The following is a 55837-nucleotide window of genomic DNA, read 5'->3' as shown; positions in this document are numbered from 1 at the left end:
CCTCGGCCAGCACCATGGCGATCGTGTACGCCTCCTCGCCGGTGGCGCAGCCGGCGCTCCACACGCGGATGGGCTGACCCGGGTCCTTGCGCTCCAGCAGGGCGGGCAGCACGGTCTCGCGCAGCCGCTGCCAGGCGGCGGCGTCCCTGAAGAAGCTCGTCACGTTGATGAGGAGGCTGTCGAACAACTGGGTGTACTCCGCCGAGTGGAGCTCCAGGTAGTCCCGGTACTCGCCGTAGGAGCCGAGCTTCAGCGCCTCCAGCCGGCGGGCGACGCGACGGACGAGGGTGTTGCGCTTGTAGCCCGTGAAGTCGAAGCCCCGGGTCTCCTTCAGCAGCAGGAGGAGATCGTCGAGCTCGCGCTCCTCCTCAGGGGTCACGGCGCCGGCTTACGGTCGTGGCCGTCGAGGGCCGACCGGATGCTGACCCGGCTCGTGCGCAGCACCTCCAGGCTGGCGAAGCAGCGTTCGCGGGCCGACAGCAGCAGGGTGCGGGACTGCGCGGTCTCCATGAGCTGCCGGGTCAGCGCGGAACGCCGGCGGAGGGTCTGCTCGCGCAGGCCGCGCGAACGGCTCACCGCCAGGGACAGGGCGGGCAGCGCCTCCCCGGGACGCGGCCGCCGGGGCAGGCGGGGCAGGCGGCGTACGTCCTCGGCCGGCGTGGCGGCGGCGCGCATGGTGCGCAGGACCGGCATGTGGCGGGGGACCGGCGTCGGCGGCCCCGCCACCTCGTAGACGTCCACGTCGGTCTGCTTCAGGGCCTCCGGCATGCTCGGATAGACCGGGATCGGCTCCGCCCGCTCGGCCATGAGCGAGATGAGCCGGAGCAGCGCCGGCGTCGCCTCCGCCACGGCGAGGCCGCCGCCCTTCCTCCGCAGGGCGCTGTGGGTGAGCGCGAGCTGCTTCAGCCCGTCGAGGTCGCAGAACCAGAGGTCGGAGGCCGCGATCACGACGTACTTGACCCTGGACTGCGGCAGTGGTTCCAGGAACGCGGCCAGGACGGGCCTGGTCGTCGAGTCCAGCTCTCCCGTCAGGGCGACCACCAGGGTCGTCTCCCCGACGGGCACGAGCCGTACAGACAGGTGCATCACCGGACGGCCCTCCTCCCCCCGCCTCGCGAACGCGGCGGCGCACACGCTGGTCCTCCGCCATAGTCCTCCCTCCCGGCGCGGAGGGCCAGACGCTTCGCAGTCACAGCGATGCGAAGAGTGGATTGGGCAGCCTGATCCAGGTGTCCCCTGAGGGCGTGCCGTCGAGCTGGGCCAGCAGATGCGCCTTCGCCATGAGGTACGGGGCGAACAGCGCCTCCCTGTCGGCCCGTACGTCCGCGGTGCGCGGCAGCCCGTCGAACGCCTCCCGCGCGGCGTCGCGCACGATCCGCCACAGCCCCGCCTCCGCGTCGCGGTCGCCGCCCGAGAAGCCCGCGACGAGGCTGCCGAACGTCGTGCCGACCAGCGAGCCGAACAGCTTGGCGTGCAGGACGCCCGGGTCGTCGTGCAGCAGCCGCGCGGCGACCGGCGGCGCCTCGACGCCGTGCCCGGCCAGCCGGGCCGGGCTGAGCCGGACGTCGGCGAGGTCGCGGTAGGCCAGCCGGGCGGGCCGGCCCCGCTCGTCCAGCACGACCAGGAGGTTCTGGCCGTGCGCCTCCAGCGCGGCGCCCGCCGCCAGCAGCCGCAGGGCGGCGGGCAGCGCGAGCCGGGCGAAGGCGGCCAGCCAGGCGGCCGGGTCGTCCACCGCGTCCGGGGTCACCGCGGCGACCGGCAGCACGTCGGCGGTCCCGGCGAAGGCTCGCGTCGGCTCGCGCAGCATGACGGCCAGGTCGGCGCTGAACCCGCCCTTCGCGGGCGCGGCGGCCCCCGCCAGGTAGCGGATCATGCGCGGGCCTCCGGCGCGGCGGGACAGCTCCGTGAGCAGGTCCGACAGCGGCACGCAGTCACGGATGGAGCCGGGGGAGATGTCGCGGACGTCCGAGGTCATCCGCGTGGTGAACGCCGTCTTGAGATGCGGCCCGCCGTCCAGCGGGGCGAGGGTGCGCACGGACATCAGCGGCCGGGCCGGGATCGCCCCCCTCCGGTACGGCCGCATCCCGAGGTCCGGCAGCACGTGCTCGCTCTGCCAGGGGTGCACGGGCAGCAGCAGGCGGTCGCCGTCGGTCAGCGCGGCCGGCCACGGGCCGGCGACCAGGCAGTCGGCGGCCGGGACGGCGACCAGGTCGAGGGCGACGACGGGGCGGTGCTCGGGCATGTAGGCGAGCTGTTCGGCGACGGAGACGCCGGGGCGGTTGCGGCAGCACGGGTGGTAGGGGTGGCCGTCCACGACGTCCTGCTCGTGGTCCTCGGGGACGCGGGGGCGGCCCGGGCGGGCGTTCGCGCGGGACAGCGCCAGGGAGGCGACGCTGCCGGCCAGATCGGCGGTCAGCCGCGCGGAGCCGGGCAGCCCGAGCGCGGCGAGGAGCGCGGCGGGTTCCCGGTACGGCGTGCCGTCCAGCCACAGCACCGGCACCTCGCCCAGGTCATGGGGCCGGCGCTCCGGCCCGCGCAACCGCCGCCCATCGGCCAGCACCACCTCCGCCCCGCCTGAAGGGCTCTGGAGCCGGGGTGTGTGGCCGCGCCCGGGGGCGTCGCCGTGCTGGGCCGTGTGGCCGGGGGAGAGGGCGATGCCGGGCAGGGGCTCGTGCAGGAGGCTTCGCCAGAGGCGGGCGAGGACGGCGGCGCGGGCGCCGGGCAGGGCGGCGGCGTAGGCGGCCGACAGGGCTGGGCGCACGGCGGCGAGCTCCGCGGCGAATTCGCTCGCTCCTCGCCCCATGGTTCCCTCGATTTCCACGAACATCCTGGTTAGCTAGCCTGTGTGCGCTGACGGGTACAAACGGTAGGAGAAGGTCGCCATGCCATCCACAGACGGCCTCCTCCCGCCCGGCGGGCCGGAGCGAGAAGCCTGGACGCACGCCACCGCCCTCGCGGTGACGGCGCTGCTCAACTGCCTGGTCCGGGAGGTCGCCCGCCCCGGTCCCGACGCCGGCACGTACGTTCTGCCCGCGACGGGCCGCGTCCTGCGGGTGAGCGGCGGGCGTTTCCCCGCCGACCCCGAGCTGCGCGCCCCGGACGGGTGGCGGCCGCTGCCGCTGGACGACCTCGTCGCGCTCGCCGCCGCCGAGCTGCGCGCCCGTACGGGGACCGCCAACGACGTCCTGCCCGCCGAGATCCGCCACAGTCGTGACGTCGCCGCCGCGCTGCTGGCCGCGCGGCGGGCCACGGAGCCGCCCGCCGACCTGTACCTGCGCTCGGAGCAGGCACTGCTCGCCGGCCACCGCTACCATCCCGCGCCCAAGGCCCGGGGCGGCGGGGGCCCGGAGGGGTGGCTGCGGTACTCGCCCGAGGTCCGCGCGCGCTTCGCGCTGCCGCTGTTCGGCGTGCCCGCCGAGCTTCTCGTCGAGGACGGCGACCCGGCCGCGCTGGACGCGCTCGCCCCGGCCGGCGGGCCGGACGGCCTGGTGCCGCTGCCCGCGCACCCGTGGCAGGTGGAGCTGCTGGGCGGCCTGCGCGGCGGGCGGCTGCGCCGGCTCGGCGACACGTCCGGCGTCGCGGTGGCCACCTCCTCGATCCGCACGGTGTACCTGCCGGACGCCGACCTGTTCTGCAAGTTCAGCCTGGACGTGCGGATCACCAACGACGTGCGCCGGCTCTGGTCGCGTGACCTGCGGCGGCTGCGGGAGATCGGCGAGCTGGTGGACGGGGCCTTCGACGGGCTGGCCGGGCACGTGCCGCGGCCCGCCGTGCTGCGCGACCGCGGTTACCGGAGCGCGGACCTCGGCGGCGACGGCGGCGAGGCGCTGGCGGTGATCGTCCGGGACGGCCTGGGCGCGCACCTGCGGCCGGGCCTGACCGCCGTGCAGGCGGCCGGGATCAGCGAGGGCTTCCCCGGCAGCCCGCTGGACGGCCTCGACGAGGACACGGCCCTGCTGTGGTGGGAGCGCTACCTGGAGCACGTGGTGCCGCCGGTCCTGCACGCCTACCTGCGGCACGGCGTGGTGTTCGAGTGCCACCTGCAGAACGTGCTGGTCGGCGTGGACGGGCGGGGGCTGCCCGCGCAGGCGATCCTCCGCGACCACGAGGGCGTGCGCGTCCTCGCCGAGCGGCGGCCCGGCCTGCCCGGCGCGGCCTCGGTGAGCCGGGCGTACGGCTGGGAGCGGCTGGTCTACTGCCTGCTGACCAACAACCTGCTGGAGATCGCCGGCGCGGTGACCGAGCGCCATCCCGCGCTGCGGGACGAGCTGTGGGCGCGGGCGCGGGCGGTGTTCAAGGACGCGGGGCGAGAGCACGCCGACCCAGGGGAGCTGCGGGCGCTGCTGTCGGAGCCGTACGTCCCGGCGAAGGCGAACCTGCTGCTGCGCTGGACGGACGCCGAGGGCGAGGCGATGCGGTGCGTCCCGATCCCTAATCCGTTGAGACTCTTTACACCATAAGCTATTGTCCTGACCATACCCCTTCACGAGTCAGGAGACAGGCATGCCCGAGGCGGTCCTGCACGACGGCGGCACCATCGAGGTGGAGGTGCACGGCTCAGGGCCGGTCGTGCTGCTTCCCGTGGACCCGCGCCCGATCGAGGGCGAGCAGGCCGAAGAGATGCGCAAATGGGGCGCGGACCCGGCGCTCGGCCGCTCGCTCGTGGACGGGCTGAGCGACGCCTTCCGCGTCGCGGCCTTCGACTACACCGGCCACGTCATGGCCGTCCCCAAGCCCGGCACCCTCACTCCGGGCAACGTGGCCGCCGACCTGCTCGCCGTGGCCGACGCGGTGAGGGCGGAACGGTTCGCGTACTACGGCTACTCGTGGCTGGCGCTCTCCGGGCTGCAGCTCGCCCTCCGCACCGACCGGCTGTCCGCGCTGGCGATGGGCGGCTACCCGCCCTACGAGGGCCCCCACGCCGAGATGCTCAAGGTCACCATGGCCACGTACGAGAAGGCGCTCGCCCCGCCCCCGCCCTCCACCGAGCCGGTGGAGCCGGGCGACTGGGCGTCCGTCCAGAACGTGCCCGCCGAGGCGCAGGCCAGGCAGTTCGTCACCCTGTACGAGGCGCTCCAGGACTTCGACGACACGGCCGTCCGGCTGACCTGCCCGCGCCTGTGCTTCGCCGGCTCCGCCGACGAGATCGTCTACGCCGAGGAGTGGGGCGGCACCCGGGTGGACCTCGCGGGGCCGCTGAGCCGGCACCGGGCCGAGCTGGAGGCGCGCGGCTGGGAGGTCGCCGTGCTGGACGGGCTCGACCACATGGGGGCGATGCGGGCCGAGAACGCCCTGCCCGTGCTGCGGCCGTGGCTGGAGCGCGTCCTGCTGTAGCCCGCCCCTTCAGGCGTTCTCCGGCAGCGACCGCATGCGGCCGATGATGGCCGTGGTGGAGCGGTCGGGCAGGTAGTCGAGCACCCGCACCTCGCCGCCCAGCGCGCGGACGAGCGGCGTCTCCGGCAGCATCTCCGGCGTGTAGTCGCCGCCCTTCACGTACAGCTCGGGGCGGATCATCCTGATCAGCCGCTCGGGCGTGTCCTCGTCGAACTCGACCACGTAGTCCACGCCGTGCAGCGCGGCCAGCACCGACATGCGGTCCTCGCACGAGTTGACCGGCCGTCCCGCGCCCTTCAGCCGGGCCACGCCTGCGTCGCTGTTGACCGCCACCACCAGCACGTCGCCGAGCTGCCCCGCCTGCTCCAGGTAGGTGACGTGGCCGCGGTGCAGCACGTCGAAGCAGCCGTTCGTGAACACCACCTTCTCGCCGCCGCGCCGGTGCTCGTCGAGCAGCTCGGCCAGGCGCTCGGGGGTCTGCACCGCGCCCTCGCGGCGGCGCAGCGCCCGCAGCAGGTCGTGGCGGGTGCACACGGCCGTGCCCGCACGGCGTACGACGACGGCCGCCGCCGCCTGGCCCGCCTGCGCGGCCTCCTCGGGGGTGGCCCCGCCGGCCAGCCAGAGCGCGAAAGCCGCCGTGTACGTGTCGCCCGCCCCGGTCGCCATGTGCTGCGGCGCGGGCCGCGCGTACGTCCGGTACGGCGGCACGCCCGCCCGGTGCAGCAGCGTGCCCTCGCCGTCGAGCGTGGTCACCACCATGTCCGCGCCGGTCAGCTCCAGCACCCGGTCGCTGCGCGCCATCAGGTAGCCCAGCCGGTCCGGCTCGCCGTCCTCCTCGCCGAGCAGCCGGACGACCTCGGCGTAGTTGGGCAGCACGGCGTTCGGCCGGCACTCCCGCCAGGGGGCCACCGCGTGCGCGTCCACGACGAGCAGGGGCAGCCCGGCGAGCGCCCCGCGCACCGCCGGGGTGAACACGCCGCCCCCGTAGTCGCAGGCCACGACCACGTCGGCGGCCGGCGCGACGGCCGCGATCCTGCGCAGCAGCTCGCGCTCGGCCTCCTCGGGGAGCGGGTCCTGGTCCTCGTCGTCGAAGCGGGCGATGAGCTGCCCCTCGGTGACCAGCCGCCGCTTGTGCGAGGTGCGCCGGCCCGGCACGGTCAGCAGGTCCGCCTCGACGCCGAGCAGGCGCAGCGCCTGCCGCAGCTCCTCACCGGGCTCGTCGTCGCCGGCCACGCCGATCAGGCGCACCCGCGCGCCGAGCGCGACCAGGTTCGCGGCGGTGTTGGCGGCGCCGCCCGGGGCGTTCTCGGTGCTCTCCAGGCTCATGACGGGCACCGGAGCCTCCTGCGCGAGCCGTTTGGCCGAGCCGTGCAGCCAGGAGTCGAGCATGACGTCACCGACGACCACAGCGTCGATGATCTTCTCGTTCGTGGTGCCCATGACAGGCGAGTACCAGCAGAAGGGTCCTCCAAACCCCGCGGACCCGGCGTCGCCGCAGGTTAGCGAGGCGTTTCGCCAGGGTAGCCGGGCTTCTGTGCACGGCTCAGAACCTGACGCGGGCTCGCTCCTCGATGTGCTCGTCCCGGCCAAGGACCGCCCTGGCGCGCTCGCGGTCACGCTCGCCGGGCTCCTGCCCAGCCGCGCCTACCACCTGGAGCTGCCGACCACCGTGGCCGACCGGCGGGCCGAGTGCTACGACCACGTGCTGGAGGCGTGATGGACGCGCCGGGCCGCAGCGGCTCGCTGGTCCCCGGCGTCGAACGGATCGCCGTGCTGCGGGCCAACGCGATCGGCGACTTCCTGCTGTCCCTGCCCGCGCTGGACGCGCTCAGGTCGGCCTACCCGGACGCCAAGGTGACGCTGCTCGGCCTGCCGTGGCACGCCGGGTTCCTGGTGGGGCGGCCGGGGCCGGTGGACGAGGTGATCGCGCTGCCGCCGATCACCGGGGTGTCCACGAGCGAGGACGGGCACCCGGTCCCCGAAGGGCTGTGCGAGGGGCTGCGCGAGCGGGCCTTCGACCTGGCCGTGCAGATCCACGGCGGCGGCCGGTACTCCAACCCGTTCGTCCGGCGGCTCGGCGCGCGGGTGACGGCGGGGCTGCGTACGCCGGACGCCGACGAGCTGGACCGCTGGGTGCCGTACGTCGGCTACCACCACGAGAGCCTGCGCTTCCTGGAGGTGGCCGCGCTGGTCGGCGCCAGGGCGGGCGGGCTGGAGCCGCGGGTGGCGGTGACCGGCCACGACCGGGAGGAGCTGGCCGCCGTGCTCGGCGAGCCGCCGCCGGGACTGGTCGCGGTGCATCCGGGCGCCCGCGACCCGCGCCGCCGCTGGCCCGTGGAGCGCTTCGCCGCGGTCGCCGACCGGCTCGGCCGGCCGGTCGTGGTCACCGGCTCGGCCGACGAGCGGGACCTGGTGGAGGGGGTCGTCGCCGCGATGCGCCGGCCCGCCACCGCCGTCGCGGGCACGCTCGGCCTCGGCGGCCTGGCGGCCCTGTACGAGCGCTGCGACCTCGTGATCGGCAACGACACCGGCCCCCGCCACCTGGCCGCCGCCGTCGGCACGCCCACCGTCGCCGTCTACTGGTGCGTCAACCTCGTCACCTACGGCCCGCTCTCCCGCACCTGGCACCGGCCGCTGATCTCGTGGACCACCCGCTGCCCGGTCTGCGGCGGGGACGGCGTGGACCTGCGGGGCGAGCGCTGCCCGCACGACGTGTCGTGGGTGCGCGACGTGCCGGTGGACGCCGTGCTGGAGCAGGCCGGGGACCTACTGGCGGAAACACGCATAGCGCGGAGGGGGCCATGTGCCGATGGCCACCCGGCCGGGGCTGGACCGTCGAACAGCGGGACGAACGTATGAGCGACGCCCTGCCCATCGGTCGACATGCCCGTCCAGAAAGTAAAGTATTGCCTATACTCGATGGCGTGCAGGGCGAGTGGAGCATCTATGTCACCGACGAGGTTGACGCCTGGATCGGCAGTCTTGATCCAGTGCGGCATCGGCTCGTCATCGATGCGCTCGGGCAGGCCACTCGTGGGCAAGGTCAACGGCTCGCGGATCACCAACCTGAAGGAACTGCGCCCCCGATCCTCCGGGCGTAGCGCGCTTCGACTGCTGTTCGCCTTCGACCCGAGGCGAGACGCGATCATCCTGGTTGCCGCGGACAAGTTGAAGGCGAACCCACACGACCCCAACCGCTGGTACGAGGAGGCCATACCGCACGCGGAGCGACTGTATGAGATCTACCTGAAAGAGCGCGCAGAGGAGGAGGGGCAGAACCAATGACGACGTTCAAGAAGTGGAACCGTGCCAAGCACGTTGAGCAGGCCGGGGGAGAAGATGCCCTTGCCGATACCCGGCGTATGGTTGACGACTTCATCGACGCTTGGCAGCTTGCCCAGCGGCGCAAGAACGCCGCCATGACGCAGAACGAGGTTGCTGCCCTGATGGGGGTGACCAAGGCGCGGGTCTCGCAAATCGAGCGTGGTGAAGTCTCGTCAGTGGATGTGGTAGCCCGCTATGTGGAGGCAATCGGCGGACGGCTTGAGCTCACCGCCAGCTTCCCCGGCAGCACCTACCGGCTACGCGTCGGCAAGACAAGGCAGACGTGCAAGCGGCACTTCAAGTTCAAGGGTTCGCGTATCGAGTCGCACACCGGAGACACCCGGCACACTGTTTGATGTCGAGGCATGCTGCGCGATCACCCTGATCCGATGTCTCAACCTTGACGTCAGGTCCGGCGAGGCCGCCTGATACGCGCTCCCCGCCGGGACGGGCGACGACATCCCCAATATGAACGGCCGCAATGACACCGGCCCCCGTCACCTGGCACCGGCCGCTGATCTCGTGGACCACCCGCTGCCCGGTCTGCGGCGTGGACGGCGTGAGCTGCGCATGATGCTGCGCGCCGCGCTCGCCCGGCTCACCGCCCGCCTACTCCAGCCATCCCGACACGCGGGAGCGCGGGCCCGAGCCCGGGAGCCTGGTCCTGCGCGACAGCTCGCGCACCGGCTACGTCATTCTCGACGTCGGGACCGGCGAGGCCGCCTACCACCCGCTCCCCGGCCGGACGGGCGACGACGTCCCGTCCAACATGAACGGCCGCCAGGACCTCGGCTGGAGCCTGGACGGCACGGCGATCTGGGCGCCCACGGACACCATGCCCGATCGCGTCTGGTACACCCTGGACGGCGAGCCGCGGGACGCCCCGCAGGGCCAGCGCTACGTCGGCTACTCGGCGCAGTCGGCGCTCTCGCCCGACGGCCGCCGCGTGCTCGGGCCGGACGGTCTGCCCACCGAGATCACCGACAGCGCGACGGGCGAGATCGTCGGCCGCCAGAACGTCCTGCAGCTGCACGCCTGGGCGGACGACGACAACGTGCTCGCCCTGGGCTGCGCGGGCGCCTGCGGCGACGAGTTCGACAACGGACTGGTGCTGGTGAGCGTGGACGGCGCGCGGATGACCCAGCTCGCCGCGTACCGGGACTCCAACGAGAAGGGCGCCTGGCGCTGGGTCCTGACGCCGCGATGATTTTTGACCGATCGTTCTCGATAGTGTTAGCGTGACTCGCGTGGCACGGAGCAAGGAGTTCGATCCCGAGGTCGCGCTGGAGAAGGCGCTTGAGCTGTTCTGGGAGCGCGGCTACGAGGGCACCTCGATGGCCGACCTCGTGGAACGGCTCGGCGTCGCGCGGGCCAGCCTCTACGGCACCTTCGGCGGCAAGCGCGAGCTCTACCTGAAGGCGCTGGAGCTCTACCTGGCCAGGCGCGACGTCGTCGGGCCGCTCGCGCAGCCGGGGCCCGCGCTGCCCGCGCTGCGCGCCTTCTTCGACGGCTACGTGGCCGAGTGCCTGGCCGACGAGCTGCGGCGGGGGTGCATGGTGGTCAACTCGGCGGTCGAGTTCGGCTCGCGCGACCCGGTCGTGACGCGGCGGGTGGTGGAGAGCTGGGCGGGGCTGGAGACGGCCATCGCGGCGGCGCTGGTGCGGGCGCGGGCGCAGGGGGAGATCCCCGAGCACAAGGACCCGTACGAGCTGGCGCGGTTCCTGCTCGTGCTGCTCCAGGGCATCCGGGTGCTCGGCCGCGCCGACCCCGACCCCCGCCGGCTCCGCGCCGCTGTCGAACAGGCCATGACGGCCGTCCAAATATGAGAACGATTGGTCAAGAATTATGAGTGAGCGTTTCGCGGGTAAGGTCGCCCTCGTCACCGGCGCGACGGGCGTCGTGGGAGGGGCGGTGGCGCGGGCGTACGCCGGGGAGGGTGCCGCCGTGCTGGTCACCGGCCGCGACGGCGGCCGGCTGTCCGAGCTGGTCAAGGACATCGAGGCGGCCGGCGGCCGGGCGAGCGCGTTCGCCGCCGACGTCTCCCGCCCGGCCGAGGCCGCCGCCATGGTCGCCGCCGCCGTCTCCCACCACGGCGGGCTCGACGTGGCCTGCAACGCGGCCGGGATCTTCGGCGCCCTCGCGCCCCTGGCCGACTACGACGACGACGTCTTCGACGAGGTGCTGGCCGTCAACCTCAAGGGCGTGTTCCTGTCGATGAAGCACGAGGTGGCCCACATGCGCTCCCACGGCGGCGGGACGATCGTCAACGTCGCCTCCAACCTGGGGGCGCACTGGCGGCTGCAGGGGGCGAGCGCGTACGTCGCCTCGAAGGCCGCCGTCAGCCACCTGACCCGCACCGCCGCCCGCGACCACATCGCCGACGGCGTCCGCATCAACGCGGTCAGCCCGGGACCGATCGACTCACCGATGTCGACCCGGCCCGGCGAGACCGTCGCGCAGCGGGACGAACGCATGCGCGACGCCCTCCCCATCGGCCGCGTCGCCACCCCGGACGAGATCGCGGCGGCGGTGCTCTGGCTGTCCTCACCGGAGTCGAGCTACGTCGTCGGCCAGGACCACGTCGTGGACGGCGGCGCCACCGCCTGACGAGCACATCGGCGTGTCTCCTCCTCCAGGTGCCGGTGCAGCTCGGCCAGGGTCGCACCGCACCGTACGTTGGAAAGCCCGCTGGTGGAGGACGCCAGGACAAGGCGGATGGCGATGTAGCCGCCTCCCGCGCCGTCGATGATCTGCCAGCCGGGAAAAGTTCGGGGCTTCGTCATCCTGACGCGACGTCGGCCCAGACGACGCGACGTCCGTCCGCGAGGAGGTGCGTCCCCCGGCGGAGGCTGAGGCAGGCGACGATGCCGAGGCCGCGCCCCGACTCCGCCGACGGCCCGACCTGACAGGGGACGAAGCACGGTACGGGGGACGGGGGGCCCGGGTCGGTCACCTCCAGGCGGACGAAACCGTCGCCGAAGCCGAGGCGGAGACCGATCCAGTCGCGTCCCCGGCCGCCCGGGACGTGCTGGAGGACGTTGGTCACCAGCTCGGCGACGATCTGGAGCGCGTCGGACCGGACCGGCGGGTCGGCGTCGGCCAGCCACAGCCCGGTCGCCTGGCGTGCGCGCCAGGAGGCCCTGGCGTCGCGGTGCAGCGTCGTGCCGCGCCAGAGGGCGATCTCTGGTGAGTCCGTGGAGGTGGCTCCAGGTCGCATTGCATCACCGGCTTCACGTGGGACGGATGGGCAGAACACTCCCCAGAGTGATGGCCGCCTGCTATTTTGTGATCGATCCGTCACCGTCCGTAGCCGGACAGACCTCCTGAGGTTTGTCCGGGTCTCCCTGGAAGGGCGTGGCATGCCGGCAGAGGTGTATGGCGAGATCCTGCGGAAGGCGCGAGAGGCGGCAGGGCTGTCGCAGGCGGCGCTGGGGGAGCTGCTTTCGTGCAGCGAGAGCCTGGTCGGTCTGATCGAACGCGGCAAGCGGCGGCCGAGCAAGGGTTTCACCCTGGCGGCGGAGGCGGCGCTGGGGCTGAACGGCGAGCTGTACGGGCTCCTGCCCAACACGACGGTCATGTCCACGCCGACGTGGTTCAGTGAGTGGCCGAAGGTGGAGGAGAAGGCGCACACCATCAGGACATGGCAGCCCCTCGTGGTGCCGGGCCTCCTCCAGACGGCCTGTTACATGCGCGCCGTTCTCTCTTCCGCGCCGTGGGCGACCAAGCAGTGGATCGAGGAGGCCGTCGAGACGCGGCTTCGTCGGCAGTCCATCTTCGAGCGGGGGGATCCGCCCCTGTACTGGGCGCTCATCGACGAGTGCGTGCTCCTCCGGCGGGTCGGCGGCGACGACGTGATGGGGGAGCAGCTGGCCCACCTGCTAGAGCTGACCGAGCGGCCCAACATCTCGCTCCAGGTCGTGCCGCTGGACGTAGGCGTCACAGCGGGAGTGCTCGGAGGTTTCGCCCTCGCGCAGGGCGATCACATTGCGGACCACGTGAGCATCGACGCCGCCGCACAGGCAACGGTCACTGCTCGCGAGGAGACGGTGCGGCGGGTTAACGTCATATACGACGCAATTCACAAGTGGGCGCACCCCGTACACGTGAGTCGGCGACTGATACGTGAGGTGGCGGCAAGGTATGAAGATCAGCGATGAACTGCGTGCCGAGCTGGAGGACGCGAGGTGGACGAAGTCCTCGCTCTCTGGTCCGGATGGCGGCGACTGTCTCTACGCCGCGAAGCTCAGTGGAGACCGTTATGCGATTCGTGACTCCGAGCAGCCTGAGGTCGCGCCGCTGATTCTTCGCGGTGGGGTGTTTCGGGCCTTCGTGGGTGGCGCGAAGCTCGGGGAGTTCGACTTCTGAGGGAAGGCCCGCGCCCACCGCTGCGGTGGTGGGCACGGGCCGTGGTGCGGAGGGGGTCAGACGCGGCTGATGCGGACGGCGTCGGCGATGACGTAGCCGGTGCCGGCGGTCCACCGGCTGATTCCGACCACGTTGTACGTCCCCGCGTTCAGCGAGAACGTGCCGATGCTCTTCCAGGAGCCGCCGCCGCTGCGTTGGTCGACGTAGACGGTCTGGTTGCCGCCTGACGTCGCCACGATGTACGGCGCCGAGCTGTTGTAGCCCGCGTCGGCCGGATACCAGACCTCGACGCGGTAGGTGCCCGCGCTGGGGATGGCGGCCGAGTACCACGCCGCGTCGCTGGCGGAGACCGGGTCGGCGAAGCGGTAGTCGGAGCCGTAGCGCTGGCTGGAGTAGGTGGAGGTGCCCCAGTTGGCGCTGGCGGTGAACTGGCCGGAGGTGGCGTTGTCGATCGTGGTGGTCCACGAGGGCGTGCCGCCGCCGCCGGTCACGTAGTTCATGTACGTGGTCCAGTTCCAGTTGGAGCCCGGGTCGGTGTGGGTGGCGCCGGGCACCTGGTTGTGGCCGATGATGTGGGTGCGGTCCTTGGGGATGCCGTACTTGTCGCAGATGGCCTTGGTCAGGGCCGCGGACGCCCGGTACATCGCGTCGGTGAACCACGAGGCGTCGCTGACGTAGCCCTCGTGCTCGATGCCGATCGACCGGGTGTTGTAGGTCCAGTTGCCGGCGTGCCAGGCGATGTCCTTCTCGCGGACCATCTGGGTGATGGCGCCGTTGGAGGACTTGACCACGTAGTGGGCCGAGACCTGGGCGGAGGCGTTCTGGAACCAGGAGATGGTGCCGGCGTACGAGCCCTGCGTGACGTGGATGACCACGCGGTCGATGGCGTAGCTCGACGGGCGGCTGGAGGCGGTGTAGTTGCTGGAGCTGGCGGCGACCCAGGCGGCGGGGCCGTAGTCGGTGCTGAGGACGCCGACGTCGGCGGGGGCGTTGAGGTCGCGGGCCTTGGCGTACGCGCCGCGGTCGGCGGTGACCTCCTGCGGCTTGACCCGCACGCCGCGGATGTCGATGCCGAGGCCGAGGCCCTCGTAGACGGCGTCGGCGTAGAGGCGGGCGAGCTCGGGCGAGGAGGCGTTGCCGTACTTGGCGACGGCCTCGTACCAGCGGCCGGCGTCCTTCCTGGCCGTTTCGTCGAGGCCGAGGGCGTCGGCGTGGGCGCGGAGGACGGCGGCGCCGCCGAGCACGTTGGCTGTGTCGTCGGTGCGCAGTTCGTCGGCGGAGCGGCCGGTGAGCTCGGCGGCCTTCTCCAGCGAGTGGTTGGTGGGGTTGCTGACCAGGTGCATGACGCCGTAGCCGCCGCTGGCGCTGGGCTTGCCGTCGTGGCCGTCGAGGTGGGTCTCGGCGTAGCCGAGGGCGACCAGCAGGTCGCGGGGCACGTCGTACGTGGCCGCCGCCTTGGCGAAGGCGGCGGTGAGGGTGCCGTCCGCGGCGGCGGGCTCGGCCAGGGCGGGCCGGCCTGCGGCGATGAGGACGAGGACGGCGAGGAAGGAGGTGGCGAGGGCTGCTAATCGCGTGCGGGCGAGTCTCATGGGGGGCTCCTCGTTCACAAGGGTGACGGCTCGCACGCTACGCAATGACGCGACTGATGTCGATAATTGACATTACTTGTGAGTTCGGTGAAACTTTTCACCTTCGTTGACTGGGTGTCCGAAGTTGGGCCCCCCGCAAATGGCTGAAAACTATTGCGCTTTGCGGCGTATGCGCTGAAACTTCCCTTCGTGACCGCGCTCCCGCGTACCCTCCTGGCGGCGCTCACCGCCGCACTCGTCACCCTCGCCACCCTCGTCGTCCCGGTCCCCGCCCCCGCCGCCGTGGCGGCCGCCTGCCAGACCGACCCGGCCACCCCGAAGCGCCAGCTCAGGGCCATGTGGATCTCGTCGGTCGCCAACATCGACTGGCCCAGCCGCCCCGGACTCACCGTCTCCGCCCAGCAGACCGAGTTCCGCGCCTGGCTGGACCTGGCCGTGGCCAAGCGCATGAACGCCGTCGTCGTGCAGATCAGGCCGACGGCCGACGCCTTCTGGCCCTCGTCGTACGAGCCGTGGTCGCAATGGCTCACCGGCACCCAGGGCGGCAACCCCGGCTACGACCCGCTGGCGTTCATGGTCAGCGAGGCCCACGCCCGGAACCTGGAGTTCCACGCCTGGTTCAACCCGTACCGGATCGCCAACCACGACGACCCCACCAAGCTGGTCTCCACGCACCCCGCCAGGAAGAACCCCTCCTGGCGCTTCGCCTACGGCGGCAAGCTCTACTACAACCCGGGCATCCCGACCGTCCGCGCCTTCATCGAGGACGCCATCATGGACGCCGTCTCCAAGTACGACGTGGACGGCGTGCACCTCGACGACTACTTCTACCCCTATCCGGTGAGCGGCGAGTCGATCCCCGACTCGGGCACGTACGCCCAGTACGGCGGCTCCTTCGGCAGCATCGCCGACTGGCGGCGGGAGAACGTCAACCTCCTGGTCCGCGAGCTCGACCAGCGCATCCACGCCGCCAAGCCGCACGTCTCCTTCGGCATCAGCCCGTTCGGCATCTGGCGTAACTCCGGCACCGACCCGCTCGGCTCGCGCACCTCCGGCCTCCAGTCCTACGACGCGATCTACGCCGACAGCCGCACCTGGGTCAAGCAGGGCTGGGTGGACTACATCTCCCCGCAGATCTACTGGCACCTCGGCTTCTCCACCGCCGCCTACGAGGTGCTGACCGCCTGGTGGTCCGACGTCGTCAGGGGCACCGGCGTGCAGCTCGTCGTCGGTCAGGCCGCCTACCGCGCCGGCGCCTCCGGGCAGGAGGCCGCCTGGCAGGACCCGGCGGAGCTGAGCGACCACCTGTACGACAACAGGCAGCACCCCGAGATCGCCGGCGACATCTACTTCAGCGCCAAGGACGTCAGAGCCGACCGGATCGGCGCGATCACCCGCCTGGTCAACGCCCACTACACCAGGCCCGCCCTGCTGCCCGCCCGCGGCGGCGCCGCCGCCCCCGCGGCGCCGGCCATCACCGCGGCCACCCAGGGCAGCGGCGGCGTCCAGCTCGCCTGGACCGGCTCGGGCACCGCGTACGCGGTCTACCGGGTCGCCGGCACCCCGTCCGCCGCCGACCCGTGCTTCTTCGCCGACGCCCGCAACCTCGTCGGCACGACCAGGGCCAAGACGTTCACCGACACCACGGCGAGCGGCACGAACACCTACTACGTGACCGCGCTCACCCGTACGCACCAGGAGAGCGCGCCCAGCGCGGGCCGGACCGCCGGCTCCTCGGGCGGCACGTTCAGCGTGATCCTGGACAACGCCGCCGCCGGCTTCACCGCGAGCGCCGGCTGGGGCACCTCCGCCTACTCCAGCCAGCTCTACGGCGCCGACTACCGCTTCGCCGACCCGGTCGCGGCCAGCGATCCCGCCTGGTACGCCGCGACCATCCCCAGCGCGGGCAGCTACCGCGTGGAGGTGTGGTATCCGGCGAACTCCGGCTACAACAGCGCGACGCCGTTCATCGTGGCGACGTCAAGCGGCAACCAGACGGTGGCCGTCGACCAGCGGTCGGGCGGCGGGGCGTGGCGGGTGCTGGGGACGTACACGCTGAACGCGGGCACGTACAACGTGGTCGGCGTGAGCCGCTGGACCTCCACCACCGGCTATGTGATCGCCGACGCCGTCCGCATCACCAAGGTGTGACGGGCGCTGGGCAGGTGCCGTCCCTGACCGTACGATGAGCCGGTGGACGGTGCCCGCCCGCGGCTCGCCGATGCGGTCGCGGTCCTCGTCGCGGCGGGCTTGACGCTGGCGGCCTACCCCAGGGGGCCGTTCCTGCCGCTCCTCCTCGCCGTCACGGTGCCGCTGCTGTGGATGCGGCGCGCCCCGCTGACCGTCGCCTGGATCGCCGCGGCCACCGCGGCCGCGCTGCCCGTGCTCTGCGCGCTGGCACCGGCCGCGGTGCCGCCGCTCGCCGACCTGCCGGTGTGGCCGCCGGCGGGCCCGTTCGCGGCGTACGCGGCCATGGCCTTCGCCGCCGAGCGGCAGCGCCCCACCCGGCGGTGGCTGCCCGTGCTCGCCCTGGCCCTCGCCGTGCTGCTGCCCGCCGAGTGGCCGGGGGCGGCCTTCCTCGTCCTGCGCACCGAGGTCGTGCTCGCCCTCGCCGTCTTGTACGGCCTGTACGCCGAGTCCGGCGCCCGGCTGCGGCGCGCGCTGGAGGAGCGAGCCGAGCGGGTGGAGCGCGAACGGCTGGCCGGTGAGATGCACGACGTCGTCACCCACCGGGTCAGCCGCATGGTCCTGCGGGCCGGCGCGCTGGCCGATGAGGCGGCCGACGAGCGCGCCAGGGCCGCGGCCGAGGAGCTGCGGACGACCGGCCGCGCGGCCCTGGACGAGCTGCGGCACATGAGCGTGCTGCTGAGGCGCGGCACCGGCGAGGGCTTCGACCTGGGGCTGCCGCTGCCCGATCTGCGGTCGCTGGTGTCGGAGTCGGCCTTCCGCGGCGTCCCCGTCGAGCTGGTGGTGAGCGGCGTGCCGGTGCCCGTGCCGGGGGAGGTGGGGCGGACGGCGTACCGGGTGGTGCAGGAGGCGCTGGCCAACGTGCGCGAGCACGCGCCCGGCACGGACGCCCGCGTGGAGGTGCGTTACCTGCCGGGCGTGGTGCGGATCAGCGTGCGCAACACCCGGCCTGAGGAGGAGTTCGCGCCGCCCGGCCTCGGCGGCGAAGGGCTGCGCGAGGTCAGCCAGTGGGTGGAGCTGGCGGGCGGCACGCTCAAGGCGGGGCCGGTGGAGGACGGCGGCTTCCTGGTCACCGCCACCCTCCCCACGAGCTGACCGCTCAGCCCCAATCCCCGAGCATGGCCTCCAGCCGGGCCTCGGCCTCGGCGGGGTCGTAGCCGGGCAGGGCCTCGCGCATGAGGTCGTGGGTCTGGCGCTGGGCGTCCGCGCCCGCCTCGCGCACCGCGGCCAGCGTCTCCTCCGCCAGCTCGTGGCTCGGCAGGCGGGTCGCGCGGGGGCCGTAGGCGACCTTGAGCACCCGGCCGTTCGCGTCGACCCGCGCCTCGGCCTGCCCCGAACGGGACCTGCCCACGCCGACGATCCGGTCGAGCTCCTCCTGGGCGCTCTCCAGCCAGGCCATCATCCGCTCGCCCGCGCGGCCGGCCTCGTCGAGGTCGCGCTCCTTGATGTCGGCGGGGTCGTACCGGTGGTCGAACACGTGGCCTCCCTAGAGCAGGTCGCGGGCCACCTGCTCCACCCGCTCGCGGACGAAGGTCTCGTCCAGCGGGTCGGGCAGGGTCGCGGCCCCGGCGACCTTGTCGGCGATCTCCTTGGCCCTGCGCTCGGCGTCGTCCTGGGCCGCGCGCAGCACCGCCGTCACCTCCCGGCCGAGCCCGGCCGGGCCGAGCCGCAGCGCCCGGGGGTCGAGGCGCAGGCCGGTGAGTTCGCCGTGGCCGGTGGCGACGGCCTCCACCAGCCCGTCCTTGCTCTGGGCGCGGCCCTCGACCTGCCCGATCGCGGCCCTGGCCGCCCGGAGGTCGCGCATGACCTGCCGGGCCTGCTCGTAGTAGTCGGCCAGGTAGCGGGCGTCGTCCTCGGGCGCGAGAGACGGCATGTGACCTCCTCCGACGTGACGGACGGCTGAACAACGAAGGGACAGTCTAGACGGCTGCGCTTCGCCAGATGTCCGATAGATCACAGGATGATGACTGAAAAGCGTCGGCAGAACTAACAAGAGTGCTTATATCGTCGTTCGCCATGACGGATGTTGAGATCGCCTTCGGCGCGGTGGAACGCGAAGCCGCGCGTGTGAGGGCCCACGGCGAGGACTTCGGGGGCGTGCTCACCCCGCTGCACTCACGTGGCGACGGCGTGTCGTCCTGGGGGGACGACGGTCTGTTCTCCGTGTTCACCAGCTTCTACGCCGAGTGCCGCGAGACCTCCATGGCCGCGCTGGGCGGCCTGCACGCCATGCTCGTGAGGACCGGCGACGGCCTGCACGACACCGCCAGGAACAGCCGCGACGCCGAGACGGCCAACGCCGCGGTCACCGGGGACATGGAGGCCACATGGGTGTGATCCTGCCGCCGGCGGCGGCCTCCATGATGGCGATGCTCGGCCCCTGGCCCAACATCGACGAGGACGACATGGCGCGGGAGAGCGTGGCCGTGCGCACCGCCCACACCACCGCCCTGCCCGCCGCGGCCCAGGTCGACGCGGGCGTGCAGGGCGTGGGGCAGGTCCACAAGGGCGAGTCCGCCACCCACCTGCAGTCCTTCTGGGACCAGAACGGCGGGCAGACCGGCAACCTCGCCCAGGCCGACGCCGCCCTGCGCTCGATGCCCCGGATGATCGACGGCGGCGCGTCCGTGGTGTCGGCGGTGAAGGTCGCCGCGGGCACGCAGGCCGTGTTCGCCGCCGTGGACGTGGCCAAGCTGCTGGCCTTCGGCGGAGCGGTCGGCGCGACGTACGCGACGGCCCGCGTGCTCGCCGGGCGCAGGGCGGTCGGCGGGATCCTGCGCCAGGGCGCCGAAGGCACCGGCAAGGTCCTCGCCCCGCTGATGCGGCGCAAGGTCACCGAGCCGATGCGCCGCGTCCTCGACACCATGAAGCTCCCGCGCGGGCCGATGGGCTCGCCGGCGCTCGCCGGCGTCCCGCGCGGGGGCGTCCCCATACGCCCCGTCGGCCTGCGCAACCCGTCAGGGCCCCGGTCCGTACGGGACGGCATCGCCCAGATGGGCCGCAGGAACAACCGGGGCAACAGCGGCGGCCGTGGCGGCGGCGGAGGCCGCCAGCGGGGCAGCCGGGACGAGACAGGTAAGTTCCATGGTGCGATCCCGCAGAGCACCAGGGGCATGAGCGAAGCCGAGAAGAAGAAGCTGAAGGACGACCTGGAGAAGAGCATCAAGAAGCGGGAGGCGGAGCAGCAGCGGCTGGGCTGGGAGTCCGGTCACGAGGAGCGGCTGAACCGGGAAAAATCAGCTCTGAGACGGCTCTTCGGAAGGTAGGGGTAGCGCATGCAGACGCAGACAGGCGACGACCTGATCGCACGCGTCCTCGCCCACGCGAACGACGACGACGTCCTCGGCCCGGCGGCCAACGACCTGCTGGAGGAGGTGTTCGCCGGCTACCCGGTGGACAACCTGCGCCGGCTGCTGCGCAGCGACGACGAGAAGGTCGTGCGCACCGGCGCGTGGCTGCTGTCGGAGCTGGGCGAGCTCGCCGCGCCGCTGGCCGACGAGCTGCCCGCCCTGCTCGCCAGCCCGCTCCGCCAGGCGCGTTTCTTCGCGGTCGAGGCCGTGCTGAACGCCGGGGACGCCGACGGCCCGCTCGCCGCCCAGGCGCTCGCCCTGGTCCGCGACGGTGATGACGCCGTGCGCTGGAAGGTCCTGTCCTTCCTGGCCGAGGCCGGGACGGAGCAGCTCGCGGCCGGGGCGGAGGCCCTGGCGGACGCCGAGCTCAAGGAGCTGACCGAGTGGCTGGTCCGGCTGGACGGCGAGGAGGTCGATCCGCGCGAGGTCGTCGCCCTGCTCGAAGGCGACGACCGGACGGCCCGGATGTTCGCCGCCGGGGCCGCCGCCCGGCTGTCCCACGAGGAGGACACCAACCTCCTCGCGCACGCGGCCACCGCCGAGGACGAGGAGATCCGCTCGTTCGCCCTGGAGCGGCTCGACGACCTGCGCTGACCGTCAGCCCGTGCCGTAGAGGACCGACAGGAAGCGCACCAGCACCGCCTCCCGGCTGCTCGCCGGCAGGGCGTCCAGCACGGTGTTGACCACGGCCATCTCGGGCTGTCCCGCGCCCGGCCGCAGGTCGGCGCCGACCGAGGCGGCCAGCTCGGCGAAGGAGGCGTCGTCGAGCGCGTCCAGGTCCAGCCCGGCGACCAGCTCGACCAGGCCGTCCGGCAGCTCGACCGGGCCGCGCTCGCGGGCGGCGGCAGCCGACTCGGCGATCACCTTGAGCATGGCGTCCACCCCGGCCAGCGTCACGCCGGTGACGGTGATGTGCAGGTTGGCCGGGATGCCCGCGTACGAGAGCTGCGGCTGCAGGAACCAGCCACGGGCGCGGGCCTCGTCGGCCAGCACGAACACGTCCACCCCGTCGCCGGCGAACGCCACGAGGGACGACTCCGGCTCGCCCAGCACCCGCAGGCCGGGGATCTCCGCGATGCCCTCGCGCAGCCGGGCGGCCGCCTCCAGGGTGGCGCGGCCCAGCTCGACGTACCCCTCCCGGCCGAGCGCCTGGAGGGTGGCCCACGCGCCGCCGAGCGGCCCGGCCGACCGGGAGCTCTGGACGGTCGCGTTGATGATCGTGTACCCGGGCCAGGCCGCCGAGGCGAAGTACGCCCTGCGCCGCATCGCCGGATCGGCGAACAGCACGACCGAGGCGCCCTTGGGCGCGTAGCCGAACTTGTGCAGGTCGCAGGAGAGGGACGTGACGCCCGGCACCGACAGGTCGAACGGCGGGATCTCGGCCCCGGCAGCGCGCAGCCACGGCAGCAGCCAGCCGCCCACGCACGCGTCCACGTGACACGGCACCCCGGCCGCCGCGGCGACGGCGGCCACCTCCCCGACCGGGTCGATGACGCCCTGCGGGTAGGACGGCGCTGAGACGACGACGAGGACCGTGTCCTCGGTCATGGCGGCGGCGACGTCCGCCGGCCGCACCCGGTAGGTCTCCAGGTCCACGGGCACGGCGACGACCTCGACGCCCAGGTAGTGGGCGGCCTTGTGGAAGGCGGGGTGGGCGGTGACGGGCACCACCAGGTTGGGCCGCTCCCGCCCGGCCAGGTCGCGGGCCGCCTTCACCGCCAGCATGATCGACTCGGTGCCGCCGCTGGTGAAGATGCCGTGGCCGCCGCCCAGCTCGTCCGCGACCGCGCCGACGACCTGCCGCTCCATCTCCACGATGCTGGGGAAGGCGGTCGGGTCCAGGCAGTTGACCTCCAGCATCTCGAAGTAGGCCCGCGCCGCCGCGTCGTGGACCTCGGCCCGGCCGGTGTCGTACACGTAGGCGGTCACCTGGCCGCCGCGCACCGGCAGGTCGTCCGCCTTCAGCCGGGCGATCTCGGCCAGCAGGTCGGCGGTGGCGCGTCCGGTCGGGGGGAGGTTCACGCGGGCTCCTTCGCGAGGCGGCCGTACCAGGCCACGAACGGCAGACTGATCAACATGAGCAGGGCGGGCAGCGCGGTGAACCCGAGCAGCAGGCCGGTCAGGGCCCCGGGCTCCTGCGCGACGGGCGACCCGGTGGGCGCCGAGACGAACCCCGAGACCGTCAGCACCAGCGCGAACAGTCCAGGGCCGAGCGCCAGCCCCGCGGTCTCGCCCGCCGTCCACAGCCCGGTGAACGCGCCCGACTGCGCCTGCCCGGTCCGTACGGCGTCGGCGTGCACGGTGTCCGGCAGCAGCGACAGCGGCAGCAGTTGCAGGGCCGCGTAGCAGACGCCGGCCAGCGCGGTCAGCGCCAGCGTGGCGGCCGTCCCGCCTTCCGCGATGGCGGGGACCAGCGCGACCGCGACCGCGCAGAACCCGATCGAGGCGGCGAGATAGCAGCGCACCGCGCCGTGCCGCCGCGAGAGCCACGCCCATCCGGGCACCGCGAGCATGCTGGGCCCGACCAGGCAGACGAACATCACCGATGTCAGGCCGTAGTCGCCCAGCCGGTACGAGGCCACGTACGGCGCCCCGGCCAGCATCACCGCCACCGCCAGCGCCTGCGTCACGAACGCGGCCAGCAGCACGAAGAACGGCCGGTTGCCGCGCGCCAGCCGGAAGGCGGCCACCGGTCCGAGCGGGCGCGGCCCCGGCCGCGACGGCACCCAGCGGGTGCCGAGCGTCGCGGCGACCAGGGCCGCCGCCATGACCGCGCCGACGGTTACGCCCATGACCGCGTACCCGGGCCGGCCGCCGCCCGCCAGGTCCACCACGGCCGGGGCCAGGCCGCCCGCGACGAGGATGCCGACGGTCAGGCACACCACCCGCCAGGACATGATGCGGGTCCGCGCGCTCCGGCTGCCCGCCATCTCGGCGGGCAGGGCCACGTACGGCACCTGGAAGCAGGCGAACGCGCTGGCCGCCAGCAGGAACGCCGCCCCCGACCAGAGCGCGCCCGGCAGGCCGCCGGGGACGGCGCCGGGGACGGCGAACATGAGCGCGAACGTCACCGGCAGCGCCGCCGCGCCGATCGCGAGCAGCCTGGTGCGGCGGCCGGTGCGCACGGCCTCGCGGTCGCTGGCCGCGCCGACGAGCGGGTTGAGCAGCACGTCCCAGATCTTGGGGGCGACGAGCACGACGCCCGCCACGGCGGCGGGGACGCCGAGCATGTCGGTCAGGTAGTAGAGCAGCAGTAGGCCGGGGACGGCGGAGAACACGCCGGTGCCGATCGAGCCGACGCCGTAGCCGAGCAGCCGGCCGCGCCCGAGCGGCCGCTCGACGACATCCCCGGTCGAGGGGCCGGTCGAGGGGCCGGGCGCGGGGCCCGGCGCGGGGGTGGTCATGGGGCGTCGCCGGGGAGGCCGAGGGTGCGGTGGAGGCTCTGGTGCAGGTGGGCGCGGAAGCGCCGCAGCGCCGCCCGGTCGCCCGCGCCGCGGCGGCGTCCCTCGGCGTCCAGCACGCCGCCCTTGGCGAAGCCGTGGATGGACCAGATCGCGGACCAGATCGTGTACTCGAGGTCCACGTCCGCGTCGATGACGCCCGCCTCGCGGGCCGGGAGCAGCGCCGCGCCGACGTTCGCGATCAGCGGCTGGACGTACTCGCGTTCCAGCTCGGTGATGTCGCCGGCGTCGGAGAGCCAGCGGTGCATCCACAGGGCGGGGATCTCGGGGTGGTCGACGCAGAAGTCGAGGTAGTCGTCCATGAGCCGGTGGATCGCGACGACGGGGGCGGTGCCGCCGATCCGGGCCAGCGCCTGCTCAAGCGCGGTCCGCTCGGCCAGGTGGGCGCGTTCCATGACCGTGAGGTACAGCTCGCGCTTGCCGCCGACGTGGTAGTTGACGGTGGCGATGTTCAGGCCGGCGGCCTCGGCGATCTGGCGGGTGGAGGTGCCGTCGTAGCCGAGGGCCGCGAAGAGCTGGGTGGCGACCTTGACGATCAGGGCGACCTGACCGCCGTCCGCTGGTGTCATGCGCCGAACATAGTTCCACCACGCCCCGCCGGTCAATCACTTGATGGAGGCCGGGCTCAGCGCGGGCTCAGGGGGTGACGGGGCCTTCCGGTGGCGGCGGAAGGCCCCGTTCTCAGGGGTCAGCGGCAGCGGCCGCCGTTCAGGTGGAACACCTCGGGCGCCGGGTTCGGGCCGGAGGGGTTCGTGCCGTTGAACCCGAACGTCACCTTCTGTCCGGGCTTGATCTTGCCGTTCCAGCTCAGCGCCTTGGCCGTCACGACCGGGCCCGACTGCGACAACGTCGCGCTCCAGACGTGCCCGGCCTGCTGACCGGACAGGAACGACCAGCGCAGGGTCCAGCCGTCCACCGCGTGCTTGCCGGTGTTCTCGATCACGACCTGCGCGGTGAAACCGCCCGGCCACGTGCCGTGCGCCGTGTAGGAGACCCGGCAGTCCGCGCGCTCGGACCGGTCGGCCAGGAACGACGAGACCCAGGCCAGCGGCGAGTTCCAGTTGATGGTCAGCTCGTTCGTCGACCACGACTCGATGTGGTCGATGTAGCAGAACTGCGGCTTGCAGCCCTGGAGCAGGCGCTGGGCGATCGGGTCCTGGATGGCGGAGTTCGGGCCGCCGGACAGCGTGCCGCGCGGCGGGTTCGGCAGGGCGGGGTCGAGCTGGTGGGCGTACCAGCGGCTGTGCTGGTTCTTCGAGGCGACCTCGCCGTAACCGGTCACGTACGACTGGTTGAGCGCGTTGCGGCCCAGGATGTAGTCCATGCCCTCGCGGACGGCGGCGCGGTACTTCTCCTGGCCGGTCAGGTCATAGGCGGTGGCCACGACGACCAGGTTGTTCAGCACCAGGTTGTTGGAGCCCCAGTCGTAGTCCGGCGGGTTGTAGGGCAGTCCGTACGGGTGCGCCCGCTGGATCGCCAGGTACTTCTCGGCCCCCTCGACCACCGACTGCCGCACCCGCGCCCGGTCGGGCAGCCCGTTGGGCACCGTCGCCAGCTCCAGACGGCCGAGCTGGGCCGTGTTGCCCCAGTCGAAGCCGCGGTCGCGCCAGACGTCGCCGGTGTGGTGCGGCGAGGCCAGGACGAAGTCCTTGAACTCCTTCTCGCCGGTCGTGATGTAGAGCTCCGCCGCCGCCCAGTAGAACTCGTCGCTGACGTCGGCGTCGTTGTAGGCGCCGCCGCCGGTGCCGTCGGCCGGGTCGGCGTACCTGGCGGGCTCGGCCTTGGCCGCCGCCCACGCCTTGCGGGCCGCCGTCAGGTTGCGCGCCGCGAACGCGGCGTCGTACGGCGCGAACAGCCGGGCCGCCTGCGCCGCCGTCGCGGCCAGGTTCAGCGTCGCCGCCGTGGACGGCGGGTGCAGCTCGCGCGGCTGCGGGTCGAGGTGCGGCAGCAGCGGCAGGCCGGTCCAGTTCCGGTCGTGGATCTTGTGGTGGGCCATGCCGGCCAGCGGCTTGCCGTCAGGGACCTGCATGCTCAGCAGGAACTCCTGCTCCCAGCGGGCCTCGTCCAGGATGTCGGGGCGGCCGTTGCCGCTCTCCGGGATGGCGAGCTGGCCGTCCTTGAAGGCCGCCCGGTCGCGCTCGTAGGCGGACATGAGCTGGTGGACGGAGATGCCGCCGTTGACGACGTACTTGCCGTGGTCGCCTGCGTCGTACCAGCCGCCTCGGACGTCGAGCGAGTAGTCGCAGACGCCGGGCTGGCAGGGGACGCTCACGTCGCCCTGGTTGGGCGCGACGCCGAGGTGGCCGGCCGGGCGGGCGTAGCCGGGGCGCAGGCTGCCGAGGATCTCGATGCCGCTGCGCTGGGTGTAGTAGAACTTCAGCGCGTCGGTCGGGAGCTGGTCGTAGAGGTCGGCGGCGATGTCGAACGGGCGGCTGGTCTCGCCGTCGGCCGTGATCGTGTAGCTCTCGCCGGTCCTGCGGTAGGAGCTGAAGTCGAGCGTGTGGACGTTCTGGCCGGAGCTGGCGTCCACGCCTCTCGGGGTGGTCCTGCCCTTGGCGACGGTCTCGTTGTCGGCGTTCTTCAGCTCCCAGTCCAGCGCGGCCGTGGCGGCGGTGACCACGGTGGCCTTCTTGGGGCCCGAGGGCAGGTAGCCGAGCATGTTCACCCGGACGCGGGGGCCGGTGTCCGGCTCGTAGACCTCGGGCTCCGCGCCGCCTCTCAGCGACACGTCGTCCATGCAGAACCTCCAGGGCTCGGCGCTGCCGCCCAGCTGGAACGCGACCTGCGCGTTCGGCAGCGACACGGGGGCGGTGAAGGTGTAGGAGTAGTCGTTGCCCGAGACGCTCATTTCGGGGGCGGCCGACAGATACTGCGTCCACGGGTCCACGGGGAGCTGGATCAGGGCGCGGCCGACCTTGGCGGGGGTGGCGGTGGCGAAGAAGCCGAAGGCGTAGGTCTCGCCCTCGACCAGCGGGAGGTCGTTCTGGCCGATGATGACGTCCCACGGGTTGGCGGTGCCGCCCGGGATGTCGGCGCACAGGCGGCCGTCCTGGACGGCCGGCGTCACGTTGGCAGTGCTCCACCAGGGGGCGGTGCCGGAGTCGAAGGTGCCGTTCACGATCTGCTCGGGTCCCTCGTCGGCGGCGTGAGCGGTCGCCGCGGGGGACAGGGCGACCATGGTGAGGAGGGCCAGTAAGGCGGCCCGACATCGGGTCATGGAGGTCCTTAGGGGGGATTGGGAGCGCTCCCAATCCTGATGGGCGGGTGGGGCCGCGTCAACGGGGCCGCACCATCCATGATTCAGAAGGGTGAAACTTTCACGCCCGGCACCTCAGGCGGACGGTGGCGGGGGCTCAGGGGGCTGGCCGGGCTGGGCTGGGTGGGCTGGGTGGGCGGGCCTGTTGGGCGGCCGGGCGGCCGAGGCGGACCAGGTGGGCCACTTCGGTGGCGCGGCGGTGGTCGTAGGCCACGGCCAGCCGGTCCGCCGCCGCCACCGCCCGATCGGCCGCGCGCCGGGCCGCCCGGCCGCGGCCGGCGACGGCGAGCACGAGCGCGTCCGCCCACCCCACCCGCGCCGCCGCACCCGGATTGCGCGCCAGGTAACGGGCCAGATGCCGGTGCAGCCCCCGGGCGATGGCCCGGTCCGCGCGGGCGCCGGCCGGGTCCAGGCGGACGAGCGCGGGGTCCGTGTGGTCCGCGCGGGTTACGGCCGGGTCCAGGCGGACGAGCGCGGGGTCCGTGTGGTCCGCGCGGACGACAGGCGGGTCCGCGCGGGTTGGTGGAGGGGTCCAGAGGAGTTCGGCGAGGCCGGTCCAGCATTCGAGCATGCCGGGCTGGGTGGCGGGCAGGCGGGCCGCCAGGGTCAGGGCCTCCTCCAGCGTCTCGCGCGCCGGGCGCAGGCCGAGGCGGGCGGTGGCGGTGATCAGGCGCAGGCGCTGCATGGCGCGGGCGGCGGCGCTGTCGTGCAGTCCGAACGCCTCCCCATGCGTACGCCGCCGCTCGGCCGACGCGCGGGCGGCCGCCAGCAGCGCGGCGATCTCCTCAGGCGGCACGCCGCCGAGGCGGATCAGGGCCTCGGCCCGGCCGGTCAGGCACCAGTGGCGGCCGATGTCGTCCCCGCCGACCCGGCGGACGGCCAGCTCCTCCGTGGCCGCGTACAGCTCGGCCGCCGCGGCGAAGTCGCCCCGCCACAGGGCGGTCTCGGCGAGCAGGCCCGCGCAGTTCTCAGCGGTACGGGGGTCGAGCGTGCGGTCGCGGCCCTCGGTGAACGAGCGGCGCGCCTCCTCGAAGGCCCCGGCGTGGAGCTGGTCGAGGCCGCGGGCCAGGCGGGCCCGGCTCGCGGCCTCCGTGGGACGGCGGACGGCGGCCAGGGCGCGGTCGGCGAGCGCGCCGTAGCGGCCGGCCAGCCGGCGGAGGCGGGCGATGCGGGCGATGGTGGCGAAGTTCGCGTACGCCTCCGCCCGGAGCGCGGTGTCGGCCGCGCGCACGGCGGCGTTGAGCTGGCGCATGGACGCGACCAGCATGGTGGGCAGGTCCTGCTGGAGGAAGGCGAACCTGGCCAGCAACGTCAGCGCCTGCGCGGCCTCGCCCCCGCCGCCCTCGCCGGTCTCGCGGCCGACCGTCTCGCGGCCGGCGAGGGCGTGGGCGGCCTGGCGGAGTGCGGCGGCACTCAGGGCGGCGGCGACGGAGACCGGGGACGTCGGCAGGCGCTCGCCCAGGACGTCGAGCGCCGCCCTGGCCAGTCGGATCGCCTCCCGCTCCCGCGCGAGCTGATGTTCGCTGAGCGCCGCCATCCACAACCAGCGGGCCCGTAAGGAAGCCGCCGCCTCCGGCGTCCGGGCCAGGTGGTCGTGGACGACGGCGGCCGACTCCTCGTACAGCCGCAGCCGCAGGCACAACGTCCAGTAGTGGTCGAGGAAACGGGGACCGCGTGACACCGGCCAGGCCAGGCGCAGGTTGTCCAGCTCGGGGGCGAGCACGCGGACCGCCTCCCGGTCCGCGCCGTCCCTGAGCGCCGTGGCGTGGCGGTCGAGCAGGCGGGCGAAGTGCGCGGCGTGGCGGTCGCGCGCCTGCTCGCGGCGTTCAGGGGAGAGACGCAGGCCGGCGAGCTGCTGGATGAGGGGGTGGACGGCGTACCGCCCTGTGGGGGTGAGCTGGATCATGCTGTGGTCGACCAGGCGTACCAGCACCTCGGGCGTGGTCCTCGCCACCTCCAGCGCGGCGTCCAGCGTGCACCCGCCGCCGAACACCGACAGCGCCGCCAGCGCCTCCCGCCCCGCCTCGTCCAGCAGCTCCCACGAGGTGTCGAACACCGCCCGCATCCCGGCGTGGCGGAGCCGGACGGCGGGCCCGGCGGCGGCGAGCAGGCCGGGGTCCGCGCCGAGCCGCCGGGCGAGGTCCGCGCACGGCACGGCGCGCAGCAGGCCGGCGGCCAGCTCGATGGCCAGGGGGAGGCCGCCGGTCGCGGCGCGGATGGCGGCGACGTGCGCGGCCTCGGCGACGGCGTCGAACGCCGGCTGCGCCCGTACCGCGCGGGCCGCGAACAGCTCCTCGGCGGCCGGGTCAGGCAGCTCCCCGACGGGTACGGGGCACTGGCCGGGCACGGCGAGCCGGCGTCTGGTGGTGGCCAGCACCCGCACCCCGGGGGCGTGCCGCAGGACGCGGGCGATGAACGGGTCGAAGGCCGGCAGGTGTTCGAGGTTGTCCAGCACGAGCAGGGCCCGGCGGCCGGCCAGGGCGGCGAGCACGAGCTCGGCGGCGGGCCGGGGCGCCGAGAGGTCCACGCCGAGCCGCCGGGCCAGCGTCGTCACGGCGGCCTCCCCGCGCACCCCCACGAAGGACACGAACACCACCTCGTCCGACGGGGTGGGGACGGCGAGGGCGAGGCGGGTCTTGCCGACGCCGCCCGGCCCGAGGAGGGTGACCAGGCGTTCGCGGGCGAGCAGCGCCCGCACCCGCCGGACGTCGGCCTCGCGCCCGATCAGCTCGGTGCCGGGCACGGGCGGCGCGGCGACGTGGGACCCTCGCGGCGGGGCGGCGAGCCGGCGGCGCAGCGCCGCCGTCTCCGGGGCGGGCTCGACGCCCAGCTCCTCCCGCAGCCGCCGGCGCAGCCCTTCGTAGCAGGCCAGCGCCGCCGCCCGGTTGCCGTCGCCGGCCAGGCGGGCGATCAGCAGCCGGTGCGCCTCCTCGTCGTACGGGTCCAGCTCGGCGACCAGCCGCGCCAGCCGGGTCACCTGCTCGGACCCGTGGTCACCGGCCCGGAGCAGCGCCTCCCGGAGCAGCAGCCGCACCCGCCGCCGCTCGGCCTCCAGCCAGCAGGAGAAGGCGGGCGCGTCGCAGAAGGAGACGCCGTCCAGGAACTCGCCGCGCCACAGCCGCAGCGCGCCCTCCACGGTCGGCTCCCTGCTGAGCTGGCGGTAGTCGACGAAGCAGGCGTCCTCGGCGAGGAAGCGCACCTGGTCGCGGTGGATGTCGAGCCAGTCGCCGACCTCGCGGCGCAGCTCGGAGAGCGCCAGCCGCAGGCTGCCCCGGGCGTTGGCGTCGGGCCGTTCGCCCCAGAGCAGCCCGGCCAGCTCGGCGCGCGGACGGGGGCCGGGCACGCTGGCGAGGTAGCAGAGCAGGGCCCGGCTCTTGGCGGAGCGGATGCCGACGGGTGTCCCTCCGACGGCCAGCTCGGGGGTGCCGAGCAGCAGCAGGGTCAGCGAGTTCCCCATGGCCGCACGGTAAGGGGCGGCGGGCTGTCCGGGCTGTGCCGAAAGGCGCAGAAGGCCGGTGTTCTGGGTTACTGACCTGCGCGCTCACGGTCGGCTCACGATCGCCTCCCCACCCTGGTGCCCACCAACCCGGACAACCCGGAGAGAAGAAGGAGAAGTCAGCATGCGCTCTCACCAGCTGATCGCCGCCCTGGCCCTGGTCGGCGGCATGGCCGCCCCCGTGCTGGTGGCCACGGGACCGGCCCTCGCGGCGGGATCGTGCCGCGTCGACCTGTACGACATCGACGCCCACAACGTGGCCGAACGGGACGGCCAGGACGAGCTCCGCTTCCGCGTCGACGGCAACCTGTTCCCGCGCTTCGGCGACAAGTACTTCCCCATGCGCAGCGGCGGCGACGGCGACCCGGCCGACTTCGGTAACCCGACCACGCTGCTCGTCGGCACCGAGAACGTCAGCTTCAACCTGCGCGAGGTCACCCCGCCGGCCGTCGGCGAGGGCGACAGCCTCGGCTCGGCGATCGCCCACGGCAGCGTGTGCGCGGGCCTCGACGAGGACGAGACCGAGATCGAGACGACGATCATCGAGGGGGACGACCCGACCGAGTACAGCTACACCGTCAGGCTCAAGCTGACCGGCCAGTGACCAGGCCGCGCGCAGCGGCTCGCGAAGGCCCCGCCCCGGTCCCCGGCGGGGCCTTCCCGCGGGTGCGCCGTCAGCGCCGGAAAGGGCCTCTCACCTCGTACGTGATGCCGCCCGTCCCCGCCGTCTCGCCGCTGGTGCCGCGCTGGGAGGAGAAGTAGAGCCGGGTGCCGTCGGGCGAGAACGCGGGCCCGGTGATCTCCGACCTGGCCTGCCCGTCGAGCCGCACGACCGGCGCCACGACGCCGTCCGGCGTGATGATGTTGATCTCCATGTTGCCGCCGTCCTCGGCCACGTAGAGGTCGCCGGAGGGCCGGCCGGTGATGTTGTCGACGCCGTCGAGCGTCCCGCCGCCGTCGTAGACGGCCTTGACGGTCGAGCGGGCCACGTCGTACGCCCACACCTTGCGGTCGCCCTTGGCCGTGAAGTAGCAGATCCCGCCCGCGTAGTGGCAGCCCTCGCCGCCGCTGAAGTGGCGGGCGGCGGAGACCTGGTGCCTGGTCTGCGTCTCCAGCACGGCGGGCCCGGGATCGGGCACCGGACGCCATTCGACGGCGTCGCCGCCCGCGCCGCAGAGCACGTCGAGCCGGCCGCTGGACAGGTCGCCCCAGGTGGTGGGGGTGAAGCGGTAGAAGCAGCCGTCGGACTCGTCCTCGGTGAGGTAGACGACCCGGTGGTCGGGGTCGCAGGCGGCGGCCTCGTGCTTGAAGCGGCCCATGGCGGGACGTGGCTGGGCGGAGCGGACGCCGTACGGGTCGGTCTCGTACACCCGGCCGCGGAAGACCTCCTCGCACGACAGCCAGGTGTTCCAGGGGGTCGCGCCGCCCGCGCAGTTGAGCGTGGTGCCGCTGAGGATGCGGTAGGCCCGGTCGATCGAGCCGTCGGCGCGGAACTTGATGGCCGAGGCGCCGCCGACCAGCGGCACCTCGGAGTTGGAGACGTAGATCCAGCCGGCGCCGTCGGGGAAGCAGGCGCCGCCGTCGGGCGCCGGGTGCCAGAGCGTCCCGCCGACGACGCGGCCGGTCCTCGCCACGATCCGGCCGGTGAACCCGGCGGGCAGCGCCATGCCGTTCGCGTCGGGCGCGCCGAGGGGCCCGTACGGGCTCGCGCCCGCCGAAACGGCGGCCACCGAGGCGGCGGCGTCGTGCCACACCGCGCCGGAGAAGGCCACGGCGCCGAGGCCGGTCGAGAGGGTACGTAAGAAGGTGCGGCGTTGCATCCTCGCTCCATCCACTCGGGGCTCCGTACCGACCCCGAGAGTAGACGCCGGGCCGTCCCCTGCGTAGGCCCAGATCCGACGCTGACGTGTCTCTTACGCCCCTGGGAGATCCACTTGTCCTGGCCTCGGGTACGGGTGGCGTGATCACAACCAGGAGGCACCGGAGATGGCCGATTTTCCCATCGTCGTCGGGATCAACCGCACCCAGGACGGATCCATCGCCGTCGCGGTCGGCGACGCGGGCATGTACAGCCTGCAGAAGGAGCGCATCACCCGGCGCAAGCACCACTGGGGCCGGCCCGGCGACCTGCCCGACCGCTACCTGCCCGCGATGCCGCTGCTCAAGGAGCCGGTGGACCTCGTGGTCGAGGGATACTCCTCCGACGCCGAGATCGAGAACCTGGAGGACTACCACGAGGAGCTGCGCGAGAGCCTGAGCCTCAAGGAGGACGCCAGGATCGTCCAGGTCTCGCACCACCTGAGCCATCTCTACAGCGCCTTCCACCCGTCGCCGTTCGAGCAGGCGGCGGGCCTGGTCGTGGACAACCAGGGCAGCCCGGTCCGGCGCCTCACCGAGCTGTTCACGCCGCCGCCGGGCGCCTCCGGCGACCTGCTGGAGGTCGCCTCCTTCTACCGGTGCACCCGCGACGGCGTCGAGTGCCTGGCCAAGCAGCTCTGGCACGGCGACTGGGCCGACCCGGCCGGGCTCGGCTGCTTCTACGCCCTCCTCGCCAAGGCGCTCTGGCCCGAGGGCGAGGGCAACGAGGGCAAGGTCATGGGCCTGGCCCCGTACGGCGACCCGGACGCGCTCGGCCTGCCCGGCCTCGACGTGCGCGGGCACGAGGTGCTGATCCCGTCCGCGTGGACGGAGCTGTTCGCCCGGCGCGAGGACTTCCTCTACGAGCCGGGCGGCGAGCCGTTCCGCCGCTCGGCGAACCTCGCCGCCGCCGGCCAGCGCGCCTTCGAGAACGCCCTGGCCGCCCTCGCGGAGTGGCTGCACGCCAGGACCGGCCTGGACCGGCTGGCCTTCGCCGGCGGCACCGCGCTCAACTGCTCGGCCAACGGCCTGCTCATCAGGCGGGGGCCGTTCCGCGAGGTCTTCGTCCCGCCGAGCCCGCACGACGGCGGCACCGCGATCGGCTGCGCGCTGTACGGGCTGGAGGCCGTGCTCGGCGTCCGCGGCCGGTGGCGGTGGGACGACGACTTCCTCGGCCCCGACCCCGACGAGAGCGAGATCACGGCGGCCGTCGGCAGCCTCCCCGACGGCCTGGTCGCCGAGCAGCCCGAGGACCTGATAGCCGCGATGGTGGCGCTGCTGGAGGACGGCCGGGTCGTGGGCCTGCACCAGGGCCGCAGCGAGTCAGGGCCGCGCGCCCTCGGCCACCGCAGCATCATCGGCGACCCGCGCAGGCCCGACATCCAGGACTACGTCAACTACGAGGTCAAGGGCCGCGAGTGGTTCCGTCCGCTGGCCCCGCTGGTGCTCGCCGAGCACGCCCAGCGCTTCTTCGACGTGGACCGGCCCGCGCCGTTCATGCAGTACGCCGTCGACGTCCGCCCCGAGTGCCGCGAGCTGCTGCCCGGGATCACGCACGTGGACGGCACCACCCGGCTGCAGACGGTGGAGCCGGGGCGCACGCCGTTCCTGCACGCGCTGCTCACCCGCTGGTACGAGCGGACCGGCCTGCCCGTGCTGATCAACACCTCGCTGAACGGCCCGGGAAGGCCGCTCACCGAGACGCCCGAGCACTCGATCGACACGCTGCGCACGACCGGCATGCACGCGCTGGTGATGCCGCCGTACCTGATCAGGAAGGTGGGCTGAGCGGCGGCTCGCCGAGGCGGTCGAGCACGTTCGCGGTGATGCGCGCGACCGCCGCCGAGCCGTCCAGCCCGCGCGGCCAGTCGGTGGTCGCGCCGCGCCAGCCAGGCCACGAAACGGCCGTCCCAGTGGACGAACGTCTGCCGCGGCGTCGGGTCGTACGGGTCGACGTTCGTCACGTCGTACGGGGTGGCGCCGGTGCCGCCGCCCGGCCGGTGCAGCGACACCCCCGGAGCCGGGTCGCCCGGGAGCTCCCCAGGGCGCGGATGGTCGTACGGGCACCAGCCGCCGGAGACGTTGTAGGCGTGGTAGGTGAACAGCGGCAGCTTGTAGAGGATGCGCGCGGACGGGGCCGAGGGGCGCACCACGAAGAGCGCCTTGCGTCCCGCCCGCGCGAGGGCTCGGCTGCTCCACGTATCCCCTGATCACATGGCCAGGACTACCCGGTCGTGCGACACGGGATAGCAGGTCGGCGTATGCATTGGGGTCAACCTCGCGGGGCGGGTAGCGTCGGCCGCATGCGCGCGTACCTGGTGACACTGACGCTGTCGGCCGCGCTCTCCACCGCGTGCGGCGGCTCGCCGGCGCCTGCCGCGCCCGAGGCGGCGCCGCCGCCCTCACCGGCTCCCACGCCTTCGAAGGCCCCGTTGCGCGGCAGGACGGTCGTCCTCGATCCCGGGCACAACGGCGGCAACGCCTCCCACCCGGCCGAGATCAACCGCCAGGTCGACGTCATCAACGGCACCAAACCGTGCAACACGACCGGCACCGCGACCGACGCCGGCTACCCCGAGCACGCCTTCACCTGGGACCTCGCCGGCCGGCTCAAGCCGATGCTCGAACGCATGGGCGCCAAGGTCGTGCTCACCCGGCCGAACGACAAGGGGGTCGGCCCGTGCGTCACCGAGCGGGCGGCCATCGGCAACGAGGCGCGGGCGGACGCGGTGCTGTCCATCCACGGGGACGGGGCCGCGCCCCACGGCCACGGCTTCCACGTGATCATGCCGGGCCTGCTGCCCGGCCACAACGACGAGGTGATCGAGCCGTCGCGGCGGCTCGGCCGCGCCGTACGCGACGCCTACCGCGCCGGCACCGGCATCCCGTTCGCGAACTACACCGGCAAGGACGGCCTCCAGATCCGTACGGACCTCGGCGGTCTCAACCTGTCGGCCCGGCCCGCCGTCTTCATCGAATGCGGCAACATGCGCAATCCCGGCGACGCCGCCAAGATGTCCAGCCCCGCCTTCCGGCAGCGCATGGCCACCTCGCTGGCCGCCGGCCTGCGCGACTTCCTGACCTGATCCCCGCCCGTCACGCCTCGTGACAGAGGGGCTCCCCGCCCACCACGCAGGCGATGTCGTCGAGTTGCACGCTGAGCAGGGTGCCGCTCATGCCGAGCACGAGCACGAGGTCGCGCCGCGAAGGATGGGCCAGCATGACCCGGCCGACGACGCCGTTGTCCAAGATCACGGTGGGGCGGCCTGCCGCGTAGTCCATGCCCTCGTGACTCCTCTCCGAGAGGGGCCGGCCCCCGCCGGGCCCTTCCCCACCAGGATGCACAGGCGAACGCCGCCACCGCATCGGCCATGAGGCCCAATTTCGTCCAGGGGGCCGGGTTTCTCTGCCCTATGGAGCCCGTTCCAGTCGGATTTCCTGACTTGGGTCTCGAACGCAAGAAAGTCGTGCCGGTTGAGTAGGATGGCGCTCACGTTGCCGCGTGGCTAAGGAGACGGCGCCCCGTGACCGACTTACAACGCCTTCCGCCCGGTGTCGACCCGACGGTGCCCAGTTCGGCCCGCGTGTACGACTACCTGCTGGGCGGCAAGGACAACCTCGCCGTCGATCGCGAGGTCGCCGAGAAGCTGCTCGCGGTCGCCCCCGACACCCGGCTCGTCGCGCGGGCCAGCCGCCGCTTCCAGATCGAGGCCGTCCGCCACCTCGCCGGGCAGGGCATCAGGCAGTTCCTCGATCTGGGCACCGGCATCCCCACCTCGCCCAGCATCCACGAGACCGTGCGCGAGGTCCACGCAGGCTGCCGCGTGGTCTACGCCGACAACGACCCCGTGGTGCGCCTGCACGCCCAGGTGCTGCTGGCCGACGCGCCCGGCATCGCCGCCGTCCAGGCCGACCTGCGCCGGCCCGCCGACATCCTCGGCGATCCGCAGGTCACCGACCTGATCGATTTCGACCGGCCGGTGTGCGTGCTGATGGTGGGCGTGCTGCACTACGTCATGGACGACGAGGACCCGCCCGGCATCGTGGCCGCCTTCAGGGACCGCATGGCGCCGGGCAGCCACCTCGTGCTCACCCACGCGCTCGCGGAGAGCGACCCGCAGGCCGTCGGCCGGCTGCGCGCGTCCACCGACGGCACCTCAGCCCAGGCGGGGTTCCGCACGTGGGAGGAGGTGCGGTCGCTGTTCGAGGGGTTCGAGCTCATCGGGCCGGGGCTGGTGCCGGTCCACGAGTGGCGCCTCGGCCCGGACGATCAGGAGGTTCCGCTGATCGACGGCGTGCCCCGGCTGCTCATGGCGGCCGGCGTGGGCCGGGTCAAAGCCTGATCGTGACAAGTCGTAACAAGCTCGACCAATGGTCGTATTTAGCGGAGCGAGGTCTGGCGGACACATTCGAGTGTTCGTGGGTCGAGACGCCCGACTACCGCGCGGTCGTCACCAAGCTGCGGGTGGAGGAGGAGACACTCGCCTGCGACCTGAACCAGGCGCGGCGCTGGTATCAGCCCTACGCGGAAGAGATCGTCGTCTGGGTGGGCGAGCAGAGCCCCGGCTGGGTCACGATGTTCACCGTGTCCGGACTGTTCCCGTGGCCGGCCATCGACTCGCTCCTGCGGCCGGGCGGCCGGGTCTACCACCTGTCCTACTACGCGGACGAAGTCAGCGAACCCGTCTATTTCGACGGGAGCGAGTGGGCGGAGGACATCTCCGCGGATCACTGGGACCGCCCCAGGCAAGAAGGAGCAGGTCTCACGGGTTCCTCTGACCTCGCCCGGGAGATGAACTTCTACCTCGCCGCGCTCGCATACAGGACGGGCGGATTCATCGACGACACCTGGTTCACCACGCCAGGGCTGCTCTGCCGCATTCCGGACGGGGCGTGGCCCCGTGCATGACCAGCCCGTGCATGACCAGTGGGAGTTCCTGCGCGGCGCGGGCCTCGGCCGCGGCTTCACCGGCATCTGGGTCGAGTCGGGTGACGCCGACGGCGTGGCCGCCCTACTCGGCGCGGACCTCACCTCCAGCCAGGACTGCGACCTCACCACCGCCATGGCGCACTACCGGCCGATGGCCTTCACCGAACGCATCTGGACCGGCGCCCACTCGGGCGGCTGGACCCACGCCCTCACCATCAGCGGCCCACCCCCGGTGACCACCGGCCTGGAGGAAGCGGGCCTGCGCTTCCTCCAGATCCGCACCGTGGACTCCCACGTCCACGACCTTCTCTACAGCGACGGCGTCACCACCGGGTGGGCGACCCAACGCTGGTACGGCGAGGTCGTCGTCGACCCCGGGAGCATGCTTGAGCCCTACCTCCAGGAAGTCGGCCGACCGGAGATGCCGGCGGCCGTCCACTCCAAGTCCTGGGTCTCCGAACCCGAGCACCACGGACGGGTCTGCCTGGAGATCTATCTCTTCCTCGCGGGGCGTATGAGCGGCCGGTTCATCGACCGTGCATGGTCGGACGAGAAGAGGGCTCTCTACACCGTCCCGTTGCCGGCGGGGATGTGACGGCCACAGGTGGGCCGGGTCAAAGCGTGATCCCCGCGACGATCCTGCTGAGCTGGGGGACGAGCGGCTCGGAGGCCATGACGGTGACGGCGACGCCCTCGCGTTCCACCCAGCCGACGTAGCGGCCGTGGCCGAGCGCGCCGTCGCCCTGCTTGGTGAGCACCTTACGGCCGCCGATCTTCGCGGTCCGCGCGTCCCCCGAGAACGTGCCGACCTGGAGCGGGGCCTTCTTCAGCGCGTTCAGCCCGCGCAGGCCGGGCCGGCAGACCACGCGCACCCACAGCGAGCGGTGCTTGCGGTCCACGTCGTCGCGGTCGTCGGACCACTGGTAGCCGTACTCGGTGACGCCGTCGTGGCGGCTCACGGAGACCTGCCCGTACGCGAAGCCGCGCGGCACGACCTTGACGCGGACGCCCTTGATCGCGTTGGACTTCCTGGCCGGCCGGTCGACCTTCGAGCTCATGGCGCGCTTGACCTCCGCCTTGGACGGCGTCGGGCAGGAGGGACGGGTGGCCGCCCCGGCGGCGGGGGCGGCGATCACGGTCGCGGCGAGCACGGCGGCGGACAGGGCCGCGAGGTGCCGGTATCTGTTCATGTCCGGGTTTGATGCCCGGTTGATCACGAAAGTTCAGTACGTCTTGAGCTTGATGTCGGTCGCGAACTTGTCGGTCACTTTCATCATCCAAGCGAGGAGGAAGCGGTACTTGAACATCCAGTTCCGCATCCGGATCCGCGACGGGCTCCCGGGTGCGAGGAAGGGGCCGGCGTTGCCACTCCTGGCGATCCTGGCGTACGGGCGGAAGACGCGCTCGTACGCGCCGAACGCCGCACGGTGGTCGCCGCCCGCCGCCGCCAGCTCGCCCGCCAGCACGTACGCGCCCACGACGGCCAGGCCGGTGCCAAAACCGCCCAGGGTGTTGCCGTACGCCGCGTCGCCCAGCAGCACCACCCGGCCCCTGCTGTACCGGTCGATCCGTACCTGGCTGATCGAGTCCAGGTACACACTGGGCGCGCGCCGCACCGCCGCCAGCACCTCGGGCACCCGCCAGCCCATGCCCGCGTACGCCCGCGCCAGGATGTCCTTCTGCTGCTCGACGTCGTCACGGTCGTAGTCGAGCGGCCCGGAGGCGAAGACGAAGAACGCCGGCGCCTTCGGCCCGCCGACCGCCGCCATCCTGCCCGGCTCGTTGTACATCTGCCCGACCGGGCCGAAGTCCTGGTCGAGGTCCACCAGCGCGTAGTGGTGGCCGAGGAAGCGCACGAAGCCGGACTCCGGGCCGAAGGCGAGCCTGCGGACGTTGGAATGGATGCCGTCCGCGCCCACCACCAGGTCGAACGTGCGGGGCGCGGCCCGCTCGAACGTCACCTGCACGCCGTCCGGGGTCTCGGTCAGCGAGGTGATCGAGTCGCCGAAGACGTACGCGCAGGAGGAGGCGGTGCGCTCGTGGAGGAGACGGGCCAGGTCGCCGCGCTTGATCTCCAGCTCGCCGCCGGTGAACTCGCCGGGCATGACCGCGAGCGTGCGGCCCTCGGCGTCGACGAGAAGCTGGTCGTGGCCGCCCGTCTGCAGGGCGCGCACGTCGTCCAGGATGCCCATCCTGGACAGGACCGTGCGGTGGGTCTCGCCCTTGAAGTCCACCGCCTGGCCGCCGGGGCGCAGGGACGGGGCCTTCTCGACGACGGTGACGGCGCAGCCGTACCTGGCCAGCCAGTGGGCGAGCGCCGGGCCGGCGATGCTCGCGCCGGAGATGAGGATGTTCGCGTTCTTCATGACCGGCAGCCTCGCGAGGTGCGCTGACAACCGGGCGACCACCGGCTGACAGCTCCCCGCCCTCCTGTCAGCCCGGGGGCGGGGCGGTCAGGGCTTCCAGGGCTTCGGCGCGTTCCATGGCGGCGCCCTCGGCGTACGCGGCCGCGAACCCGTCCGGGCCGAGGACGGCGGCGGCGCGGGCGGCGGTGGCGGCCACATCGGGATCGCCCGCGACGGCGATCCCCCGCAGCGCCGCCCCCACCCCGAGCAACCTCGCCGCCCGCACAGCATCCCCACCCGGGTGACCGGGGGTAGCGCCGGGAGTGGGGCCGGAGGTGGCGAGCCGGGCGGGGCCGGGGGTGGTGAGCAGGGCGTGGCCGGCCAGGCCCTCGGCGACGGCGGCGAGGTCGGCGGCCATCGGCGAGCCGAGCGCGGCGGCCAGCGCCTCGCCGTGTCTGCGCGCCGCCTCCGCCACGTCGCCCCGCGCCTCGGCGAGCCGCCCGAGGGCCGTCAGCACCTGCGACCTGATCCCGGACGCGGTGAACGCCCAGGTCCCCTGGACGATCTCCAACGCGGCCCCCAACCGCCCCGCGACCTCCTCGTCCCACCCCACCTCACCCGTGGCGGGGCCCTGTGCCGGTGGGACGTAGGTGTGCTCGACGCGGACGACCTCCGCCAGCCGCAGGTGGACCGTGGCCATCAGGCTGGGCCGGCCGGTACGCCGGGCCAGCTCCGCCGCCCGCTCACAGTCGGCCCGCGCCCCCCGAAGGTCGGCCACCTCCCGCAGGTCGGCCACCTCCCGCAGGTCGGCCACCCTCCGAAGGTCGGCCACCCCCCGAAGGTCGGCCACCCCCCGAAGGTCGGCCACCCTCCGAAGGTCAGCCGCTTCCCGCAGGTCGCCCGCGCGGCAGCGGGCCTCGGCGCGGCGGCAGAGGACGTCCACCAGTTCCTCCGCCGCGCCGAGTTCCTCCAGCAGCCACACCGCGTCCTGCCAGAGGCGCATCGCCCGCGCCCGGTCGCCGCGCCAGCTCCTGATCAGCGCCAGCCAGTCGAGCGCCTGCGCCTTCCCCCAGCGTTCGCCCACCGCGCCGAAGTCGGCCAGCACGCTCTCCAGCTCCCGCTCGGCGGCCCCGATCCTGCCCTTCAGCACCAGGACGAGCGCCTGGCTCAGCCGGCCCAGCGCCCGGCTCCACGGGTCGGCGGAGGGAAGCGGCGCCCGGTGCTCGCCGTCGTCCGGCGGCCCGGCGACCATGCCCCACAGCGCGGGCCCGAGCCGGCAGCGCATCGGCCGCCCGAGGGATCCGGCGGCGGCCCGCGCCCGTTCCCAGTGCGGCGACCCGGCGTCGGGCACGGCGTGCAGCACGGTGAGCACGTACTCCTCGGCCAGTTCGGCCGGCGGATCGGCCCCGAGCGTGTCGAGCAGGCGGGTGGCGGGCGCGATGGCCTGGCCGCGCCGCCCGCTCAGCCACCAGTACATGGCGAGCGCCGCCACCAGCCGCGCCGCCGTCGCGGGGTCGTGCTCCACGCTCCAGCGCAGCGCCGCCCGCAGGTTGGCGTCGTCGGCCGACAGCAGGGCCAGCCAGTCGAGCTGTTCGGCCCGGTAGAGGTGGTCGTCGGCGCGCCGGGCCAGCTCCAGGAACCAGGCGGCGTGGGCGCGGCGCAGCCGTTCCTCCTCGCCCGCCCCGGCCGGCCGCGCCGCGCAGAACAGCCGGATCGTCTCCAGCATGTGGTAGCGCTCGCCGTCGGTCTCCACGAGCGACTTGTCCACCAGGCCGGCCAGCGGTTCCGCGGCGTCCGCGCCGCAGACGGCCTCGACCGCCTCCAGCCGCGCGCCGCCCGCGAACACCGCGAACCGCCGGGCCAGCTCCTGCTCCTCCTCGGCGAGCAGGCTCCAGCTCCACTCGACGACCGCGTGCAGCGTACGGTGGCGGGCGGCCGCGCTGCGGTCGCCGCGCGACAGCAGCGCGAACCGGCCGTGCTTGGCCAGGCGGGCGGCGATCTCGGCGACGCCGAACGTACGCACGCGGGCCGCGGCCAGCTCGATCGCCAGCGGCAGGCCGTCGAGCGCGGCGCAGATCCGGCGTACCGCGTCGAGGTTGTCCGGGCCGAGCGCGAAGCCCTGGCGTACGGCGGCGGCCCGGTCGGCGAAGAGCCGGACGGCGGCCGACGCGGCCAGCGGGGCGAGCGGGACCAGGTGCTCGCCGGTGATGCCCAGCGGCTCCCTGCTGGTGGCGAGCACGGTCAGGCGGGGGCAGGAGGTGAGCAGCCGGCGGGCCAGCGCGGCGGCCCCGGCGACGACGTGCTCGCAGTTGTCCAGGACGAGGGTCAGCTCCCGTTCGGCCAGCGCGGCCACCACGCGCCCGGCGGCGTCGCCCGCCCCTCCGGCCTCCGGGGCCCGCAGCGCGGGCTCGCGCAGCCCGAGCGCCCCGAGCACGGCCGCCGCCACCTGCCCGCCGGTCGCGGGACCCGGGTCCACGAGGGAGAGGTCCACGAAACAGACCTCCCGCCGTACGTCCCGCCCGGTGGTGGCCTCGACGGCGAGGCGGGTCTTGCCGGTGCCGCCGGGGCCGACGATCGTCACCAGCCGGGCCTCCGCCAGGGCGCGGATCCTGGCCAGCTCCTCCTCCCGCCCCACGAAGCTGGTGAACGGCATCGGCGGCCGGCTCCACCCCACCGCCCCCGGACCGAAGGCCGGGCCGAGGGTGGGTCCGGTGCCGCGCAGGATCTCCAGGTGCAGGGCGGCCAGCTCGGGTGACGGGTCCGCGCCGAGCTCGTCGGCGAGCAGCCGCCGCGTCTCGTCGTACACGGCCAGCGCCTCGGCCTGCCGCCCGGCGGCGTGCAGGGCGCGCATGAGCAGCCCGCGCGCCCGTTCGCGCAGCGGGTGGGCGGCCACCAGTTCCCGCAGCGCCGCCACCGGGCCGGCCTCGGGCAGCGCCAGCTCGGCCGCCAGCAGGTCCTCCCGCGCCGACACGCGCAGCTCCTCCAGCCGCCGCGCCTGCGCGGCGGCGAACGGCGCGTCGGGGACGTCGGCGAGCGCCGGGCCCCGCCACAGCTCCAGCGCGTCCCCGAGGACCGCCGCCGCCCGCGCCGACAGCCCGTGGGCGAGCAGCCGCCGCCCCTCGCGGGCGAGGCGTTCGAAGCGGTGGGCGTCGACGTCCTCCCGCTCGACGGCCAGCCGGTAGCCGGCGCCGTGGAACTCGATCAGCCGCCCGGGCAGGACCCGGCGCAGGCGGGAGACCTGGGCCTGGACGGCGTTGGCGGCGCCGGCGGGCGGGTGGTCGCCGTACTGGCCGTCGATGAGGCGTTCGACGCTCACCGTGCGGCCGGCGTCGAGGAGCAGCAGGGCGAGCAGGGCCCGCGGGCGCGGCCCGCCGACGGCGAGCTCCCGGCCGTCGGAGGCGCGGACCGTGAGCGGGCCCAGGATGCCGAACTGCACGTCCCGATTGTCGCCCATGCCCGGACGTCGGAGCCGGTCCGGTCAGCCCGCCGGGGCCGCCGTCGCGCGGCGCACCCAGGAGGCGAGCCAGATCGTGGCGAGGGCCGCGTACACGGTGAGCAGCGCGAGCGCCGGCAGGCCGGCCACCGCCGCGACGACGGCGGCCACCGCCAGGAGGAAGGTCCAGACATACAGGGTCGCGCGGCCGTTCGGCGCGCCCAGGTGCGCCGCCTCCTGCACCGGCGTGACCAGGGCCATGACCGCCGCGCCCGCCACGCCCAGCGCCTCCGCGCCCAGGGCGACGCCGAGCCCGAGCGCCGCGGCGCCGGCGGCGAGCAGCGAGCAGCAGACGCCCGCGACCCTGGCCTCAGCCCCCTCGAACAGCAGCCGGGTGGCCCGCGCGCGAGCCAGCCGCAGCACCGTCACCGTCTCGAAGACCCACGCCACCCAGTGCATCAGGGCGATGAGCACGAACACCGCGATCAGCGGCGGGACCGCCGGCAGCAGCAACAGCAGCCGCCACCCGCCCCGGTACCGCCGCCGCAGCTCCGACAGCTTGCGCTGCAGCGGGTTGCGCTGCTTGAGCGCCTCGACCAGCAGGTCCCTGGCCGCGCCGAAGCCCGGATCGAGGAGCAGCACCTCGCGGAAGTGCCCGGCCGCGGCCTTCGGATCGCCGAAGGCGAGCGCCGCCCGGCCCGCCGCCAGGTGAGCGATGGTGCTCTCCGGGTCGAGCCGGAGCGCGTGCGCCGCCGTCATGCGGGCCGGCTCGGCCTCGCCGAGCATGGTGTGCGCCACCGACAGCAGCGCCGCCAGGTCCACGTCCTCCGGATCGACGGCGAGGCCGGCGCGGGCCGCCTCCGCCATCTGCCGCCACCGGCCCGCCGCCGAGTGGGCGCGGGCCAGCAGCTCCCACACCGCCGCCTGCTCCGGGGCGTGCGCGAGCGCCGTCTCGGCGGCCCGCACCGCTTCGCCGGCCCGGCCCGAGCGGTAGTGGACCTGGCCGGCGACGTAGTGCGGGAACCAGTGGCCGGGAGCCAGCCGGACGGCCTCGCGCGCCTCCTCGGCGGCCTCCGCCGCCTTGCCCTGGCCGATGAGGGCGAGGGCCAGCAGGCAGTGGGCGGTCTCCTGCTCGGGCTCGGCGGTCAGGACGCCGCGCAGCTCCCGCTCGGCGTCGGCGGGACGGCTCAGCCTCAGCAGCGTCCGCGCCCGCTCCAGGGACTCGCCCGTCCTCACCACTTGCCCTTGACCCAGGGCAGCAGGTCGTCCCAGGCGCCGGACTCGTTCGCGTGCAGGACGTAGTTGCGGGCCGTCGCCATCCACTCCCGTACGGCGGTGGGGCGGGCGGCCTTCGCCGCGGCCAGCAGGTCCATGGTGGTCAACGGGACCGGGTGGCCGGCCCGCATCGACTCGTGCAGCTTGACCTCGACCGCCCGGTCCACCACGCCCTTCAGGTCCGCGCCCACCATGTGCTCCGTGGCCCGCGCGACCGCGTCGAAGTCCAGCTCCGCCACCGGCTTGTCCCGGCAGAGGATGCGCAGGATGGCGGCGCGGGCGCCCGCGTCCGGCGGCGGCACGAACACGAGCTGGTCGAAGCGGCCGGGGCGGCGGAAGGCCACGTCGATGTACCAGGGGGCGTTCGTGGCGGCCAGGACGAGCACGCCCTCGTTGGCGTCCTGGTCCACGCCGTCCAGCTCGGCGAGGAACTGGTTCACGATCTGGCGGTTGTGGGTGTTGCGGGCGTCGGAGCGGCGGGCGGCGAGGGCGTCCACCTCGTCGAAGAACAGCACGCACGGGCGGTGGCGCCGGGCCAGGTCGAACGTGGCGCGCAGGTTGCGCTCGCTGGAGCCGATGTACATGTCGAGGATGTCGGCCAGGCCGACGCTGATGAACGCCGCCCCCAGCTCGCCGGCCGCCGCCCTGGCCAGATGGGTCTTGCCCGCGCCCGGGGGGCCGTACAGCAGGACGCCGCCGCCGGCGCGCTTGCCGTAGGCGGCGAAGAGCTCGGGCTGCTGGAGGGGGAGGAGGAGCTTGACGCGCAGGGACTCCTTGACGGCGTCCATGCCTGCGACGTCGGCGAACGTCGTCCGCGCCCGCTCCACCTCCGCCGGCCCGTCCCCCGGCCCCCCGCCGGTCATCGGCCCGCCGCCCGTCATCGGACCGCCGCCGGGCCGCGCCCCCGCTCCGGGGTGCGCCCACCGCCCTCCTTCCGGCCCCGACGGCCCTGCAGGAGAGGAGGGAGCGACCGGTCCTGCAGGGGAGGAGGCGGAGGGTCCTGCGGAGGAGGGAGCTGGCGGCCCTGCAGGGGAGGGGGCGGAGGAGGGAGCCGGTGGTCCTGCGGGAGAGGAGGCCGGCGGGGCCGGGGAGGAGGGAGTCGGTGGTCCTGCGGGAGAGGAGGCGGGTGGGGCCGGGGAGGAGGGAGAGTGCGGCCCCGACGGGGAGGGGGCGGGCGGGGCGGGGGGGGGGGAGGCGGGGAGGGTGAGGGCGGTGGCGACGTCCGGGTCGGCGACCGACGGGTCGCGGGTGACGGCGTCGTAGTAGCGGTAGGCGGCGCGGCCGAAGTCGCCCTCGCCGAGCAGCGCGCGGGCCGCGACGACGCCCAGGCGCGGCGGGTAGCCGGGCGCCGCGAGGAACGGCTCCAGCGCCGCCAGCGCCTCGCCGTACGCGCTCCGCCGCACGAACGTCTCCGCCAGCCCCGCCATCACGTCCGGGTCCTGGGGGGCGAGCATGAGCGCGGCCCGGAGTTCCGCCTCGGCCTCGGCGAGGTGCCCTTTGGCCAGCAGTTGCTCGCCGAGGTGCCGCCGGAGCGGGAGATTGCCCGGAGACAGGCGAGCCGCCTCCCGGAGCGCCTGGAGGCCGGCGTCTTCGAGCACGGTCCCGGTCCCTTCTGTCAGAGAAACATCACTTCTGTACGGGACTACGCAGGCTATCGAAGTGATCGGGAGCGGCGTGCCCGCTTCCCGCGAGGCTGCGGAAAACCACAGGTCGATCCGGGCATCCGCATCATTCCGGCAGGCAGGGCCGGGTCCGTAGCGTTCCCGTACATGATCGGAAAGTTGATCGACGTCCCGCGCCGCGCCGCGGCGGGCCTCGGCGCGGCGCTGGTGCTGGCGTGCGCCGTCCTGCTGACGGCGATGACGGACAGCACCATGCAGCCCGTGCCCGCCTCCGCCCCGCCCGCCGAGTTCAGCGCCGAGCGGGCGCTCACCCACCTGGAGCGCTTCGCCACCGAGCCGCGCCCCATCGGCGGCGCCGCGGCAGAGCGGGCCAGGAACTACCTGGTCGGCCAGTTGCGCGCGGCCGGGCTGGACGTCGAGGTGCAGCGGGCCGTGGGCGCGAACGCCTCCACCGGTCTCGCCTCGTTCGGGCTGGTGCACAACATCGTCGCCACCCGGCGCGGCGCCGACCCGACGGGCACGGTCCTGATCGCCGCGCACTACGACTCGGCGGCGATGGGCCCCGGGGTCTCCGACGACGCCGCCGCCGTGGCGTCCATGCTGGAGACCGTACGGGCGCTCGGCGACGCGCCGCTCCGCAACGACCTCGTGCTGCTCATGACCGACGGCGAGGAGGACGGCGTGCTCGGCGCGGGGGCGTTCGTCAGGGAGCACCCGCTGGGCCGGGCCGGGGGCGTGCTGCTGAACTGGGAGGCGAGGGGCGTCTCCGGGCCGTCGCTGATGTTCGAGACCTCGCGGGACAGCGCCGGGCTGGTGGAGACGTACGCCGCCGCCGCGCCGCGCCCGCGCGGCGACTCGACGATGGCGGCGCTGTACCGGCTGCTGCCCAACAACACCGACTTCACCCCGCTCACGGCGGCCGGCTTCGAGGGGCTGAACTTCGCCTACATCGAGCGCTCCTCGCACTACCACACGGCCGGCGACTCCCTCGCGAACCTGGACCGGGGCAGCCTGCAGCACCACGGCTCGACCATGCTGGCGCTGGCCCGCGCGCTCGGCGGGGCCGACCTGCCCGCGCTGCGCGGCGACCACGACGCCACCTACTTCCGTCTCTTCGGCGCGATGATCACGTATTCGGACGCGCTGGTGTGGCCGCTCGCCGGGCTCGCCGCCGCGGCGGTCGTGGGGCTCGCGGCCGTGGCCAGGCGCAGGCGGCTGCTCAGCGTGCCGCGGCTGGTCGTGGCGGCGGTGTCGGGGCCGGCGCCGCTGGTGGTGTCCGTGCTGCTGGCGCAGGGGCTGTGGGAGCTGCTGGTGGCCTGGCGGCCCGCGTACGACGGGATGGGCGGGCTGCTGCACCGGCCGGACGCCTTCCGCGCGGCCGTGGTGGCGCAGACCGCGCTCGCGGTGCTGGCCTGCTGCTGCTGCTGCTGCGGCGGCGGCTCGGTCCGGCCGCGCTGGCGGTCGGCGGGCTCGTCTGGCCGGCGGCGCTGACGCTCGGCGCGGTGCCGGCCGCGATGCTGCTGTCCGGGCTGGCCAGGACCGTCTTCGACGGGATGGGGCTGGCGCTCGGCGGCGCGGCCGCGCTGGTGGCGGCGCTGCTCGGACTCCTGCTCCTCCCTCTCGCCGAACTGCCCCTGCGGGACCCGCGCCCCGAGCCGGGCCGGGAGCCGGGCCTGCCCGGGCAGGGCCGGTCCCGGGCGCGTCGGTCCGAGAGGGGTGCGCCGGTCCGGGGGCTGCGGCTGGTGCCGGTGGTCCTGCTCGTGCCCGTGCTGGTCGCCGTCGGCCTCGCCGACGACCGCTTCGACGCGCGCAACCCCGGCCGCACCCACCTCGCGTACGTCATGGACGCCGGCGCCCGCACCGCGAACTGGGTCAGCGCCGACCCGGAGCCGCCCGCCTGGACCAGGAGGTACGTCACCGCCCGCGACACCACGGCGCTGCCCCCCGGCTACGCCCGCGGCGCCACGCTCTGGACCGGCCCCGCCCCGGCCCTCGACCGGGCCGCCGAGCCCCGCCTGACCGTGCTGCGCCGCGACGGCGGGACGATCGTGCTGCGCGTGAACGCGGGCCGGGCCGCCCGCTCGCTCACGCTCAGGATCGAGCGCCCGCTGACCGAGGCGACGGCGGTCACCGCCGGGGCGGCCCCCGTGACCGTCCGCGTGGCCGGCGTGCGGGCGAACACCTGGCCGGGCGAGGTCCGCTTCCGCGGCCTGCCGGACGGGGGAGCCCGCCTCACCCTGCGCGTCCAGGGCGCGGGCGAGGTGCGGATCACCGCGATCGCCGAGGCCGACGGCCTGGCCGCGGTGCCGGGTTTCGTCCCCAGGCCGCCGGAGCTCGTGGCGGCCACCCGCGAGGACGGCGACCTGATCGCGATCACCCGTACCTACCATTTCTGACCAGACATCGGGAGTGCGACACTGAACCCATGGTGGATGACGAGCATCGCCCCCTGATGCCGAACATGCGGCTGGACGAGCTGCTGTCCGAACTTCAAGTACGCCTCAACGCCGTGCTGGCCACCCGCGACCGCGTGCACGCCCTGCTGGAGGCGGTCGTGTCGGTGGGCAGCGACCTCGACCTCGAGACCGTGCTGCGTACCATCGTGGAGACCGCGACCAAGCTGGTGGACGCCAGCTACGGCGCGCTCGGGGTGGTCGGGCAGGAACAGACTCTCGTGCAGTTCATCCCGGTGGGGCTGAGCGACGAGGAGATCGCGGCCATCGAGCACTGGCCCCACGGGCTGGGCCTGCTCGGTCTGCTGATCAAGGACGCCCGGCCGCTGCGGCTGGGCCGGATCTCCGACCATCCCGAGTCCTACGGCTTCCCGCCCGGTCACCCCCCGATGGGCACCTTCCTCGGCGTGCCCGTCCGGGTCAGGGACGAGGTGTTCGGCAACCTCTACCTGACGGAGAAGCGCGGCGGCGGCGAGTTCGACGAGGAGGACGAGGCCATCGTGATCGCGCTGGCCACGGCCGCCGGCGTCGCCGTCGAGAACGCCCGCCTCTACGAGGAGTCGCGCCGCCGCGAGGCGTGGCTGGAGGCGTCCACCGAGGTGACCACCCGGCTGCTGTCCGGCGGCGGCACCCGCGAGGTGCTGACCATGGTGGCGGCACGGGCCCGGCAGATGACCGACGCCGACCTGGTCAGGATCCTGCTGCCCGATCCGGCGGGCGAGCGGCTGCTGGTCGAGTTCGCGGAGGGCGCGGACGAGGGCGAGCTGACGGAGATGTCGTACGCCCTCGACGCGACGGCGGCCGGCGAGGTCTTCCGCCAGGGGCGGCCGCTCCACTCGCCCGAGCCGCTCGACGCCGGCTCCCGGCTGCGCGACCTCGGCTACGGCCCCGAGCTGCTGCTGCCGCTCGGCGCGGGCAGCTCGGTGCGCGGCGTGCTGGCCCTCGCCAAGTGCGTCGGCCGCATGCCGTTCAGCGCGGGCGACGTGCGCGCGCTGGAGGCGTTCGGCGGGCAGGCGGCGATCGCGCTGGAGCTGGCCGACACCCGCCGCGACGCCGAGCGGCTGAGCCTGCTGGAGGACCGCGACCGCATCGCGAAGGACCTGCACGACGTGGTCATCCAGCGGCTGTTCGCCACGGCCATGACGCTGATGAGCACGGTCCGGCTGGTCGAGCACCCGGAGGCGTCCGGCCGCCTCCAGCACGCGATCGACGAGCTGGACGAGACCATCCGGCAGATCCGCTCGACCATCTTCGCCCTCCAGAACGTCAGGGAGACCGCGGCCCCGAGCCTGCGCGCCCAGATCGTGGAGCTGGTCGAGGGCGCGCGGGGCCATCTCGGCTTCATGCCGGGGCTGCGCATGGAGGGTCAGCTCGACGCCCGGATCTCCGACGACCTCGCCGAGCAGTTGCTCGCCGTCCTGCGCGAGACGCTGTCGAACGTGGTCCGCCACGCCAAGGCGACCAGGGCCGACGTGGCGGTGGAGGTGACGGGCGGCCTGCTGGCGCTGTCGGTGCGCGACAACGGCGTGGGCCTGCCGTCCGGCGGCCGGCGCAGCGGCCTGCGCAACCTGGAGGAGCGCGCCACGCGACTCGGGGGCTCGTTCACGGCGGAGCCGGGGGAGCAGGGCGGGACCGTGGTCAGGTGGAGTGTTCCCCTGTGATCCGGCGTCCGGTCACCTGCTCCAGGCTGACCCGGATGAAGTGGTCGAGGCCGCCCGGCACCCACGGGTCGAGCGGCAGCTCGGCCAGCCGGGCCGTCTCGGCGGGGTCGGTGACCGCGGTGGCGTGCCCGACGACGCTCACCGACCAGCCGGTACGCCGCACGGGATCGTAGTCGTCCACCTCGAACGCGACCACCGCCCGCCGGGTGGCCGCCGCGAGCTTGGAGCCGACGCCGGTGCGGATGACGATGGCGTCGCCGTCGAGGCAGAACGCGACCGGCTGCACCGCGGGCAGCGCCCGGTCGGTGAAGACGATCCGCCCGATGGGCGTCGAGGCGAGCAGGCGCAGGCACTCCTCGTCGGTGAGCACCTGGAGTCCGGACGAATCGAGTCGCATGCCTGCCAGCATCGCCGCCGGAACGGGCGGACGCTAAGGGACGAAAGTCCCTTTATGTCCGCCGTTCCGCCGGTGCTGGGGTGAGGGTGGGGGGCCGGGCCGTCGCCGGAATCCCGGCCGGCCCTGCTACGGGCGGCGTTCGCTGCGCAGGCGGGCCGCCAGGGCGGCGGCCTGGGTGCGGCGCTGCATGTTGAGCTTGGACAGCAGGTTGGAGACGTAGTTCTTGACCGTCTTCTCGGCCAGGAACAGCCGCTCGCCGATCTGCCGGTTGGTCAGGCCCTCGCCGATGAGGTCGAGGATGTGCCGCTCCTGCTCCGACAGCGCCGCGAGCGGATCCTTCCTGGCCGCCTGCTCGCGCAGCCGCTGCAGCATGGCCGCCGTGGTCTGCGGGTCGAGCAGCGACTGCCCGGAGGCGACCGTGCGCACCGCGCCGACCAGGTCGGAGCCGTGGATCTGCTTGAGCACGTAGCCGGAGGCGCCCGCCATCACGGCGTCGAACAGCGCGTCGTCGTCGGCGAACGACGTCAGCATCAGGCACGCGAGCCCCGGCACCCGGGAGCGGACCTCGCGGCACACGTCGACGCCGTTGCCGTCGGGCAGCCGCACGTCGAGCACCGCGACGTCCGGCTTGAGCGCGGGGATGCGCGCGATCGCGGACTCGGCGGTGCCGGCCTCGCCGATGACCTCGATGTCGTCCTCGGAGTCGAGCAGGGCCGCCACGCCCCGGCGCACGACTTCATGATCGTCGACAAGGAACACGTGAATCATGCCTACACGCTAGCCGCCGACCGGCCCTGACAGGTAGTGACCTAGGTCCCAGATCGGGGGATTCGCCGGGATCGGCAGCCGGCGTTACCGCCGCAGGGGCGCCGTGAGCTGGCAGAGCTCCCGCCTGAGTATCTTCCCGGTGGGGCTCGTCGGCAGCTCGGCCACGAACGTGATGCGCCGCGGATACTTGTACGCGGCCACCCGCTCCCGTACGAACGCGCGCAGCTCCTCGCCGCTCACCGGCGCCCGCACCGCGACCACGGCGGCGACCTCCTCGCCCAGCTCCGGGTGCGGCACGCCGAGCACGGCCGCCTGCCGCACCGCCGGATGCTCGTACAGCACCTCCTCGACCTCGCGCGGGTAGACGGTGTAGCCGCCCCGGATGATGACGTCGCGGCGGCGGTCCACCAGGAAGAAGAAGCCGTCGTCGTCCACCCGCCCGAGGTCGCCGGTGTGGAACCAGCCGTCGCGCAGCGCCTCGGCGGTGGCCGCCGGGTCGTTCCAGTAGCCCTTCATGACGTTGGGGCCGCGTACCACGATCTCGCCGATCTCGCCGCGGGGCAGCTCGCGGCCGTCCTCGCCGACCACCCTCATCTCCACGCCCCTGATCGGGCGGCCGATCGAGCCGGGGCGGCGGCCTGGCCCGCCCCGGTTCGCGGCGGCGACGGGCGAGGTCTCGCTCAGCCCGTAGCCCTCGACGATGCGGCAGCCGGCGCGGGTCTCGTACGCGCGCAGCACGTCGAGCGGCAGCGCCGCCCCGCCCGAGGTGCACACCCGCAGCATCGACAGGTCGGACACACCGGGATGGTCGAGCAGCGCGATGAACATGGTCGGCACGCCCTGGAACACCGTCACCCCGTCGCGCCTGATCACCTCCAGCGCCCGTCCCGCCTCGAAGCGCGGCAGCAGCGTCAGCCGCGCGCCCGCGTGCACGGTGGCGTTGAGCGAGCAGGTCTGGCCGTAGGTGTGGTAGAGCGGCAGCGCGCCGAGCACCACGTCGTCCACGCCGAGCGCGTGCATGCGGGCCACGGCCTCGGCGTTGCCGGCCAGGTTGGCGTGGGTGAGCTCGACGCCCTTGGGCCGGCCGGTGGTGCCGGAGGTGTAGTGGAGCACGGCGGTGTCGTCGGCGTGCGTGCGGGCGGGCACCCGCTCGGGAGACACGGCCCGCAGCAGCCGCGGCAGCTCGCCGGGCACCACGAAGAAGCAGTCGGCCGCGGTGCCCGCCGTCCCCGCCTCGGCGGTCTCGGCGAAGGCGTGCCAGGCGAGCAGCAGCCGCGCCCCGCAGTCGCCGAGGTAGGCGGCGATCTCGCGGCGCTTCAGCAGCGGGTCCAGCGGGACCACGACGGCCCCGGCCCGCAGCACCCCGTAGTAGACGACGCCGAACTCCGGCACGTTCGGCAGCATGACGGCGACCCGGTCGCCGCGGCCGATCCCGCGGCGGAGCAGCAGCCCGGCCAGGCGGGCGCTCAGCTCGTCCAGCGCGCCGTAGGTCAGCGCCGCCCCGTCCAGCGTGAGAACCGCTCTGCCGCCGAGCCGCCCGGCGGCGTGGTGGAGCCGGTCAGCGAGGTTCATGGGACGACCGTACGTCGGCGCGCCGCCGCCCCTCATCGGTCACGGTGGCCAGTCTTTCCCGGCCGTCATTGGTGGGAACCGCGTCCTGCAACGCGATCGCGACGAGCAGCTCGACGAGGTCCTCGATCGAGCGCAGGCTGCGCCCGGTCCGCTGCTGGATGCGGCGCATGCGGTACTGCGCGGTGTTGGGGTGGATCTGGAGGCGTTCGGCGGCGGTGCGCAGGTTGAGGTCGGCGGCGGCGAACGCCCGGATCGTCGCGGTCAGCACGCCGCCCCGCGCCCGGTCCTCCTCCAGCAGCGCCGTGACGCGCGGGTCCACCAGATGGCGGGCGGTGTCGTCGGCCCGCAGCGCCAGGTACTGGAACGGGGTGATCCTGGGCAGCGCCGCGACCCCGCCGTCCTCGGGCACGAAGTCCAGCACCGCCCGCGCCTCCTGGTACGCCTGCGGGATCTGCGCCGGCCCGGCCATCGGCGTGCTGACGCCCATGGCGAGCCGGATGCCCTCGCCGGCCAGGCTCCCGACCACGGCCTGGAGCCGGTCGCACAGCTCCCCGGCCTCCGCGCCCGGCCCGAGCACGGGCACCGCCACGATCTCCGACTGGCGTACGACCGACAGCGTGCGGGCGCCGTTGCCGCCGGTCCTCGCCAGGGCGGCGCAGGCCGCGTGCCGGGCCTCGGCGTCCCTGTCGAGCCCGGCGCCCTCCGGGGCGGGGGCCTCGACCAGCATCGCCACCACGACCAGCAGCGGCGTGCGCGCGTCCGGCGCGAGGCCGTGCGCCTGGGCGGCGGCCAGCTCCCTGCCGCGCGTGGGCGTGCCGCCGGCCAGCAGCGTCTCCAGCAGGCCGCGGCTCTCGCGGACGGAGTCGGCGGCGGCGTACTGCTGGAACTCCATGTAGGCGTACGCGGCCTGCGCGCTCGCGAAGTCGCAGTAGCGCATCTGCGCGACCGCCAGCGACAGCGCCGCCTCCCGCCCGGCGGGCGTCGGGCCGGCCCGTTCGACCAGCGACTCCCAGAAGACCCGCTGCCCGATCCGGTAGGCGTTGACGTAGTCGGCGAGCGGCACCCCCGCGCGGGCGCGGCGCATCGCGGCCCGCCGGACGAAGGCGATGTCGGCCGCCGTCACGGGCCGCTCCTCCAGCAGCACCGCGAGCTTGGCGCGGTAGTGCCGGACGATCTGGTCGCGTACGTCGGCGTGGAAGCCGCCGCCCTGCGCCGCGTACGTGGGCACCTCGGCCCGGATCGCCGCCGCCCCGGCGTCGGCCAGGTCCTGAACGTCGTCCAGCAGCTCGGTGAGGATCCGGGCGCGCTGCGCGCGGACGGCCTCGGTGCCAGTGAGCGTGTCGGTGCGGAAACGACCGGACATGCCGGGATGATCCATGCCCGTGGCCGGGCGGTCAACGGGTCGTGACCGGGATGAGACCGTCGCTGTGCTCCGCGGACAACATGCCGGGGACATCTTGGGTCACCGTGCCCAATGCGGCCCCTGATGAGCGGATCCTACGCTGAGCCCAGCGTCAGAACAATGTTCTCCAGGAGGCCGGATGCTGGAGGTGCGCGATCTCACCGTCCGCTTCGGCGGCATCACCGCGCTGCACGGCGTGAGCTTCGCGGTGGCGCGCGGCGAGATGGTGGGGCTCATCGGGCCCAACGGCGCCGGCAAGACCACCCTGTTCAACTGCCTGACCCGCCGCCACGCGGCCGAGTCGGGCGCCATCGCCTACGAGGGGACGGACCTGCGGGCGGTGGCCCCGCACGCGATCGCGCGGCTCGGCATCGCGCGGACCTTCCAGAACCTCGGCCTGTTCCCGCGCATGTCCGTCCGCGACAACGTGCTGACCGGCGCCCACCACCGGGGCCGCGCCGGGTTCCTGACGGCCGGGCTCCGGCTGCCCGGCGTGCGGCGCGAGGAGCGCGAGCTGCGCGCCGACGCCGACGCCGTCCTGGAACGGCTCGACCTGACCGGGGTCGCCGGCCATCCGGCGAGCGGGCTGCCGTTCGGCACGCTCAAGAGGGTCGAGCTGGCCCGCGCGCTGGTCGCCCGCCCCCGCCTGCTGCTCCTCGACGAGCCGGTCAACGGGCTGAACGCGGCCGAGGTGGCCGAGTTCGCCGGCACCCTCCGCGCGCTCAAGGACGCCTACGACCTCACCGTGGTCGTGGTCGAGCACCACATGGGCTTCGTCATGAGCGTCTGCCGCCGCATCGTCTGCCTGGACTTCGGCCGCAAGATCGCCGAGGGGACGCCGGCCGAGGTGCAGCGCGATCCCGGCGTCATCGAGGCGTACCTGGGGACGGCCGTATGAGCTTCCTGGTGGTGGAGGGCCTGGTCGCCGGCTACGGCGAGGCCCGCGTGCTGCACGGCGTGGACCTCAGCGTGGCCGAGGGCGAGATCTGCGCGATCCTCGGCCCCAACGGCGCGGGCAAGACGACGCTGCTGCGCGCCCTGTCCGGCATGGTCCGGGCGCGGGGCGTGATCAGGCTCGGCGGGACCGCGCTGACCGGCCGCCCGCCCGACGCGGTGGCCCGGCTGGGCGTCGCGCACGTGCCCGAGGGGCGCGGCACGTTCATGCCGCTGACGGTCGAGGAGAACCTGCGGCTCGGCGCGTTCGTCCGGCGCCGCGGCCGCGAGGTGGAGGACGACCTCGACCGCGTCTGCACCTACTTCCCGCCGCTGCGCGACCGGCTCGGTCAGGTCGCGGGCAGCCTCAGCGGCGGCGAGCAGCAGATGCTCGCCCTCGGCCGGGCCCTCATGCTGCGGCCCAGGGTGCTCCTGCTCGACGAGCCGTCGCTGGGCCTCGCGCCGCTGGTCACCCGGGAGCTGTTCCGCATCGTCCAGGCCATCAACCAAGAGGAGCGGACCACCGTGGTCGTCGTGGAGCAGAACGCCCACCTCGCGCTCGGCGTCGCCCGGCAGGCGCACGTCCTGGAGACCGGGCGCATCGTGCTGTCCGGCACGGCCGAGCGGATCAGGGCGGACGAGCAGGTCGCGCAGTCCTACCTCGGATACCGGGTGTAGCCGTGGCCGGGTTCCTGCAGCAGGTCGTGGAAGGGCTCGGGGCGGGCGCCATCTACGCCGGCCTGGCGCTCGCCCTGGTGCTGATCTACCAGTTCACCGGGATCGTCAACTTCGCCCAGGGCGAGCTGGCCATGTTCTCCACCTACGTC

General features: G+C 73.9%; 52 protein-coding genes and 1 pseudogene (2 of these 53 only partly in view). 28 read left to right on the top strand and 25 right to left on the bottom strand.

Annotated features, from left to right (window positions below; all coding sequences use genetic code 11):
* From Nocox_RS40700 to Nocox_RS40690, 3 genes are all read right to left on the bottom strand, one after another.
* On the bottom strand, positions 1-379 hold the beginning of the coding sequence (locus Nocox_RS40700) for a CheR family methyltransferase (RefSeq protein WP_020543311.1). 1481 nt of this gene lie to the left of the window's left edge; 379 of the gene's 1860 nt are visible here — the first part of the coding sequence; its start codon is at positions 377-379; the stop codon falls past the left edge of the window.
* Positions 376-1086, bottom strand: coding sequence for an STAS domain-containing protein (locus Nocox_RS40695; RefSeq protein ID WP_246649933.1), 711 nt, complete (start codon positions 1084-1086; stop codon positions 376-378). Before Nocox_RS40695 ends, Nocox_RS40700 begins: the two co-directional genes overlap by 4 nt.
* A 103-nt stretch (positions 1087-1189) precedes the next feature.
* The gene (locus Nocox_RS40690) at positions 1190-2803 is read right to left on the bottom strand and encodes an IucA/IucC family protein (RefSeq protein ID WP_020543309.1); all 1614 of its coding nucleotides are present in this window, start codon (positions 2801-2803) and stop codon (positions 1190-1192) included.
* A gap of 79 nt (positions 2804-2882) precedes the next feature.
* Here Nocox_RS40690 and Nocox_RS40685 point away from each other — a divergent pair, with 79 nt between their 5' ends.
* Positions 2883-4460, top strand: coding sequence for an IucA/IucC family C-terminal-domain containing protein (locus tag Nocox_RS40685; RefSeq protein ID WP_063711627.1), 1578 nt, complete (start codon positions 2883-2885; stop codon positions 4458-4460).
* A gap of 43 nt (positions 4461-4503) precedes the next feature.
* The gene (locus Nocox_RS40680) at positions 4504-5334 is read left to right on the top strand and encodes an alpha/beta fold hydrolase (RefSeq protein ID WP_020543307.1); all 831 of its coding nucleotides are present in this window, start codon (positions 4504-4506) and stop codon (positions 5332-5334) included.
* A 9-nt stretch (positions 5335-5343) separates the two neighbouring features.
* On the opposite strand, the gene rfaE2 is transcribed toward Nocox_RS40680, so the two are convergent.
* The gene (gene rfaE2 / locus Nocox_RS40675; RefSeq protein WP_020543306.1) at positions 5344-6774 is read right to left on the bottom strand and encodes a D-glycero-beta-D-manno-heptose 1-phosphate adenylyltransferase; all 1431 of its coding nucleotides are present in this window, start codon (positions 6772-6774) and stop codon (positions 5344-5346) included.
* Positions 6775-6868: 94 nt separating this feature from the next.
* Here rfaE2 and Nocox_RS40670 point away from each other — a divergent pair, with 94 nt between their 5' ends.
* From Nocox_RS40670 to Nocox_RS40640, 7 genes are all read left to right on the top strand, one after another.
* A complete protein-coding gene (locus tag Nocox_RS40670) occupies positions 6869-7051 on the top strand; it encodes a hypothetical protein (protein WP_211212667.1) in 183 nt (60 codons plus the stop codon).
* Positions 7051-8193 (top strand): glycosyltransferase family 9 protein, encoded by a 1143-nt coding sequence (locus tag Nocox_RS40665; RefSeq protein ID WP_020543304.1) that lies wholly within the window; start codon positions 7051-7053, stop codon positions 8191-8193. Before Nocox_RS40670 ends, Nocox_RS40665 begins: the two co-directional genes overlap by 1 nt.
* 174 nt (positions 8194-8367) lie before the next feature.
* Positions 8368-8619: a type II toxin-antitoxin system RelE/ParE family toxin gene (locus Nocox_RS43535; RefSeq protein WP_246649690.1), complete on the top strand. Its 252-nt coding sequence runs from the start codon at positions 8368-8370 to the stop codon at positions 8617-8619.
* The gene (locus Nocox_RS40655; protein ID WP_020543302.1) at positions 8616-9014 is read left to right on the top strand and encodes a helix-turn-helix domain-containing protein; all 399 of its coding nucleotides are present in this window, start codon (positions 8616-8618) and stop codon (positions 9012-9014) included. Before Nocox_RS43535 ends, Nocox_RS40655 begins: the two co-directional genes overlap by 4 nt.
* A 413-nt stretch (positions 9015-9427) precedes the next feature.
* A complete protein-coding gene (locus Nocox_RS40650) occupies positions 9428-9865 on the top strand; it encodes a hypothetical protein (protein WP_020543301.1) in 438 nt (145 codons plus the stop codon).
* A gap of 40 nt (positions 9866-9905) precedes the next feature.
* Entirely contained in the window at positions 9906-10484 is a 579-nt protein-coding gene (locus tag Nocox_RS40645) for a TetR/AcrR family transcriptional regulator (RefSeq protein WP_020543300.1), read from the top strand.
* A 19-nt stretch (positions 10485-10503) separates the two neighbouring features.
* Positions 10504-11265: an SDR family NAD(P)-dependent oxidoreductase gene (locus tag Nocox_RS40640; protein ID WP_020543299.1), complete on the top strand. Its 762-nt coding sequence runs from the start codon at positions 10504-10506 to the stop codon at positions 11263-11265.
* Between the two features lie 172 nt (positions 11266-11437).
* On the opposite strand, the gene Nocox_RS40635 is transcribed toward Nocox_RS40640, so the two are convergent.
* Entirely contained in the window at positions 11438-11875 is a 438-nt protein-coding gene (locus Nocox_RS40635) for an ATP-binding protein (protein ID WP_020543298.1), read from the bottom strand.
* A 142-nt stretch (positions 11876-12017) separates the two neighbouring features.
* Between Nocox_RS40635 and Nocox_RS40630 the strand changes: the two genes are divergently transcribed.
* The gene (locus Nocox_RS40630; protein ID WP_020543297.1) at positions 12018-12815 is read left to right on the top strand and encodes a helix-turn-helix domain-containing protein; all 798 of its coding nucleotides are present in this window, start codon (positions 12018-12020) and stop codon (positions 12813-12815) included.
* Entirely contained in the window at positions 12799-13023 is a 225-nt protein-coding gene (locus Nocox_RS40625) for a DUF397 domain-containing protein (RefSeq protein WP_020543296.1), read from the top strand. The genes Nocox_RS40630 and Nocox_RS40625 overlap by 17 nt, the downstream gene beginning before the upstream one ends.
* A gap of 56 nt (positions 13024-13079) precedes the next feature.
* Here Nocox_RS40625 and Nocox_RS40620 read toward each other — a convergent pair whose 3' ends face one another.
* Positions 13080-14612 (bottom strand): golvesin C-terminal-like domain-containing protein, encoded by a 1533-nt coding sequence (locus tag Nocox_RS40620; protein WP_020543295.1) that lies wholly within the window; start codon positions 14610-14612, stop codon positions 13080-13082.
* Positions 14613-14801: 189 nt separating this feature from the next.
* On the opposite strand from Nocox_RS40620, the gene Nocox_RS40615 reads away from it, so the two are divergent.
* The gene (locus Nocox_RS40615) at positions 14802-16763 is read left to right on the top strand and encodes a family 10 glycosylhydrolase (RefSeq protein ID WP_020543294.1); all 1962 of its coding nucleotides are present in this window, start codon (positions 14802-14804) and stop codon (positions 16761-16763) included.
* Positions 16764-16805: 42 nt separating this feature from the next.
* Complete coding sequence (locus Nocox_RS40610) at positions 16806-17894, top strand: sensor histidine kinase (protein WP_020543293.1); 1089 nt, start codon at positions 16806-16808, stop codon at positions 17892-17894.
* Between the two features lie 4 nt (positions 17895-17898).
* Here the strand turns inward: Nocox_RS40610 and Nocox_RS40605 are convergent, their stop codons facing one another.
* Positions 17899-18276 (bottom strand): YbaB/EbfC family nucleoid-associated protein, encoded by a 378-nt coding sequence (locus Nocox_RS40605; RefSeq protein ID WP_020543292.1) that lies wholly within the window; start codon positions 18274-18276, stop codon positions 17899-17901.
* A gap of 9 nt (positions 18277-18285) precedes the next feature.
* On the bottom strand, positions 18286-18672 hold the full coding sequence (locus tag Nocox_RS40600) for a YbaB/EbfC family nucleoid-associated protein (protein WP_020543291.1): 387 nt from the start codon (positions 18670-18672) through the stop codon (positions 18286-18288).
* 143 nt (positions 18673-18815) lie between these two features.
* On the opposite strand from Nocox_RS40600, the gene Nocox_RS40595 reads away from it, so the two are divergent.
* Genes Nocox_RS40595 through Nocox_RS40585 form a run of 3 tightly spaced genes read left to right on the top strand, consistent with a single transcriptional unit; the run spans position 18816 to position 20743 of the window.
* The gene (locus Nocox_RS40595; RefSeq protein WP_020543290.1) at positions 18816-19136 is read left to right on the top strand and encodes a hypothetical protein; all 321 of its coding nucleotides are present in this window, start codon (positions 18816-18818) and stop codon (positions 19134-19136) included.
* Entirely contained in the window at positions 19127-20065 is a 939-nt protein-coding gene (locus tag Nocox_RS40590; RefSeq protein ID WP_157383054.1) for a hypothetical protein, read from the top strand. Before Nocox_RS40595 ends, Nocox_RS40590 begins: the two co-directional genes overlap by 10 nt.
* A 9-nt stretch (positions 20066-20074) precedes the next feature.
* Positions 20075-20743: a hypothetical protein gene (locus Nocox_RS40585; RefSeq protein ID WP_020543288.1), complete on the top strand. Its 669-nt coding sequence runs from the start codon at positions 20075-20077 to the stop codon at positions 20741-20743.
* A 3-nt stretch (positions 20744-20746) separates the two neighbouring features.
* Here the strand turns inward: Nocox_RS40585 and Nocox_RS40580 are convergent, their stop codons facing one another.
* The 5 genes from Nocox_RS40580 to Nocox_RS40560 form a co-directional block, all read right to left on the bottom strand.
* Positions 20747-22171, bottom strand: a complete 1425-nt coding sequence (locus Nocox_RS40580) for a pyridoxal phosphate-dependent decarboxylase family protein (protein WP_020543287.1) — start codon at positions 22169-22171, stop codon at positions 20747-20749.
* Entirely contained in the window at positions 22168-23553 is a 1386-nt protein-coding gene (locus Nocox_RS40575; protein WP_020543286.1) for an MFS transporter, read from the bottom strand. The genes Nocox_RS40580 and Nocox_RS40575 overlap by 4 nt, the downstream gene beginning before the upstream one ends.
* Positions 23550-24179 (bottom strand): TetR/AcrR family transcriptional regulator, encoded by a 630-nt coding sequence (locus tag Nocox_RS40570; protein WP_020543285.1) that lies wholly within the window; start codon positions 24177-24179, stop codon positions 23550-23552. The genes Nocox_RS40575 and Nocox_RS40570 overlap by 4 nt, the downstream gene beginning before the upstream one ends.
* A gap of 119 nt (positions 24180-24298) precedes the next feature.
* Complete coding sequence (locus Nocox_RS40565) at positions 24299-26827, bottom strand: glycoside hydrolase family 9 protein (protein WP_026214355.1); 2529 nt, start codon at positions 26825-26827, stop codon at positions 24299-24301.
* A 136-nt stretch (positions 26828-26963) separates the two neighbouring features.
* Positions 26964-30323 carry an ATP-binding protein gene (locus tag Nocox_RS40560; protein WP_020543283.1) on the bottom strand — a complete coding sequence of 1120 codons (3360 nt, stop codon included), beginning with the start codon at positions 30321-30323 and terminating at the stop codon, positions 26964-26966.
* A 163-nt stretch (positions 30324-30486) separates the two neighbouring features.
* Between Nocox_RS40560 and Nocox_RS40555 the strand changes: the two genes are divergently transcribed.
* Positions 30487-30966, top strand: a complete 480-nt coding sequence (locus tag Nocox_RS40555; RefSeq protein WP_020543282.1) for a hypothetical protein — start codon at positions 30487-30489, stop codon at positions 30964-30966.
* 70 nt (positions 30967-31036) lie between these two features.
* On the opposite strand, the gene Nocox_RS40550 is transcribed toward Nocox_RS40555, so the two are convergent.
* Complete coding sequence (locus tag Nocox_RS40550) at positions 31037-32182, bottom strand: alkaline phosphatase PhoX (RefSeq protein ID WP_020543281.1); 1146 nt, start codon at positions 32180-32182, stop codon at positions 31037-31039.
* Between the two features lie 166 nt (positions 32183-32348).
* Between Nocox_RS40550 and Nocox_RS40545 the strand changes: the two genes are divergently transcribed.
* A complete protein-coding gene (locus tag Nocox_RS40545) occupies positions 32349-34007 on the top strand; it encodes a carbamoyltransferase family protein (RefSeq protein ID WP_020543280.1) in 1659 nt (552 codons plus the stop codon).
* Between the two features lie 137 nt (positions 34008-34144).
* Here the strand turns inward: Nocox_RS40545 and Nocox_RS44340 are convergent.
* Positions 34145-34369, bottom strand: a pseudogene (locus Nocox_RS44340) (N,N-dimethylformamidase beta subunit family domain-containing protein); the annotation flags it as partial.
* Positions 34370-34522: 153 nt separating this feature from the next.
* Here Nocox_RS44340 and Nocox_RS40540 point away from each other — a divergent pair.
* A complete protein-coding gene (locus Nocox_RS40540; RefSeq protein WP_020543279.1) occupies positions 34523-35305 on the top strand; it encodes an N-acetylmuramoyl-L-alanine amidase in 783 nt (260 codons plus the stop codon).
* Positions 35306-35315: 10 nt separating this feature from the next.
* Here the strand turns inward: Nocox_RS40540 and Nocox_RS40535 are convergent, their stop codons facing one another.
* Positions 35316-35501, bottom strand: coding sequence for a hypothetical protein (locus Nocox_RS40535; protein ID WP_020543278.1), 186 nt, complete (start codon positions 35499-35501; stop codon positions 35316-35318).
* A gap of 242 nt (positions 35502-35743) precedes the next feature.
* Between Nocox_RS40535 and Nocox_RS40530 the strand changes: the two genes are divergently transcribed.
* From Nocox_RS40530 to Nocox_RS40520, 3 genes are read left to right on the top strand one after another with little or no spacing between them, the layout of a single operon-like run.
* Entirely contained in the window at positions 35744-36562 is an 819-nt protein-coding gene (locus Nocox_RS40530) for an SAM-dependent methyltransferase (protein ID WP_020543277.1), read from the top strand.
* Positions 36563-36564: 2 nt separating this feature from the next.
* Positions 36565-37128: a hypothetical protein gene (locus tag Nocox_RS40525; protein ID WP_020543276.1), complete on the top strand. Its 564-nt coding sequence runs from the start codon at positions 36565-36567 to the stop codon at positions 37126-37128.
* A 7-nt stretch (positions 37129-37135) separates the two neighbouring features.
* Complete coding sequence (locus Nocox_RS40520) at positions 37136-37744, top strand: hypothetical protein (protein WP_020543275.1); 609 nt, start codon at positions 37136-37138, stop codon at positions 37742-37744.
* Between the two features lie 19 nt (positions 37745-37763).
* On the opposite strand, the gene Nocox_RS40515 is transcribed toward Nocox_RS40520, so the two are convergent.
* The 5 genes from Nocox_RS40515 to Nocox_RS43525 all read right to left on the bottom strand — a co-directional run bounded on the left by Nocox_RS40515 (position 37764) and on the right by Nocox_RS43525 (position 45800).
* Positions 37764-38339: a hypothetical protein gene (locus Nocox_RS40515; protein WP_020543274.1), complete on the bottom strand. Its 576-nt coding sequence runs from the start codon at positions 38337-38339 to the stop codon at positions 37764-37766.
* 33 nt (positions 38340-38372) lie between these two features.
* The gene (locus Nocox_RS40510) at positions 38373-39515 is read right to left on the bottom strand and encodes an FAD-dependent monooxygenase (protein WP_026214354.1); all 1143 of its coding nucleotides are present in this window, start codon (positions 39513-39515) and stop codon (positions 38373-38375) included.
* A gap of 67 nt (positions 39516-39582) precedes the next feature.
* Positions 39583-42930: an AfsR/SARP family transcriptional regulator gene (locus Nocox_RS43860; protein ID WP_026214353.1), complete on the bottom strand. Its 3348-nt coding sequence runs from the start codon at positions 42928-42930 to the stop codon at positions 39583-39585.
* A 42-nt stretch (positions 42931-42972) separates the two neighbouring features.
* Positions 42973-44163 (bottom strand): tetratricopeptide repeat protein, encoded by a 1191-nt coding sequence (locus Nocox_RS40500; RefSeq protein WP_169577036.1) that lies wholly within the window; start codon positions 44161-44163, stop codon positions 42973-42975.
* Entirely contained in the window at positions 44160-45800 is a 1641-nt protein-coding gene (locus Nocox_RS43525) for an ATP-binding protein (protein ID WP_246649689.1), read from the bottom strand. Before Nocox_RS43525 ends, Nocox_RS40500 begins: the two co-directional genes overlap by 4 nt.
* 171 nt (positions 45801-45971) lie before the next feature.
* Here Nocox_RS43525 and Nocox_RS40490 point away from each other — a divergent pair, with 171 nt between their 5' ends.
* From Nocox_RS40490 to Nocox_RS40480, 3 genes are read left to right on the top strand one after another with little or no spacing between them, the layout of a single operon-like run.
* On the top strand, positions 45972-47315 hold the full coding sequence (locus tag Nocox_RS40490) for a M28 family peptidase (RefSeq protein WP_211212663.1): 1344 nt from the start codon (positions 45972-45974) through the stop codon (positions 47313-47315).
* A gap of 11 nt (positions 47316-47326) precedes the next feature.
* Positions 47327-48220, top strand: a complete 894-nt coding sequence (locus tag Nocox_RS40485) for a hypothetical protein (protein ID WP_211212661.1) — start codon at positions 47327-47329, stop codon at positions 48218-48220.
* A gap of 29 nt (positions 48221-48249) precedes the next feature.
* Positions 48250-49938: a GAF domain-containing sensor histidine kinase gene (locus Nocox_RS40480; protein ID WP_020543270.1), complete on the top strand. Its 1689-nt coding sequence runs from the start codon at positions 48250-48252 to the stop codon at positions 49936-49938.
* Here Nocox_RS40480 and Nocox_RS40475 read toward each other — a convergent pair.
* From Nocox_RS40475 to Nocox_RS40460, 4 genes are all read right to left on the bottom strand, one after another.
* Positions 49916-50335: a pyridoxamine 5'-phosphate oxidase family protein gene (locus Nocox_RS40475; RefSeq protein WP_026214351.1), complete on the bottom strand. Its 420-nt coding sequence runs from the start codon at positions 50333-50335 to the stop codon at positions 49916-49918. The two genes, Nocox_RS40480 and Nocox_RS40475, sit on opposite strands and share 23 nt — an antisense overlap.
* A gap of 126 nt (positions 50336-50461) precedes the next feature.
* The gene (locus tag Nocox_RS40470; RefSeq protein WP_033409040.1) at positions 50462-51103 is read right to left on the bottom strand and encodes a response regulator transcription factor; all 642 of its coding nucleotides are present in this window, start codon (positions 51101-51103) and stop codon (positions 50462-50464) included.
* 84 nt (positions 51104-51187) lie between these two features.
* Positions 51188-52675, bottom strand: coding sequence for a long-chain-fatty-acid--CoA ligase (locus Nocox_RS40465; RefSeq protein ID WP_020543267.1), 1488 nt, complete (start codon positions 52673-52675; stop codon positions 51188-51190).
* Positions 52662-54038: a PucR family transcriptional regulator gene (locus Nocox_RS40460; protein WP_020543266.1), complete on the bottom strand. Its 1377-nt coding sequence runs from the start codon at positions 54036-54038 to the stop codon at positions 52662-52664. The genes Nocox_RS40465 and Nocox_RS40460 overlap by 14 nt, the downstream gene beginning before the upstream one ends.
* Before the next feature lie 178 nt (positions 54039-54216).
* Between Nocox_RS40460 and Nocox_RS40455 the strand changes: the two genes are divergently transcribed.
* The 3 genes in view from Nocox_RS40455 to Nocox_RS40445 are tightly spaced (at most 2 nt apart) and all read left to right on the top strand, a layout consistent with a single transcriptional unit that may run on beyond the window.
* Positions 54217-54975 (top strand): ABC transporter ATP-binding protein, encoded by a 759-nt coding sequence (locus tag Nocox_RS40455; RefSeq protein ID WP_020543265.1) that lies wholly within the window; start codon positions 54217-54219, stop codon positions 54973-54975.
* Positions 54972-55688, top strand: coding sequence for an ABC transporter ATP-binding protein (locus tag Nocox_RS40450; RefSeq protein ID WP_020543264.1), 717 nt, complete (start codon positions 54972-54974; stop codon positions 55686-55688). The genes Nocox_RS40455 and Nocox_RS40450 overlap by 4 nt, the downstream gene beginning before the upstream one ends.
* Before the next feature lie 2 nt (positions 55689-55690).
* Positions 55691-55837: the 5' portion of a branched-chain amino acid ABC transporter permease gene (locus Nocox_RS40445; protein WP_020543263.1), read on the top strand. Its footprint extends 735 nt past the window's final position; the window shows 147 of its 882 coding nt (coding positions 1-147); its start codon is at positions 55691-55693; the stop codon falls past the right edge of the window.

This window comes from Nonomuraea coxensis DSM 45129 (assembly GCF_019397265.1).
GTDB lineage: Bacteria > Actinomycetota > Actinomycetes > Streptosporangiales > Streptosporangiaceae > Nonomuraea > Nonomuraea coxensis.
This window is presented reverse-complemented; position numbering and strand designations above follow the sequence as displayed.

Bases quoted from the DNA above. Each gene is read 5' to 3' on its own strand.
- Nocox_RS40695 (WP_246649933.1), bottom strand. From the start codon at position 1,086: ATGCACCTGTCTGTACGGCTCGTGCCCGTCGGGGAGACGACCCTGGTG.
- Nocox_RS40690 (WP_020543309.1), bottom strand. From the start codon at position 2,803: ATGGGGCGAGGAGCGAGCGAATTCGCCGCGGAGCTCGCCGCCGTGCGC.
- Nocox_RS40685 (WP_063711627.1), top strand. From the start codon at position 2,883: ATGCCATCCACAGACGGCCTCCTCCCGCCCGGCGGGCCGGAGCGAGAA.
- Nocox_RS40680 (WP_020543307.1), top strand. From the start codon at position 4,504: ATGCCCGAGGCGGTCCTGCACGACGGCGGCACCATCGAGGTGGAGGTG.
- rfaE2 (WP_020543306.1), bottom strand. From the start codon at position 6,774: ATGGGCACCACGAACGAGAAGATCATCGACGCTGTGGTCGTCGGTGAC.
- Nocox_RS40665 (WP_020543304.1), top strand. From the start codon at position 7,051: ATGGACGCGCCGGGCCGCAGCGGCTCGCTGGTCCCCGGCGTCGAACGG.
- Nocox_RS40655 (WP_020543302.1), top strand. From the start codon at position 8,616: ATGACGACGTTCAAGAAGTGGAACCGTGCCAAGCACGTTGAGCAGGCC.
- Nocox_RS40650 (WP_020543301.1), top strand. From the start codon at position 9,428: ATGAACGGCCGCCAGGACCTCGGCTGGAGCCTGGACGGCACGGCGATC.
- Nocox_RS40640 (WP_020543299.1), top strand. From the start codon at position 10,504: ATGAGTGAGCGTTTCGCGGGTAAGGTCGCCCTCGTCACCGGCGCGACG.
- Nocox_RS40635 (WP_020543298.1), bottom strand. From the start codon at position 11,875: ATGCGACCTGGAGCCACCTCCACGGACTCACCAGAGATCGCCCTCTGG.
- Nocox_RS40630 (WP_020543297.1), top strand. From the start codon at position 12,018: ATGCCGGCAGAGGTGTATGGCGAGATCCTGCGGAAGGCGCGAGAGGCG.
- Nocox_RS40625 (WP_020543296.1), top strand. From the start codon at position 12,799: ATGAAGATCAGCGATGAACTGCGTGCCGAGCTGGAGGACGCGAGGTGG.
- Nocox_RS40620 (WP_020543295.1), bottom strand. From the start codon at position 14,612: ATGAGACTCGCCCGCACGCGATTAGCAGCCCTCGCCACCTCCTTCCTC.
- Nocox_RS40600 (WP_020543291.1), bottom strand. From the start codon at position 18,672: ATGCCGTCTCTCGCGCCCGAGGACGACGCCCGCTACCTGGCCGACTAC.
- Nocox_RS40595 (WP_020543290.1), top strand. From the start codon at position 18,816: ATGACGGATGTTGAGATCGCCTTCGGCGCGGTGGAACGCGAAGCCGCG.
- Nocox_RS40590 (WP_157383054.1), top strand. From the start codon at position 19,127: ATGGGTGTGATCCTGCCGCCGGCGGCGGCCTCCATGATGGCGATGCTC.
- Nocox_RS40585 (WP_020543288.1), top strand. From the start codon at position 20,075: ATGCAGACGCAGACAGGCGACGACCTGATCGCACGCGTCCTCGCCCAC.
- Nocox_RS40575 (WP_020543286.1), bottom strand. From the start codon at position 23,553: ATGACCACCCCCGCGCCGGGCCCCGCGCCCGGCCCCTCGACCGGCCCC.
- Nocox_RS40570 (WP_020543285.1), bottom strand. From the start codon at position 24,179: ATGACACCAGCGGACGGCGGTCAGGTCGCCCTGATCGTCAAGGTCGCC.
- Nocox_RS40565 (WP_026214355.1), bottom strand. From the start codon at position 26,827: ATGACCCGATGTCGGGCCGCCTTACTGGCCCTCCTCACCATGGTCGCC.
- Nocox_RS40560 (WP_020543283.1), bottom strand. From the start codon at position 30,323: ATGGGGAACTCGCTGACCCTGCTGCTGCTCGGCACCCCCGAGCTGGCC.
- Nocox_RS40555 (WP_020543282.1), top strand. From the start codon at position 30,487: ATGCGCTCTCACCAGCTGATCGCCGCCCTGGCCCTGGTCGGCGGCATG.
- Nocox_RS40550 (WP_020543281.1), bottom strand. From the start codon at position 32,182: ATGCAACGCCGCACCTTCTTACGTACCCTCTCGACCGGCCTCGGCGCC.
- Nocox_RS40545 (WP_020543280.1), top strand. From the start codon at position 32,349: ATGGCCGATTTTCCCATCGTCGTCGGGATCAACCGCACCCAGGACGGA.
- Nocox_RS40540 (WP_020543279.1), top strand. From the start codon at position 34,523: ATGCGCGCGTACCTGGTGACACTGACGCTGTCGGCCGCGCTCTCCACC.
- Nocox_RS40535 (WP_020543278.1), bottom strand. From the start codon at position 35,501: ATGGACTACGCGGCAGGCCGCCCCACCGTGATCTTGGACAACGGCGTC.
- Nocox_RS40515 (WP_020543274.1), bottom strand. From the start codon at position 38,339: ATGAACAGATACCGGCACCTCGCGGCCCTGTCCGCCGCCGTGCTCGCC.
- Nocox_RS40510 (WP_026214354.1), bottom strand. From the start codon at position 39,515: ATGAAGAACGCGAACATCCTCATCTCCGGCGCGAGCATCGCCGGCCCG.
- Nocox_RS40490 (WP_211212663.1), top strand. From the start codon at position 45,972: ATGATCGGAAAGTTGATCGACGTCCCGCGCCGCGCCGCGGCGGGCCTC.
- Nocox_RS40480 (WP_020543270.1), top strand. From the start codon at position 48,250: ATGGTGGATGACGAGCATCGCCCCCTGATGCCGAACATGCGGCTGGAC.
- Nocox_RS40475 (WP_026214351.1), bottom strand. From the start codon at position 50,335: ATGCGACTCGATTCGTCCGGACTCCAGGTGCTCACCGACGAGGAGTGC.
- Nocox_RS40470 (WP_033409040.1), bottom strand. From the start codon at position 51,103: ATGATTCACGTGTTCCTTGTCGACGATCATGAAGTCGTGCGCCGGGGC.
- Nocox_RS40465 (WP_020543267.1), bottom strand. From the start codon at position 52,675: ATGAACCTCGCTGACCGGCTCCACCACGCCGCCGGGCGGCTCGGCGGC.
- Nocox_RS40460 (WP_020543266.1), bottom strand. From the start codon at position 54,038: ATGTCCGGTCGTTTCCGCACCGACACGCTCACTGGCACCGAGGCCGTC.
- Nocox_RS40455 (WP_020543265.1), top strand. From the start codon at position 54,217: ATGCTGGAGGTGCGCGATCTCACCGTCCGCTTCGGCGGCATCACCGCG.
- Nocox_RS40450 (WP_020543264.1), top strand. From the start codon at position 54,972: ATGAGCTTCCTGGTGGTGGAGGGCCTGGTCGCCGGCTACGGCGAGGCC.